The sequence below is a fragment of the Vibrio sp. YT-19(2023) genome (assembly GCF_033337395.1).
Genome location: NZ_JAWOQN010000016.1, coordinates 54,679 through 112,349 on the forward strand (window position 1 = coordinate 54,679; position 57,671 = coordinate 112,349).

Here is a 57,671-nt window from a genome sequence, read left to right on the forward strand (position 1 = left end):
AGGTAAAATGCAAGGTAAAGTCGCACTACGTGGTAGCTTGAAAGAACCAGACATCAATCTTGATCTCGCTTTAAATCAGATAAACTGGCAGCAACAGGCGAACGTAGAAACGATCACCTTAAAGGGTGATGTGAAGCCTCTGCCAGCACCAAAAGCGAACATAAGCCTAATTGCGAACAACATTACCTATGACGACATAAAAGTTGATAGTGCTGACCTTGAAGTCTCTGGGGATGAAAAACTGCATCAACTGACGCTCGATGTAGTGTCTGACCTGGTGTCGACCAGTTTAGAAATTGAAGGGACATTCCAGCAGAAACCAGAAATGATTTGGAATGGGGCGCTGCGCCGCTTGACGCTGAGCTCGCAACAAGGCCCGTGGGCGTTGCAAAAATCGACCGCGGTGAAGGTCAATATCGACAAACAGATCGCGAACGTTCAAGCGCATTGTTGGTTGCAAGCGGAGTCGAGCGTATGTCTAACCGAAGACATTAGTGTCGGTAAGAGTGGCCAGGCGAAGTTAGCTATCAATGATTTTGATTTTGACCAAATCAAACAATTCCTGCCGCCAGAAACCAAGCTGCAAGGCTCGGTTAATGCACAGGCTTTTGCTAAATGGGCACCAGAGAAAAAGCCTGAAGTAACCTTAAGTGTCAATATGCCAAAAGGCCAAGTTGAACAAGCGCTTGAACAGCCAATTAAAGTCGGTTGGGAAAGCTTCAACTTTAAAGCAGCATTAGCGAAAGACAAGCTTGATGCCGAGTGGCTATTTGATGTGAAAGATAACGGTGACTTGTCTGGTAAGGTTTCTTTACTGAATGTCTCGTCTGAAAAGCCCACTATTGATGGTAAGGTTTCACTCTCTACGTTCCACTTGGATTTCTTGGCACCGTTGATTGGTGAGTACAGCTTGTTTAAAGCAAACATGAATACTGACCTAGCGATATCAGGTGACGTCATGCATCCGAAGGTGAACGGCCAGTTCTTGATTGACCAAATGAAGCTACAGGGTGAAGTCACACCGATAGATATAAACTCAGGGCAGGTCGTCATCAACTTTAAAGGCCATCAAGCGGACTTGGATGCCGGAATTTTAACCCCGGATGGTGAGTTGAACGTTACCGGTGATGCCGACTGGCAGGACTTACAGAACTGGCGCACTAAAGCGCGTGTATTTGCTAAAGAGCTCAATGTTGATTTGCCTCCAATGGTAAAAATCAAAGTGGAGCCTGACATGACAATAGATGTGACCCCTCAGCTTGCGAAAATTGAGGGTGATATTAATTTGCCATGGGGCAGAATTGTCGTCGAAGAGCTTCCACCAAGTGCGGTAGGCGTATCGAGTGATACCGTTATTCTCGATAAAAACTTGCAGCCAGTGGACGATGTGGCTGCGATGCCGTTTGATGTGGAAACGAACATCAACATTAAAATTGGTGATGACTTCCAACTTGCCGCTTTTGGTTTAAAAGGTGGGTTGAAAGGGAACCTAAACGTGACACAAAAAGACAAAGGTCCTTTCATCGTTGGTGAAGTGAATGTTGTCGACGGTTCTTATCGTTCGTTTGGTCAGGACTTATTGATTAAAGAAGGTAAGATTCTGATGAATGGTCCACCAGATCAACCTTACTTGTCTATCAAAGCGATTCGTAATCCAGACAATACCCAAGATGATGTCATTGCGGGGGTACAAGTGTCAGGCCCAGCATCTGATCCGAGTATAGAAATTTTCTCAGAGCCCGCGATGAACCAAGCCAATGCACTTTCTTATCTACTTCGTGGTCAAGATATTGATGGTGAAGCCGGTGGTAATGCAATGACAACTACCTTAATTGGTTTAAGCTTGGCGAAGAGTGGTCGTGTGGTTGGTGAAATCGGTGAAGCCTTTGGCGTACAGGATTTACAGCTGGACACTGCTGGGTCGGGCGATGACTCGCAAGTGACGGTGAGTGGTTATATTCTGCCAGGTTTGCAGGTGAAATATGGTGTCGGCATCTTTAACTCCCTAGGTGAGTTCACTGTGCGTTACCGATTGATGCAAGACTTGTATTTAGAAGCGGTATCTGGTGTAGATAGCGCCGTTGACCTACTCTATCAGTTTGAGTTCGATTAAAGTGCTTTAACCTAAGCATACACAGTCATGACTAAGGAGTGGTTATGCAGCATTTGATTTTTGTCTACGGCACGTTACGCAAGGGAGAGTACAACCATCAGTATTTGCGCTCGGCGCAGTTTCTTGGTTTACATGAAACGGATGCTCAATTTGCAATGTATGACTTAGGCCCTTATCCAGCGTTGTCTGATGGGCAACGCTCGATTCAAGGTGAAGTGTACCTGATTGACAGTGAAACCTTATCTGAGCTAGATAGGTTAGAAGATGTGCCAGTGGAATATCGCCGAGAGAGCATCGTTACGCCTTTTGGCCAAGCTTGGATCTACTTATATCAAAATACTGAGCAATTAACCGAAGAAATCGCTTCCGGAGATTGGTGTCAAAAGGTGTGAGCTATACTGACATTATCAATAGCAACGAGCTAAACACTAAGGAGTCACGATGAAAGCATTCGTAATTGGAGTAATGGCGTTGCTTCTTGCTGCATGCGCACAAACAACACTACCGACTTCGAATAATGTGACCGATTGGCAAGTGTTTGGTAGGCAGTCAGCTTTAGATGGATTACGGGAGTTATCTGAGGAGCGAATTGCGAAGCTGGATGATGTTAACCATGCGACGCCAGAACTGATAATGGCTTATCAAGCGGGTTACCAGCAAGGCAAACAAGAGTATTGTGAGCAAAGTGCTTATATGCTCGGTGTTATCGGGCGGCCGTATTTTGGCATTTGTGATGATGTTGACCCCTTCTTTCAACATGACTACGACGCTGGACGAATGTCTTCAGCAGGCGCACCTATCTAGTTGACACAGGTAAGATGAAAGCAAAAGAGCTGCCCTAGAGCAGCTCTTTTTAATTTTGTATCAGCAGTGATGCTTATTTTTTCTGAGCTCGTTCGTAAGATTCTAGGATTTCAGCTTTGGCGGCAGCAACATCTGCCCAACCATCCACTTTCACCCATTTGCCTGCTTCAAGCTCTTTGTAACGCTCAAAGAATTGCGTGATCTGCGCTTTCAATAGTTCTGGGATATCGTCCACATCTTGGATGTGCTCGTACTCTTTCGAGATTTTTGAGTGGGGAACCGCAAACACTTTTGCATCTTCACCCGATTCATCTGTCATCTTCAAAACGCCAACAGGACGGCAGCGAATGACTGAACCTGGCATGAGTGGGTATGGTGTTGGTACCAATACGTCGACTGGGTCGCCATCAAGAGACAGGGTATTGTTCACGTAGCCATAGTTGCATGGGTAGAACATTGGTGCAGACATGAAACGGTCGACAAATACAGCACCAGAGTCTTTATCTACTTCGTACTTGATTGGATCTGCATTTGCAGGAATTTCGATCACGACATAGATATCTTCAGGCAGCGACTTGCCTGCTGGTACATGGTTTAAGCTCATTAGAATATTCCTTTTCATTAACGATGAGTCACACAAAAGCGGCTTCATCTGATGATAAATTCGCGTTTCACTTTAGCGACAAAAACGCGGCAGGTAAACACCTGCCGCGTTGGACAAAGGTCTGAAATTATTCTTCGTCGCGGTGCAGTTCAAGGAACTCTTCAACTTTGCGAACCATGTTCTTCGAACCCACAAAGAAAGGTACACGCTGGTGCAACTCAGTAGGCTTGATGTCCATAATGCGATTCACGCCGTCCGATGCAATGCCGCCAGCTTGCTCAATGAGGAATGCCATAGGGTTACATTCGTAAAGCAGGCGTAGCTTGCCTTGTGGGTGGCTTTGTGTGCTTGGGTAAAGGTAGATACCGCCTTTCAGTAGGTTGCGGTGGAAATCAGCAACCAGCGAGCCAATGTAGCGAGAAGTGTATGGGCGACCGTCTTCTGGCACGTTTTCTTGGCAGTACTTGATGTACTTCTTCACCCCTTGAGGGAAACGAATGTAATTACCTTCGTTGATGGAGTAGATCTTACCATCATCAGGAATCATCATGTTTTCATGAGAAAGACAGAAGCTGCCGATAGATGGGTCGTAAGTAAAGCCGTTTACGCCGTTACCAGTTGTGTATACCAACATGGTGGAGGAGCCGTAAATTACGTAGCCCGCAGCCACTTGTTTGTGACCAGGTTGTAGGAAGTCTTCTTCAGTTGGTGGAGTACCGATTGGAGAAACACGACGGTAAATCGAGAAGATAGTACCAACAGAGACGTTCACATCGATGTTAGAAGAGCCATCAAGTGGGTCCATCAGTACTACATATTTGGCGTTTTGGTTGAGTTCTTTATTGAACGCAACTGCTTCGTCTTCTTCTTCACTGGCAACGCCACACACTTGATCACGAGCTTCGAGCGCGGCTTTGAACTTATCGTTCGCGTAAACATCGAGCTTTTGCTGATCTTCACCTTGGACATTTTCCGTACCTACAGCACCAGTGATATCACCGAGACCCGCTGCGTTGATTTCGCGGTTAACGATTTTTGCAGCTAAACGAATGGAGGCTAAAAGGGATGATAGATCACCGCTAGCGTGGGGGAAATCCGCTTGTTTTTCGACAATGAACTCGCCTAGGGTGCGCAGTCCTGACATGGTTAATCCTTACATTTTCATTTCATTGGGGGTAGTGCGCAAGTGAGCATCTCTTTATGGATGTTAAACGATTGCGCTGGATGTAAGTTTAAGTCGCAGATCTTTTTAATGGTAATGAAGTAACTGTTTGAGATCTCAATTTATTTGTAGACTTGTTTGAGGGATTCATCAGTAAGCAAGAGGTTGTACAGTCTGTGTTCAACCTTGTCATATTTGTGAAAGGGACTGCAAGAAGAAGGCTAAAGTCACTCGCTTTTCAGGCGGTAATCGCGATAATGAAAGCATTAAAAAACGCATTACAAGGTTTAGTTTATGCACATTCATATCTTGGGTATCTGTGGCACATTTATGGGCGGCGCAGCGATTCTAGCGCGCCAATTAGGACATAAAGTCACTGGTTCTGATGCCAACGTTTATCCGCCAATGAGCACACTGCTTGAGTCTCAAGGTATTGAAATTATTGAAGGCTTTGACCCGTCTCAACTCGACCCTCAACCAGATCTTGTGGTGATTGGTAATGCGATGAGCCGTGGCAACCCTTGTGTCGAGCATGTGCTCAACACTAACATGCGCTACACCTCTGGTCCGCAGTGGCTCAACGAGTTTTTGCTGCATGATCGGTGGGTATTGGCGGTATCGGGTACACATGGGAAAACGACCACGTCGAGCATGCTTGCCTGGATACTTGAAGATTGTGGTTATCAACCGGGTTTCTTAGTCGGTGGGGTACTCGGTAACTTCGGAGTGTCTGCTCGTTTGGGTGAAAGCATGTTTTTTGTCGTTGAAGCGGACGAATATGACAGTGCTTTTTTCGATAAGCGTTCTAAGTTTGTGCATTACCATCCTCGCACTTTAATCATGAATAACCTTGAGTTCGATCATGCTGATATCTTCGATGATCTAGAGGCGATCAAGCGCCAATTCCATCATTTAGTGCGAACGGTTCCCGGCAATGGCTTAATCTTAGCTCCGAAGCAAGACCAAGCTTTGGCGGATGTATTAGAGCGTGGTTGCTGGACAGAAAAACAGTTCTCTGGTGAGAATGGTGACTGGCAAGCGCACAAATTAGTGCTTGATGGCTCAAAATTTGACGTTGCGTTGAAAGGCGAGAAGGTTGGTACCGTCGAATGGAATTTGGTGGGTGACCACAATGTGGATAATGCGCTGATGGCAATCGCTGCTGCACGACATGTTGGAGTCACTCCGGATCTTGCTTGCCAGGCATTAGGGCGTTTCATCAATACCAAGCGCCGTTTAGAGCTGAAAGGTGAAGAACAAGGTGTGACGGTTTACGATGATTTTGCGCATCACCCAACGGCAATTGAACTTACTGTCGGTGGTTTGCGTAACAAGGTAGGTGAAAAACGCATCCTAGCTGTGTTAGAGCCGCGTTCTGCCACCATGAAGCGTGGCGTACACAAAAACACACTTGCAGAGTCACTACACAGTGCAGATGAAGTCTTCTTGTTCCAGCCAGATAATATCGAGTGGTCTGTGCAAGACATTGCCGACCAATGCACACAGCCAGCGTTTGTCGATGCGGATATAGATAACTTTGTAGCCAAGATCGTCGAACGTGCGCGACCAGGTGACCAAATTCTAGTCATGAGCAACGGTGGCTTTGGTGGTATTCACGGAAAACTTCTTGAGCAGTTAAAACAAAAAGCCTGATTGATATGCAAAACAAAACACAACCCTCTCATAAAAAAGCCATCACGTTGGCATTAACGGGCGCTTCTGGTGCTCCCTACGGCCTTCGTCTTTTAGAATGCTTGGTTGCGGCGGATTATCATGTCTACGTTCTGATTTCTTCGGCAGCTCGTGTTGTGATGGCAACCGAGCATAATCTTAAGCTGCCAAGTGGTCCAGAAGCAGCGCAGCAAGCATTGGTAGAGCACCTGAACTGCAATCGAAATAACATCACCGTTTGCGGTAAAGACGATTGGTTCTCGCCGGTTGCCTCTGGTTCTGCTGCACCCAAGCAAATGGTGGTTTGCCCATGCTCTGCGGGAAGCGTTGCAGCCATAGCACATGGTATGTCGGACAACTTGATCGAACGGGCCGCTGATGTAGTAATGAAAGAGCGCGGGCAGTTGTTGCTCGTGGTTCGCGAAACACCATTTTCAACGCTACATCTGGAGAACATGCACAAACTGTCGCAAATGGGCGTCACCATCATGCCAGCAGCTCCAGGCTTCTATCATCAGCCAAAGAGTATTGAAGACTTAGTGGATTTTATGGTGGCGAGAATTCTTGACCACTTAGGTATTGAGCAAGGTTTGGTGCCTCGTTGGGGTTATGACCAGCGCTCGTGAGCTGATTGTGTAACCACTCAAATACCTTTACAATCCATCCAACTCATCGGGGAGCAAACCCATTTAGCATTGAGTCAATCAATGCATTGGGGCGCTGAGACCTAAGTGTTTAACTAGGGACCCGTATTACCTGAACCAGATAATGCTGGCGTAGGAATTGAGTCTGGATATTGGAAGTCCTTAATAGCCGCCTCAAACCCTGTGCCGCTCAACTTATTTCTCTGAAATACTCATGGAGAGCGAGCAGTGAAACCTACTCTAAATCTGATTGCCCTAGCTGCAATCACCTCTACTTCAGCGTTTGCCGCTGAAAACACATTAACCATCTATACCTACGACTCTTTTGCCGCAGATTGGGGGCCGGGTCCTAAAATCGAGCAAGCTTTTGAAGCAAAATGTGGCTGTGACGTTAACTTCGTAGCGTTGGACGATGGTGTGTCGATTCTGAATCGTCTTCGTCTTGAAGGCGGTAATAGCAAAGCGGACATCGTATTAGGTTTGGATAACAATCTGATGGCAGAAGCGAAGAAAACCGGTCTGCTTGCCGAGCACAATGTGGATACGGCTAACACAGTGTTACCAAACGGTTGGAGTGACACGACGTTTGTACCGTACGATTACGGCTACTTCGCGTTTGTGTACAACAAAGAGAAACTGGCTAATCCGCCGAAAAGCATGAAAGAGCTGGTGGAAACGCGCGACGATCTGAAAGTGATTTACCAAGATCCGCGGACTTCAACGCCGGGCCAAGGCTTAATGCTATGGATGAAATCTATTTATGGCGACGATGTGACGCAAGCGTGGCAGAAGCTAGCGAGCAAAACCGTAACGGTCACGAAAGGTTGGTCTGAGGCGTATTCTATGTTCCTCAATGGTGAGTCCGATTTAGTGCTTTCTTACACCACTTCACCTGCGTACCACTTAATTGCGGAAAACGATTCGAAGTTTGCTACGGCGAATTTTGCTGAAGGCCACTACATGCAAGTTGAAGTAGCCGCCAAAGTGAAAGGGGCAAAAAATTCAGAACTTGCTGATCAATTTATGAGTTTCATTTTAAGTGATGAGTTCCAATCGGCGATGCCAACGGGTAACTGGATGTACCCAGTCACTGACGTTGAGTTACCTAAAGGTTTTGAAACTTTGAGTGTTCCAAGCAAGTCGTTGAGCTTTAGTGCTGATGAAGTGGCAAAAATGCGTAAGTCTTGGATTCGCGAATGGCAAAGCGCATTGACGTTTTAGCTGACGTTTCCATCCTCATCTGAATGAGATAGGTTTTACCTTTGAATTCTGTTCCAAAAATAGGTTTAGGGGTCGCGATGATCATCGCGACCTTTGTTATTTCTGCCCTAGGTGCTTTGATTGTTCAAGCCCCTTCACTTGATGTGTCTGTGGTATGGGGCGACCCGTACTATCAACATGTCACCAAGTTCAGTTTCTACCAAGCGTTTCTTTCCACATTGCTCAGTGTTGGCTTTGCCATTCCAGTAGCGCACGCACTTTCGCGTCGCCAATTTATTGGTAAATCATTACTGCTTAAGCTATTTGCATCGACACTGGTTTTGCCGGTTTTGGTTGGTGTTTTTGGGCTGTTAGCGATTTATGGCAACAGTGGTTTGTTGGAGCAGTGGTTGCAAAGTTTCGACACTAAACTGCCATTCTCTATTTACGGTTTGAACGGCATTTTACTCGCCCATGTGTTCTTTAATTTACCTTACGCGGCACGATTGCTTCTGCAAGCCTTGGAGTCTATTCCTGCCGAGCAGCATAAGCTTTGCGCGCATCTTGGGATGAGCCATTGGGATAAGTTTCGCTGGGTAGAATGGCCGCGTTTAAGGCAGCAGCTTCCCCACGTTTGTGGGTTGGTGTTTATGTTGTGCTTTACCAGTTTTGCCACTGTAATGGCGTTGGGGGGCGGGCCAAAATCCACCACCATTGAATTGGCCATTTACCAAGCGATTAAGTTTGATTTTGATTTACAAGCTGGGGCGTTATTGGCGCTGTGGCAGATGCTGTTATGTGGACTGCTTGCTATTGGAGTGCAGAAGTTAACAAGGCCTGTTTCTATCAGTGCTGGAAGCACATCGGTACAGCAATATTTAACGAAGGATCATGGGTGGTCAAAAGCTTGGGATAGCTTTTGGATCATAGGTGCCTTTTTACTGGTAATACCGCCGTTATTGATGGTGTTACTGAGTGGCATCAACCAACAAGTTTGGACAGTATTAACCGATGAGCGTTTTTGGTCTGCGCTATTGAACTCCCTCAAAGTCGCCTGTGTCGCTAGCGCGCTTGCGGTCGCTGCTGGGGTGTCCATACTATTGACCAGTCGCCGTTGGCGGTTGCAGTACAAAAACACGCGAGCCGATCAGATTGAGTTAATCGGCACCGTTATTTTGGTGACTCCAGGTCTGGTGATTAGCACCGGTTTATTCTTACTACTGCGCGCATTTACCGATGTTTTTAGCTTGGCATTTTTTGTCGTGATTTTGGTGAACGGTTTGATGGCTTTGCCTTACGTGATCAAAACGCTAGCGCAGCCAATGCTGCACATTGAACAACAGTATCAGTATGTATGTGCCAGCTTAGGCATGCGTGGCTGGCAACGGTTTAAAGTGGTGGAGTGGCAGGCGCTACGCAAGCCGTTTGCACATGCGTTTGCGATCAGCTTTATGTTTGCGATTGGCGATTTAAGTGCTATTGCGTTGTTTGGCGGGCAAGAGTTCCGCACTTTACCTCTGTATTTATTCCAGCTGCTTGGCAGCTATCAGATGGACGCGGCTGCGGTGGTATCGGTGACCTTATTGTTGTTGAGTGTGGGCTGTTTTGCCTTGATTGAGAAAGTATTGAAAACGAAGGAGAGAGCGTAATGTTAGTGTTGGATGATGTGCAGTACACCTACCAACGTGAACTGTTTCGTTTTGACTTAACGATTGAGCAAGGACAGATTGTGTCGCTGATGGGACCAAGTGGGGCAGGGAAGTCAACCTTGCTGGCGTTGGTGGCAGGATTCATCCATCCTGACCGTGGTGATATTTGTGTTGATGGTGAGTCCATTGTGCGTAAAGAGCCTTATCTGCGTCCGTTCTCTATGTTGTTCCAAGAGCACAATTTGTTTGCTCACTTATCGGTGCGTGACAACATCGGTTTGGGCTTACACCCAGGGCTAAAGCTTACGGTGGACCAAAATCGTCAGATTGAACAAGCCGCGCAGCAAGTTGGTGTTGCAGAGTACCTCGACCGTTTGCCAGAGCATCTTTCTGGTGGCCAGCGTCAACGTGTTGCCTTAGCGCGTTGTTTTGTTCAGCCTCATCCCATGTGGCTATTGGATGAGCCGTTCTCGGCGCTTGATCCGGTGTTGCGTGAAGAGATGCTGAGCTTGGTAAAAAAACTCGCAGCAGAGCGGGGAATAACCGTATTGATGGTCACGCACCATTTAAGCGATGCCAAAGCGATTGCCAGCCACTTTGTGTTTGTGGCAGATGGTAAAGTGGAAGCCGCGGGTGATATGTCTGCATTGAGTGAACAGCATGCTAGTGAGAAGCTTGCGGCATTTATCCGAGCCGCATGCTAGTGCCTGATAGTTGCTAGGTTATGCTTCTCCGCAACACAAACCATGCCTAGGGCCAAATTCAAATTGAGATCTTAAGCTCATGATATGGTCAATCATTGCTTGTACGCGCCGTGGGCGGTTTGCTCCAGGACGATAGACTAGATAAATAGGCATTGGTACCGTGTGCCATTGCGGCAACACTCTGACTAAGGTGCCACTTTCTAGCTCTTGCGTCATGTTTTGCACAGGTAAGTTAGCGATGCCTAGTCCTTTAAGTGCACCTTTCAATATTGCTTCTACAGTTGTACTTGAGAAGTTACTGGTTATTGAAACATTGACGGTATTATCGTGTGAGATCAGCGTCCAAGGCCCTATTTCTGAAACATATTGATACCTCAAACAGTTGTGTTTTGTCAGATCTTCTGGCGTTTCAGGTACGCCGAACTCAGCTAAATACTCAGGGCTAGCAGCCAGAACTCGAGTGGTATAGCCTAATTTTTTTGCGATCAATCGATCATCAACTATCTGACCGACTCGAATTGCCATATCAAAGCCGTGTGAAAAGAGATCAACAAAATCGTTCGATGCTTCTAACGCAATTTGTACTTTTGGCCATTGTTTTAAAAATGGCAAAAAGATGTGCTCCGCCATATACGCATCCAACGCTGGTGGCGCGGAAATACGCAGCCGGCCTTGGATCTGTTGTTCCATCTCCTGAACGTCATGGCCAATTGAGTGGAATTCCTCAACTAAGCTTGCAGCACGCTCTAAAACCATTTGGCCAGCTTCGGTGATCACTAACTTTCGGGTTGTGCGCTCTAGCAGTTTGGCTTCAAAGTGTTGTTCGAGTTTGGTTATGGCTTTGCTAACAGTAGATTTTGGTAGGTTTAACTCCAGCGCGCACTTGGTTAAGCTCAGTAGTCGACAGCTTGTGACAAAGATAGAAAGCGTTCTAAAGTCAATTGTTTCTAAATTGCGAACAATCACTTTCAATTATCCATATTGTTTCAATATTAATCTGATTATAGTCTGGCACCTCATCCTTAGCCATCAAGTTATTGTCATTTGAGGTAAACAACATGTCCAACTCTGTAGACTTATTTTCTCCTATCGAACTCGGTCAATTAGCATTAGATAACCGTGCCATTATGGCGCCTTTAACGCGAGCTCGTGCTGGCGCGGACCATATTCCTAATGACCTTATGGTTGAATACTACGCTCAACGTGCGAGTGCCGGACTTATCATTGCTGAATGCACCATGGTGATGGAAGGTACGTCTGCTTTCATGGCTGAGCCGGGCATTTACAGCGAAGAGCAAATCGCAGCTTGGAAAAAGGTAACGGATGCGGTTCATGAGAGAGGCGGTAAGATTGTACTGCAAATTTGGCATGCGGGACGAGCTTGTCATCCTGATCTGAATGAAGGAAAAACACCTGTAGCGGCGAGCGCATTGGCCATTCGTGATGAATTAGTCCATACCCCTTCGGGTAAGCAAGCATATACGGTACCACGAGCACTCGAAGTGGATGAGATAGCTTCCATTGTTGCGGCGTTTAAACAAGGTGCAGAAAACGCCAAGAAAGCCGGCTTTGATGGGGTCGAGATACATGGCGCCAATGGTTATCTTATTGATAACTTCCTTCGTGACGGTTCAAATTTACGTACCGATGAATACGGTGGTTCGGTTGAAAATCGTGCTCGATTTTTACTTGAGATAGTGAAAGAAGTCGTTGAGGTGTGGGGACCTGGAAGAGTCGGTCTGCGCACATCTCCGCTAAATGGATTTAATGACATGAAAGACAGTGATCCAGTTGGCTTGGTGCGTTACTTAGCAGAGCAACTTAATTCTTTCGATCTTGCTTATTGGCACGTGATGCGTGCGGATCTGAAAGGCGTACAAAAAGCAGATGTTCTCAAGCCAGCACGCGAAAACTATAAAGGTCACTTAATGGCGAACGTGGGCTACAGTGCACAAGAAGCGGCAACAGCAATTGCAGAAAACAAAGTTGATGTGGTCGCATTTGGCGTTCCCTTTATCGCAAACCCAGATTTAGTCGAGCGATTTAAGAAAAATGCACCTCTTAATGAGGCGAAACCAGAACACTTTTATTTGGGTGGAGCAGAAGGTTATACCGATTACCCAGTGATGGCATAACCCTTACTTGTTTAATATAAAAAGGACGCTAATGTTAGCGTCCTTTTTCGTTTTTGTATTTACTTAGCCTTGCGGTTTTACGACCATCACATTGATTGGAGAATATTCCACAACCTTACTCGCGACGGAGCCAAGCATTACTTTATTGATTTTAGAGCGCTTGTGACTTGGCATAATGATGAGATCAGCGCCTAAGCGTTCTGCATAATCAAGAATGGTCGCGTAGGCCTTGCCTTCAGCAACATGCACTTGGTAAACCACATCTTCAGCAATATGCTCATTAGCGAAAGTTTTTAGTTGCTGCTTCACGTCTTGCTTCATTTTGGCCGCAGCATCTTTCGGAAAGTATGTGGCAACCATCGACATGTGAATACCAGGTAGTACCGTCAGAAGATGGATTTGAGCATTTGCTTGCTTTGCCTGCCAAACCGCTAGTTCAACCGCTCGGTCTGAAAAGCCTTGGTCATTTAGATCAACCGGAACAAGAATTTGTTTGTACATTCAATGTCTCTCATTAAGGCCCCTTTATCCTCGGGGCCAAATCGGTTATGCGCTCAATTGTTCCTTACGAGCACGACGTTTTTGGTTCATTGCAAGCACCAGCAAAATCATTAAGCATGGTACAAACACCCACTCTTTCATCGGACGGTCTGCATCCTGGATAACCCACTTGATTTCCCAATCAAAGTCGATACCTGCGGACTCTGCTGGACTACCAAATTCAACCATATCGACAATCATTTTGTTGTCACTTTCGGTCAGCATCAGACCCATAGATGAAATACGTGCGTCTGCTGTTGTCGCACTGTCTTCGAATGGAAGACGAACCGTTTTCTCAATGTAGTCGCCCTCAAGGTTTTCACCGGCAACACGTAACTCCAATGATTCTCCTACATTTAGTGTTTCCGTGATTTGAGCTACCTCAACGCCAGGAGAAAGAACTTTCGCTGGGTACAGCATGTCCCACCAAAAACCTGGACGGAAAAACGAAAATGTCAGTACTAATAATAGGACTGTTTCCCACCACTTGTTACGCGTGAACCACCACCCTTGAGTTGCCGCAGAGAATATCAGCATTGCAATGATCGATGAGATGACCGTGAGTGCCAAATGCCACCAAGAGTCGATCCCCATTAACAATAGCTGGGTATTGAACACAAACATGAACGGCAAAATAGCGGTTCGAATATCGTAAGTAAAACCTTGGATACCGGTACGAATTGGATCTGATTTCGCAATTGCGGCTGCTGCAAAAGCCGCAAGACCTACAGGTGGGGTATCGTCGGCCAAAATACCAAAGTAGAAAACGAACAAGTGCACCGCTATCAACGGAATAATCAAGCCATGCGCTGCGCCGAGCGTAACAATGACCGGCGCCATTAGCGTAGAGACCACGATGTAGTTCGCCGTTGTTGGCAGACCCATCCCCAGAACCAAGCTAATGATGGCGGTAAACAGCAGCATAAGAATGATGCTGCCACCAGAGATAAACTCGACGAAGTCGGTCATCACTAGGCCGATACCCGTTAGTGTAACAACACCAACAACGGTGCCCGCTGCCGCGGTTGCAACGCCGATACCAATCATATTGCGCGCACCAGAAACTAAGCTCTCGGCAAGATCGACAAAGCCATCTTTGGTTTGCTGAAGCATGTCACCTTGCTTTGACAGCAGTGCAATCAACGGACGTTGAGTCAGCAAAATGAAAATCATGAACACCGTTGCCCAGAATGCCGAAAGGCCAGGTGAGAAACGTTCGACAGTCAAACACCAAACCAATACGACGATAGGGAGTAGGTAGTGCAAGCCTGACTTAACGGTTGGACCAGGATCAGGTACTTCTGTTAATTCTGCATCAATCTCAATTGCGCCATCTTGCACGTGATTTGCTGAGACTTTCACCAACCCAACGTACGCGATTAATAGTGCGACGGTAACAATTGGTGTCGCGGCATCACCAAAGACGTCCTTTGTCCAACCCACTCCGTAGTAAACCAATGCGCTGATCACACACAATCCTAAGATTGTGCCAGTAAAGGACAGCAGACTTTGTACTAGTGTTGGGTTGTGGCGACGAGGAAGGCCCGTCATGCCTGCTTTACATGCTTCAAGGTGAACAATGTAAATTAAAGCAATATAAGAGATTAGCGCTGGAAGTAGGGCAGCTTTAATCACCTCAACGTAGGAGATACCGACGTATTCCACCATCAAAAATGCTGCTGCACCCATGATTGGCGGTGTTAACTGACCATTGGTTGAAGCCGCTACCTCTACCGCACCCGCTTTTGTGCCGGGAAAGCCAACACGCTTCATCAGTGGAATCGTAAAGGTGCCAGTTGTTACTACGTTTGCGATTGAAGAACCAGAAACCAGACCAGATAAACCTGATGCAACAACGGCCGCTTTAGCTGGACCACCTTTCATATGGCCAAGTAACGAGAAGGCAACTTTAATGAAGTAAGCACCAGCACCAGCGCGTTCCAGCATTGCTCCAAACAATACAAACAAGAAGACAAAAGAGGTAGAAACACCTAGCGCAACCCCAAATACGCCTTCTGTTGTTAGCCACAAGTGGGACATGGCCTTGTTCAAGCTTGCCCCTTTGTGTGCGATAACGTCAGGCATGTAAGGGCCTGCAAAGGTGTAAGTAAGGAAAACAGCAGCCACGACCATCAATGGTGGACCAAGAGCTCGGCGTGTTGCTTCTAAAAGGAGGATCATACCGATAACAGCAACAACGATATCAACCGTTGTCGGTGCGCCTGAGCGTCCTGCTAGCTCGGTATAAAAAAGGTATATATAGGCTGCTGAAAAGCTGCCAGCCAACGCGAGTATCCAATCAACAAGAGGGATATGATCGCGAGGAGAATTCTTCATCGCTGGATAAGCAGTGAAAGCCAAAAAGATCGCGAAAGTAAGGTGGATAGATCGCGCTTCCGTGTCGTTCAGTACGCCAAAATTGAAAATAAATGGTAACGGGGATGCGTACCATAATTGAAATAGTGACCAACACAGAGGAACAAACCAAAGGATTCGTCCTTGCATTCCCGAAGGGCTACGTGCACCTGTGTCTGCCTGAGCCACCATTTCTTGCACATCTTGTGACGGAGCTTGATTCGTCGCCATGTACTTTTTCCTTATTATTGATGGTCCTGTCTGATTTTTATCGAGAACCACACTTCGCCTCTATCAGTGTAGTGAATGGAGCGAAGTTTGCTTTCGAGTATTTTGCTGCCTGAACTCAAAGTGTTGATTGTTGGATACTCTGTTAGGCGGCGTTTAAGTTTTCTTGGGTATGAGCTCGCAGTTTTCAGAAGAAAACTGGCGAATGAAGCATACAGTTAGAACGTGCTACAACCTGTATGCTCAAACAGGCAGAAAATATTCTTTCCTGCCTGTATGTAGAGTCTGAGGAAATTACTTAATTAGACCCATTTCTTTGTAGTATTTTTCTGCACCTGGGTGAAGAGGAATAGAAAGACCAGCTTTCACCATGTCTTCTTTCTTCAAGTTTGCGAATGCAGGGTGTAGACGTTTGAAGGTATCAAAGTTTTCAAACACAGCTTTTGCCACGTTGTAAGCGACATCGTCTGAAACATCAGAGGTCGTTACCATTGTTGCTGCAACACCAAAGCTGTTTACGTCTTTGTCTGTACCGCGGTACATACCAGCCGGTACTGAGCTAAAGGCGTAGTATGGGTTGTCGGCAACAATTTTATCGATTTTAGGGCCTGTTGCTGAAACTAGCTTCGCATCACATGATGTGGTTGCTTCTTTGATTGAACCGTTCGGGTGGCCGACCATGTAAATGAAGGCGTCAATTTTGTTATCACAAAGTGCCTGAGAGCGTTCAGAGCCTTTTAGCTCAGACGCCAACTTGAAGCTGTCGTTTGTCCAACCCATCGCTTCCATGACAACGCCCATCGTTGCACGGTCACCAGAGCCTGGATTACCGATGTTTACGCGCTTACCTTTCAGGTCTTCAACGTTTTCAATACCTGAATCTGCACGCGCAATGATGTTGAAAGGTTCTGTATGAAGAGAGAACATTGCGCGTAGCTTCTTGTACGGGCCTTGTTCTTCAAACTTGCTCGTACCGTTGTAGCCGTGGTACTGCCAATCCGATTGCACGATACCAAAATCTAATTCGCCTGCACGGATAGTGTTAACGTTGTAAATTGAGCCACCAGTCGATTCTACTGAACAACGGATGTTGTGGTCTTTACGACCTTTATTTACCAACTTACAGATAGCACCACCAGTTGGGTAGTAAACACCTGTCACAGAGCCAGTACCGATGGTAATAAACTCTTGAGCGTTAACTGCGCCTGCGCCCATTACGGCTGCAGCGATAGCGCCTACTTTGAGAAGTTTGTTAAATGCCATGAATTTCCCTTCCTTATATTCATTATTTACCCGGAAATAACCATAAATCACTTCTGGAGTTTCCTATTTGGAAACGGCACCTTTTTCAATCCAATCGTTTGAAAAAGCGAGCGAATCATAACAAAAAATTGGCAGAAAATTATCCAATTGTTAAATGTTATAGTTGATAAGTCTGAATTTTGTATCAGGGGATAGGATTCAATTTGTGATTTAATTCTTTTTAAAACAATTGCTTAATTAACGTTTAGTGACTGAAATGAAAAAGATCAATTGCGTGATGTTAATCACAAAATGGATGGTTGAAGAATGAGCGGAGTAAGCAAAAAATTTACATAAATTATGGGCTACAAAATGAGACTTCTTTTATAACCCACAATGAGTTAGCTGATTGAAGCTTTATAGAACTTAACCAGTATATTCGAACAGCTCGCACACTGATTTGAAGAGTTGCTCAGTCGTAATTGCCATGGTTGGCGTAATGAAAATGGTATCGTCACCTGCGACAACACCAAGAATACCTTCGGATTTACCGAGTGAATCAAGCAAGCGAGCAATCAACTGTGCTGCACCTGGGCCAGTGTGAATTACCACTAACGCTGCGTTACGATCGATGTCTAGTACTAGTTCACGCAGAGAGCTGCTGACTGTTGGGACACCTAGCTCAGCAGGAAGACAGTAAACCATTTCCATTTTTGCATTGCGCGTACGGACAGCGCCAAATTTAGTCAGCATACGTGAGACTTTAGATTGGTTGATACTCTCAAATCCTTGCTGTTTGAGTGCGTCAACAATCTCGCCCTGTGAGCCAAAGCTTTCTTCTTTTAACAGGGCTTTAAAGGCGCGAACTAAGTTGTCTTGTTTTTCTGAATTGCGCATAGTCATTACAAATCTCTTATTACGGGTCAGCAATTTTGCATATTCTCGCATATATATTCAGGCGGTGCCAAAGAGTCCCAGGATTATGTTAGATGCGTCACTGTAAACTATATACCACATAGAATTCTTTAGCGCGCTGAAGTAGGGCTGTATCTGTTTTCTTGAATTCCTTGTCATTTCAACAGAATAAAAGAATAATCCAAGCCCCATTTGTAGCACGGTAACAGCGAGTTGCGCGAGGTCGCAAAGCTAGCGTTAATTGATTGTAATCAAGTTGTGATTCCGATAGCTTTATTTAAGTTGGTTACAAACTACCCTACGAATACGTTTATAAGAGAAATACTCTCAAGGAGAACTACATGAAAGTAGCCGTTATTGGTGCCGCTGGTGGCATCGGTCAAGCCCTGGCCCTTCTACTTAAGAACCGTCTTCCTGCTGGTTCTGATCTAGCCCTATATGATATTGCTCCAGTAACTCCTGGTGTGGCCGCTGATCTTAGCCACATCCCTACGCCAGTTTCTATCAAAGGTTACGCTGGTGAAGATCCTACTCCAGCACTAGAAGGCGCGGATGTTGTGCTAATTTCTGCTGGTGTTGCGCGTAAGCCAGGTATGGATCGTGCGGATCTATTTAATGTAAACGCTGGTATCGTTAAATCGCTAGCGGAGAAGATTGCGGTTGTTTGTCCGAAAGCTTGTGTTGGTATCATCACAAACCCTGTAAATACAACAGTGCCAATTGCTGCTGAAGTTCTTAAAAAAGCGGGTGTTTATGATAAGCGTCGTCTATTTGGTGTAACAACGTTGGATGTTATCCGTTCAGAAACGTTTGTTGCTGAGCTAAAAGACAAAGATCCAGGTGACGTTCGCGTGCCAGTAATTGGTGGTCACTCTGGCGTAACGATCTTACCTCTACTGTCTCAAGTAGAAGGTGTTGAGTTTACAGCTGAAGAAGTAGAAGCATTAACGAAACGTATTCAAAATGCAGGTACTGAAGTTGTAGAAGCGAAAGCGGGTGGTGGTAGTGCAACATTATCAATGGGCCAAGCTGCATGTCGCTTTGGTCTGTCTCTGGTTCGTGCTCTTCAAGGTGAAGAAGGCGTAGTTGAGTGCGCTTACGTTGAAGGCGACGGCGAACACGCGACTTACTTCGCGCAACCTGTAAAACTGGGTAAAGAAGGCGTTGAAGAAGTACTAAGCTACGGCAAACTCAGCGATTACGAAAAGTCTGCATTAGACGGTATGCTAGAAACACTAAATGGCGACATCAACATTGGTGTTGAATTCGCAAAGTAACCTAGAAAGCCTATATAAGAAGAAAGCCGATCATTTTGATCGGCTTTTTTGATCCTTGATTTCTCAACTTCGTAAAAATGGTCGAACAAAACCACGTAGTGAAGGAGAAGATGATGGAAGCGAGTCGAATCCGTAAAGGCATGGTTGTTGAGTGCCAACAAGGCGTCGGTACGATATTAGTGGTCGACCATGAAGCAGAGACGGTATTGTTGTCCAAACAAGGGACTGAACAGCAACTCGCCGTTAGCTTTGATGAAATAGAAGATGATCCACAACTGCATGGCGGTAGTGACAGATATTACTAGCGCCCCGGGCGTCGTCATTAGGTATCAAACGTAAAAAAGGAAGAGCGTGCTCTTCCTTTTCGCTATAAGCCTTGCGTTACGGGTAGCTATTGATTACTTCGTGCGTTGTACTGCGACATGAGCCAGAGTAACAAGCGCTTGTTTGTATTCAGACTCTGGCAACACTGATAGTTCTGCGATTGCTTTGTCTGCTTCTTCTAGAGCTTTTTGCGTTGTGTATTCCAGAGAGCCTGCTTCTTTCATGACCGCAAGAATTTCTTCTAAGCGCTCCATTCCATTCGCTTTCTCAATCGCTTCACGAATCATGATGGCGTTTTCTGGTGTGGTATTACGCATAGCATGGAGTAGAGGTAAAGTTGGCTTGCCTTCGGCCAAGTCATCACCCACATTTTTACCCATGTCTTCGCCATCAGAAGTGTAATCCATGACGTCATCAATGAGCTGAAACGCAGTGCCTAGATACTTACCGTAATTTTGCATTGCGATTTCAACATGCTCAGGAGCATCATTTAAGATTGCACCGATTTGAGTTGCGGATTCAAATAAGCGCGCAGTCTTAGAGTAGATGACTTGCATGTAGCTTTCTTCTGTCGTGTCAGGGTCGTTACAGTTCATCAACTGCTGTACTTCACCTTCGGCGATCACGTTTACGGCATTGCTCATTAGTTTAAGGATCTTCATGGATCCTAGTTCTGTCATCATCTGAAATGAGCGTGTATAGATAAAGTCCCCAACTAATACGCTAGCCGCATTGCCAAATGCTGCATTCGCAGTGGCTTTACCACGGCGCATGTCTGATTCATCTACCACGTCATCATGCAGCAAAGTCGCTGTATGGATGAACTCAATAAACGCAGCTGCCATTGTATGACCATTGCCTTGGTAACCAAGTGCGCGGGCTGACAGTATCGCTAAAAGCGGTCTTAGACGTTTGCCTCCACCACTCACGATATAAAAACCGAGCTGGTTGATTAAAGAGACATCAGAATTAAGTTGGGCTTGAATTGTTTCATTCACTTTTGCCATGTCATCGGCAGTAAGCGCTTGGATAGTTTTAAAATCCATCGTATATCCGGCTGAAGTTAGACCCTGCAAGGCTTATTCGATTTATATAATTGTCGAATAATACACTAAAAAACGTTGATTAATACATTACTAAAGGGCATGATTGCCGCACTTTTCTTTGGCGATTAGCTTTTCGCCAATTTTTTCAAAATATGGCTTGTCATAGGAGCATCTATTCTGTAGAATCTGCGCCCTATTGATGATTAGTTTAGCGCACACCCTCAAGAAAGGCTGTGCGGAAAAAGCGGAGTAAAATATGTACGCTGTTTTCCAATCTGGTGGTAAACAACACCGTGTAAGCGAAGGTCAAACTCTTCGTTTAGAGAAATTAGACGTTGAAACTGGTGCAACTGTAGAATTTGATAAAGTTCTTCTTGTTGCTAACGGCGAAGACATCAAAGTTGGTGCTCCTCTTGTAGAGGGCGGCAAAATTGTTGCTGAAGTTGTACAACACGGTCGTGGCGATAAAGTTAAAATCGTTAAGTTCCGTCGTCGTAAGCACTCTCGTAAGCAACAGGGTCACCGTCAGTGGTTCACTGAAGTGAAGATCACTGGTATCAACGCTTAATCTATTAGGAGAGTTTAACAATGGCACACAAAAAAGCTGGTGGTTCTACTCGTAACGGCCGCGATTCAGAAAGCAAACGTCTAGGTGTTAAGCGTTTCGGTGGTGAATCTGTACTTGCAGGTAACATCATCGTTCGTCAACGTGGTACTAAGTTCCACGCTGGTAACAACGTAGGTATCGGTAAAGACCACACTCTATTCGCTCTTACTGAAGGTAAAGTGAAGTTCGAAGTGAAAGGTCCTAAGAACCGTAAGTTTGTAAGCATCGAAGCTGAGTAATTAGGTTTTTAACCAAATTACTTAATAGCTTTAAGCTGAATTCAAAAGCCCTGCCGAATCGGCGGGGTTTTTTATTTGTGGCAGTCGACATATCGAAGTTTCTCGCTAAGATCCTAAGCGATTTGAATCTGGGAGCTTAGATCTGTCATCTGCTAAAATTGTCGGATGACATAGTAAGATTTAATCCACGCACGAAGTAGTCGGAGTAAAAGATGAAGTTCGTAGATGAAGCGGTAGTAAAAGTTCAGGCTGGTGATGGCGGTAGTGGCGTTGTCAGTTTCTGGCGTGAAAAATTCATCACTAAAGGTGGCCCTGATGGCGGTGATGGCGGTGACGGTGGTGATGTTTATATCCAAGCTGATGAAAACCTAAATACCCTGATTGATTACCGTTTCCAGCGCTTCTACGAAGCTGAGCGTGGTGAAAACGGTCGCGGTGGTAACTGTACCGGTAAGCGTGGTAAAGACATTGTTCTTCGTGTACCTGTGGGTACGCGCGCTGTGGATATCCACACAAATGAAATCGTGGCGGAAGTTGCTGAACACGGTAAGAAAGTGATGATCGCAAAAGGCGGTTGGCACGGTCTAGGTAACACGCGTTTCAAATCTTCAGTAAACCGCGCGCCTCGTCAGAGAACATTGGGTACAAAGGGTGAAGTACGCGAAATTCGCCTTGAGCTATTGCTTCTTGCTGATGTGGGTATGCTTGGTCTACCTAATGCTGGTAAATCAACCTTTATCCGCGCAGTATCAGCAGCAAAACCGAAAGTCGCTGATTACCCATTCACGACTTTGATCCCAAGCTTGGGTGTCGTAAGTGTCGTACCAGAGAAAAGTTTTGTTGTTGCAGACATCCCTGGTTTGATCGAGGGTGCAGCAGATGGCGCTGGCCTTGGTATTCGATTCTTGAAGCACTTAGAGCGTTGTCGAGTGTTGCTGCACATGATCGATATTATGCCAATTGATCAGTCCGATCCGGTGCAAAATGCATTGACGATCATTGATGAACTAGAACAATACAGCGAAAAACTGGCAAGTAAGCCGCGCTGGTTAGTGTTCAACAAAGTTGATCTAATGCCTGAAGAAGAAGCGAATGAGAAGATCCAAGAAATCTTAGACGCACTAGGTTGGGAAGACGAGTACTTTAAGATCTCGGCGATCAATCGTAACGGTACTAAAGAGCTTTGTTACAAACTGGCTGACTTTATGGATAACCTACCTCGCGAAGAGGAAGAAGTGGCTGAAGAAGATAAAGTTAACTTCATGTGGGATGATTACCATAAAGATGCGATGGCGGGTAAAGACGTTATCACTGAAGATGACGACGACGATTGGGATGACTGGGACGATGAAGAAGATGACGGTCACGTTGTCTACGTTCGTGACTAATCAGAACGGTCAAACAATGCCTGTTTGCCTATAATTCATTAAGCCGCAATTATTTATTGCGGCTTTTTTTGTATCTAAATCATATTTAGGTGATGTGATTTACGGCACAATAACTGATACGTCGTGTTTTTTTGAGGGTTAGTTTGGCCCTCGCGCGTATGAATGAGTAACACCCTAAAAGGAATTAGACTTATTTATGACTCTAGAAACCATACCGCCTAGAGAGTTGGCGGTATCTACTCAACGATCGATTTCTCGTCTTGTCGCCCAAGCCGGACAAATGCTACTTGCTCATGGTGCTGAAAGTACTCTTGTGAGCGATATTATGCGTCGTATTGGCCTTGCTTGTGGGGTGAATGAAGTTGCGGTAGCACTATCAGCTAATGCATTGGTTGTGACGACGGTAATGGATGGGCATTGCATCACCACCACCCGAAGCTGCGCTGATCGTGGCATCAATATGCGCGTTATTACGCAAATTCAACGAATCTGTATCATGATGGAACGTGGTTTGCTCGATTCAACCATGGCGCAGAAAAAGCTGAACGCTATCAGTCCAGAGCGTTATAACCGCTGGTTGGTGGTGTTTATGATTGGCTTGTCTTGTGCGGCATTCAGTCATCTAGCTGGTGGTGATTGGGGAGTATTCATTATGACCTTTTTAGCTTCAGCTGGTGGCATGATCGTTCGCCAAGAAATTGGTCATCGTCATTTCAACCCTCTATTGAACTTTGCTGCGACCGCTTTTGTGACCACCTTAATTTCAGCACAGGCGGAAATTTACCAAATCGGTAATCTACCTACCGTAGCAATGGCATCGTCAGTATTAATGCTTGTACCTGGTTTCCCACTCATTAACTCTGTCGCAGATATGTTGAAAGGCCACATTAATATGGGGATTGCTCGATTTGTGATGGCTAGTTTACTAACGTTGGCGACATGTTTGGGGATCGTTGCTGCGATGAGTGTAACTGGAATTTGGGGGTGGGCTATCTAATGAGTTTATTTGATTTGATGTTTGGCCTTTTGAATGACATGTTTTTTGCGGCGATTCCCGCTGTAGGATTTGCATTGGTTTTTAACGTACCACAAAGAGCTTTAGTGTATTGCGCTGTTGGTGGCGCGATTGGTCATGGTAGCCGCTACTTGATGATGCAGTTTGGCATTCCTATTGAGTGGGCAACCTTTTTTGCTGCGACGTTAGTTGGGATGATTGGTGTGTACTGGTCTCACCGTTTTCTCGCGCATCCAAAAGTGTTTACTGTGGCTGCTTTGATCCCGATGGTGCCGGGTGTGTTTGCGTACAAAGCAATGATCGCTATGGTAGAAATCAATCATGTTGGCTACTCACCCGAGCTTGTCGCAACCTGTATGGAAAACTTTCTTAAGGCCATGTTTATTATTGCAGGTTTAGCAGTTGGTCTTGCGGTTCCGGGGCTGTTATTCTATCGCCGCAGACCAATTGTATAAGGACCTAACATGATCATTAGTATGATTGCCGCGATGGCCGACAATCGCATCATTGGCAAAGACAATCAAATGCCTTGGCATCTTCCCGCCGATTTCGCTTGGTTTAAGCGTTGTACCATGGGAAAACCGGTTGTGATGGGACGCAAAACCTATGAGTCTATTGGTCGCCCTTTACCTGGTCGCTTGAATATTGTTATTAGCCGTGATGAGACACTAAAGATCGAAGGTGTCACTACCGTAACATCGATTGAGCAGGCTCTGGAAGTCGCAGGTGATGTGGAAGAAGTGATGATCATTGGTGGTGGTGCGATTTACACCACTTGTCTGCCTATGGCCAATAAACTGTATGTAACACACATTGAAGCGGCCATTGATGGTGATACTCAGTTCCCAGATTGGGGAGACGAGTTTAAGGAAACTTACTCAGAAATGTATCAAGCCGATGAGAAGAACGCCTACAACATGCGCTTTACTGTGTTAGAAAAGTAATTCGAGATTAACACCGCGTAGTTAATACGGTAATGCCGTTCGTATAACAGCGAGCGGCCATCCCAACCTACCGTCATCCTGAAAAGCGACGAAAGAGCGAGATTCAGGAGCCTCTATACGAGTACTTTGTTGTCAAAGGTATTTCTATCTATTCGCAGCGCGAGGATATTAGATTTCTAGTCTCGTTAAGGCTCGTTGGAATGACCCTACAGGAGGTGTTAAGTGACAGGTATTCCTCCTACTATGGATTATCGACTGTTATTCAGTGTTTAACTTAACGCATCCTGAGTAAAAATTTTCTTATCTTCCCAACGGATCATGGTTAGGCTTCCGCCCCAAACACAGCCAGTATCTAGCCCGATGACTTCGCTGTTCATATAACCTTGCAGTGCAGCCCAGTGCCCAAAGAGCACCGCTTTGTTTAAGTGGATACGTTTAGGCACCTCAAACCATGGAATAAGTTCGTTACCGGAAACTTGTTGCGGTGGCAATTTACAATCCATATCCAAACGACCATCAGGGAAACAAAAGCGCATCCGCGTAAAAGCATTGATAATATAACGGTATCGGTCCAAACCCTGTAGATAGTCATCCCAGGAATCAGGTTGATTGCTGTACATGTTTTTTAATAGCCAAGGCAGCTCTTCACTTTGGATGATGCGCTCAACTTCACGGGCACACTTTCTCGCTGTTTTTAGATTCCACTGCGGTGATATGCCAGCGTGACACATCACGAACTCGTCATGCTCGGCCATTAGAGGTTGCTGAGCTAGCCATGTCAGTAGTTCCTCTTTGTCAGGGGCCGTGAAAATAGGTGCGGTTCTATCTTTGTCTTTGACCTTTTTTATCCCGTGAGCCACTGCAAGAAGGTGAAGGTCGTGATTACCAAGCACGACGATTGCGCTTGCGCCAAGTGACTTCACAAAGCGTAACGTTTCTAATGATTTAGGCCCTCTGGCGACCAAATCACCAGCAAGCCAAAGTTGGTCTTTTTTCACAGAGAAAGATACTTTTTCTAGTAGTCGCTGCAATTCATCAAAACAGCCTTGGATGTCACCAACAATATAGGTAGCCACTGAATCTCCAATTTACTAATTTAAAACATTTGGAACAGCCAAGCGAAATGGTTCAATTTCGGTGATGAACTCTTGCCCTTTCTCATCCAGCATTTTGTAGTGTCCTTGCATAACGCCGACAGGGGTTTCTAACGCGGTTCCGCTACTGTACGTGTATTCATCATTGCTTGGAATAAAGGGCTGCTGGCCTACAACTCCGTCACCTTCAACCGTCATTTGCTTGCCATTCGAGTCTGTGATTAGCCAGCGGCGGCTCACTAACTGTACGGTTTGTTGGCTAAGGTTTTTGATGGTGATGATATAAGCGAAAACGTAGCGTTGTAGCTCTGGGTTGGACTGTTCTTCGATGTATTTGGTGTGAACTTGAATTTTGATGCAAGGTTGAATGACGTCCATGTGCACTCCTCAGAAACGTAATATCCCAATAATAATAAGCCAAACCTACAAGGGTTTGGCTCATTGTTTGAGTTCTTAGTGCTGCGGGTTATCCGCAAGCCAGTTCGCCATTGCGACGAATTGTTCTAGCGTCAGGTTCTCTGGACGCATGCTTGGATTAACACCTAGCTCTTCTAGTACTTCTGTGCTTAACAACGATTTGTAGCAGTTACGAACTGTTTTACGACGTTGGTTAAAGCCTTCACGACAAACGCGATCGAGCAAACGCAGATCTTTCGCCGGGCATGGCAGCTCTTCGTAAGGCACTAAACGAACAACGGCAGAATCCACTTTCGGGGGTGGAACGAATGCCGTTGGCGGTACTTCCAGTACCGGTACCACTTTACAGTAGTACTGAGCCATTACCGTTAAACGGCCGTAAGCTTTGCTGCCAGGGCCGGCGGCTAAGCGGTTTACCACTTCTTTTTGCAGCATAAAGTGCATGTCTTGAATGTCTTTATGGAACTCGAAAAGGTGGAACATCAATGGTGTAGAGATGTTGTACGGTAAGTTACCAAAAATGCGCAGCTTGTTGTTTGGCTTCACTAGTTGAGTGAAGTCAAAACGCATAGCGTCACCCTCATGGATGGTCAACTTATCTGCCAGTTCAGGGTGAGTACGTAGGCGTTCCGCCAGATCGCGGTCTAATTCGATAACTGTGAACTTATCTACTTCACGACCTACTGGCTCAGTGATTGCACCAAGACCAGGACCGATTTCAACCAGGTTTTGACCTGGTTTTGGGTTAATCGCTGATACGATTCCATCAATAATGTATGGATCGTTCAGGAAGTTTTGACCAAAACGTTTACGCGCTTTGTGTCCTAAATGGACATCATTTCTCATTGTTTCTTCTCTACCAAATCTATCGCATGCGTGAGCGCTGTTCGGAAACTCCCTGTATCCGCTTGACCTGTCCCTGCCAGATCTAATGCAGTACCGTGGTCCACCGATGTTCTAATAAAAGGTAGACCAAGAGTAATGTTTACTGAACGACCAAAGCCTTTGTATTTTAATACTGGCAACACTTGATCATGGTACATGCCTAAAACAGCATCAGCATCATTTAAATATTTTTCATTGAAAATGGTATCAGCCGGCAGAGGGCCGATCAGGTTGATACCTTTTTCTTGTCGAATTTTTTCCAGTGTCGGAGTTATGGTCTCGATCTCTTCACGACCTAAGCAGCCATCTTCGCCAGCATGAGGGTTAAGCCCGCAAACGTAGATGTTTGGTTGTGCGATAGCAAACTTTTCTACAAGGTCTGTATGAAGAATATCGATGATTTTTTCTAATCGCTCTTCGGTGACAGCTTTGGACACATAAGCTAAAGGAATATGTGTTGTAACCAGCGCCACGCGTAGTCCTTCCGTTGCTAGCATCATTACGACTAGCGGCGTTTGTGACTTCTCGGCGAAAAATTCAGTATGGCCACTGAATGCAACACCTGCGCGATTAATCACCCCCTTATGAACAGGGCCGGTGACAATAGCATCAAATTCATCATTCATACAGCCTAAAGCCGCTCTTTCTAGCGTTTTTAATACATAGTGGCCATTCGCTTCATTGAGCTCGCCTGCGACCGCAGGTTCCGATATTTGGATATGATCAACGATAAGCGTGCCCGCTTTTTGTGCTTTAGGTGCTTCTTCTGGATTGTAATCAGACAGTTGGACTTCGATGCCAAGCTGCTTGGCTCGCTCCGTCAGCATATTCTTATCGGCACAGACGACAATTTGGTGCGCCCAATCTTCTTTCGATAGGGCAAGCACTAAGTCTGGGCCGATACCCGCAGGTTCCCCTGCGGTTACGACAATTCTACGAATTGTATTAGTTGTCATTGTTGTCATCCACGATTTCAACAAACGCACTTGCGCGTAGCTCTTGCATCCATGCGCCCGCTTCTTCATTAAATTTACGGTTAAATAGAATACGGTAAGCTTTGTTCTTCATCGCTGAGTCAGTACGGTCCACTTGGCGACGATCCAACACTTCAACGATATGCCAGCCGTGAACGGTTTTGAACGGTTCGCTGATTGAGCCAACTGGCAGAGTTTCTACTTGGTGCTTAAATTCTGGCAAGTAAAGATCTGGTGTTTGATAACCTAGTTCACCGTCTTGTGCTGCCGAGCCAGGATCTTGACTGTATTGTGTTGCCAATTGAGCGAACGTTGCTTCACCGGCTTTGATGCGGCGTACAAATTCATTCAGTTGCTTCTTCGCCCCTTCGTCGCTCAGAATCACGGTTGGTTTAATCAAAATATGACGCGCATTTACTTCCGTTACCGCAACCGTTTCTAGGCCTTTTACATCCTCTATTTTTAGGATGTGGAAACCAACGCCACTACGGAAAGGACCAATAATGCTGCCTTTGTTTTGCATCTTGATCTGATCAGCAAAGATGGTTGGCATCTCTTCTTTACGCATCCAGCCCCAGTCACCACCCTGTAAAGCTTTAGGACCTTTTGAGTAGGTGTAGGCCATCTCCGTAAAATCTGCACCTTCGTTTAGCTTTTTCGCGAGCGCTTTAGCTTCTGCTTCTACAGCTGACTTTTCTTTATCGTCAGAGAAGCGCAGTTGAATGTGTCCAATTTTGTATTGAACAGTCGCATTGGTTTCTTGTGATAGTTGCTCAGCAAGGCTATCGACCTCTGCTGGAAGGATATTAATACGGCGACGAACCAGTGCATTGCGAGCTTCTGATGCGGCGATTTCCTTACGAATTTGTTCGCGGAATTCTGGGTAACTTAAACCTTCACTTTCTACAGAAGCGGCGAGTTGTTCTACCGATTGCTCATTATTACGTGCGATCTCTGCAATCGCTTGGTTTAAACGGTTGTCGTCAATACGCACACCAATACGGTCTGCTTCTTGGCCTTGCAACGTATCAATGATAAGTTTTTCAACGACTTGTTCTTTTAACACGCTGGTGGAAGGTAAGCTCTTTCCACTTTGACGTGCGTTGGCTTGCAGCGTTTTCATCGCTGTTTCGATGTCGCTTTGTAGAACTACACCGTCGTTCACGATGACCGCAACCTTATCGATCTCTACTGGTGCTGCAACCGCTCCGCAAGAGAGTAGGGTCGTGAATAAGATTGATTTCCAAATTTTCATTTAAAATTCCGTCAGTATTTTTGAATAGGCGTCTTATTCATTTAAGACGCCTATTTTGATTAATTGTTCAGATAGAATGGGCGGCCGTACTTAATCGCGTTGTCAGAACCATCCAGTTCTTTGACAGCAGTGTCTTCACGCTGGTTGGTCGCAAAGCCTTGAATACCGAAGTTAACGCTGAAGTTATTTTCGTATTCAGGTGATGCCCCGGTGCTGCCGATAGCTTGGTCTTCCCAACCAAGCAATTGGTTTGAGTAAGTGACGCCAATGTACCAACAGTCAGATTGGTAACGTAGGCTCGCTAACCATTCTAGGTCCGCATTTTCATTGAGGTCGTAGTAGTATTGAACACTCGCAGACCAGTTCGGGTTGAACTCGTAGGCCGCTACAATACCTGCTTGAGAAATACCTTTACGAGTAATTGTGTCTAGGTTTTCGAGAATGATCGTATCTTCGATGTATTCACGCGTAACGTAGCGATAGTTACCCTGAATAAAGCCGCCGTTGAATTGGTATTCCAAGGTACTGTTTGCCAACTGCATGGAGCTCAAATCAATATCGTATTGAATTCCACCGTGATAGAACAAGTAATCGTTGTAGTTGAAATCAGCTTCAATTGCCCATGATGAGTAATTGGTTGTCTCATCCGGAAGATTTGGGCTGTTGCTCAGTTTGGTCTTTTTATCGAAGTAGTAAATCTGACCAAATGAAACGTTAAGACGCTCTTTATAGTCATCATCAAAGAAGCGAGTACTCGCACCGTAGCTTAACTGGTTCGCCGAGGCGATTTTATCAATGCCACTGTACTTACGACTGCGGAATAGCCCGTAGTAGTCGGTTTGTAGCAAGGTGGTATCGTAGTTGTAGATGTTGGTTTGATCTTCTTCAGGTACGTACAAGTACTGCAGCTGAGGCTCCAGTGTTTGTGTGTAGCCCTTGATCCAGCTTGTATCTCGCTCTAAGTAAAGTTGCGCATGCGTACGGAACTCAGGAATAACACGAGAAACTTCATCATCCAACTGGTTTTGCAAGTTTACATCTGTCAAACCCGTTAAGTCTTGAGAGTAATACGTAGAGAGCACACGCGCTTCTGTTGTCCACGTTGCCCATGAGTTTGAGAGTGGTAATGTAAGCCCTGGTTCAATGTGAACACGGGTCGCATTTGGTCGCGCAGCATCGCTGGTATCGAAGCGGCTGACTTGGCTCTTCACGTCAAAGTTAAGGTAATCTCCCCACAACGGCGTGTAGTAGTTCAAGTCTAACTGAGGAAGCAGGCGATAAGGGCGGTTCTCTTCTTTCAATAAGATTTGGAAGTCACGAACGGTTAACGAGGCATCCCAGAAGTCAGAACGATATTGTACTTGTCCTTCTTGGACCAGTTGACCATCTTCACGGTTACCAATGTCGGAGTCGAGATCGAGGAAGTAATCAATATCACTCACTTTTGAGTAATCGACTTTGACTATCCACTGTTTATTGATGATACCGTCGTGTTTAACTTGGTAGCCCCAACGAGACTCGTCCTGATATTTGCGATCACTATTGAGGTATTCGCCTTTGATTTCCCCATTTCCCCAACCATCTGTTAGATAGCGGAAATCAGTATCGAGTTTTGTACCACGTTGCTGCATATAGAGCGTGGTGAGTGTCATGTCATATTGAGGCGCGATGTTCCAATAGAATGGCACCTCGACTTCCATACCATCACTAGAACCGTACGATAAAGAAGGGAAGAGGAAACCCGTTTTGCGCGTATCTCCAATTGGCATGGTTAGATACGGCACATAGAAAACAGGCACATCTAACACTTCAAATCGAGGATGGTGCAGCGTCGCTGTCTCTTCATCTTGGTCAACATCGATGCCTGACGCAACCAATCGCCATGAATTATCGCCTTGAGGGCACGATGTGATAGAGCCGTCTTCGAGTTCATAAACCGACTGACCTGTGCGGGCGATATAGGCTGCAGTGCCTCGGCCTTGTTGGCAAAGGAACTGATAATCGGTGTTCTCAAGTGAAAACGTATCTTGATTAATGTCGTTAGTAACACGATCAGATCGAGCTTTGACTTGGCCGTCATTGAAAGTCACGTTGCCTTCGGCAACCACGACGTTGTCTTGTTGGTGCAGCGTTACGCTATCTGCGGTAATTTTCTTCTGGCCTTGGGTGACTTGTACATTACCTGAGTACTGAGCTTTGTCACCATTGATGGCTTGCAGGGTGTCAGCTTCTACCACTACTGGGGTATTAAGAGCGTCCTCCTCGCCACTTGTATCGACCAAACATTGATCTGTGGCGGGCATTTCCTGCACACTATCATGGATATTCGCTTCAGCTTGAGTGGTGGGTACAAACAAGGCGGTGCTGATAGAGGCCGCTAAAAATGTGCGGGAGAAATGTTGCATTGAATTGAACTTTCCTGTGTCACTACTACTCGATGGCTATAGGGCTTGTTGTACCCTAGCGTAATAGCCAAATGAATCAACTATAGTCGCATTTATCCCAGCGTATTGATTCACTGTGGCATAATGACGACAAAATAGCTGCAAAGATAAGCAGGCGAAATGGCCTAGCCGAAATAAAACTAATTCCATTATCATAAAGGAAATCGTTGCATCCGGCACTATAAGACCGCCGTCGTCGATAAAAATTCATTGATAGAGAACACATAATGCATATTTTTGGCAAAATTCTGGGTGCCTTTTTTGGCTTGTTACTTGGCGGGCCGCTAGGTTTACTCTTTGGCTTATTTATTGGCCATCAATTCGATAAAGCACGTCGCTTGAGTCAAGCCGGGTTCTCTACTGGCGGCTTTGGAAAAGGGCCAAGTCAAGCTCAGCGCCAAGAAGAGTTTTTTAAAGCGGCGTTTGCGGTAATGGGACATGTGGCAAAAGCGAAAGGCCAAGTCACCAAAGAGGAAATCCAACTGGCTTCTGCCATGATGGACCGCATGAATTTGCATGGCGAACAGCGTCGCGCAGCGCAAGACGCGTTTCGTGAAGGTAAAGGCAGCGACTTTCCGTTAGAAGATGTTCTTGTTCGTGTGAAAATTTCGACAGCTGGTCGCTTTGACTTGTTGCAATTTTTCTTAGAGCTGCAAATCTCGGCGGCCTTTGCAGATGGCTCGATTCATCCTAGTGAACGAAATGTGTTACACAAAATAGCACGTGGTTTGGGTTTCTCTTCTGAGCAGCTAGAGCGTCGCTTGCAAATGCAAGAAGCCGCATTCCGTTTCCAAAGCCAGGGTGGTTTTCATGGTCAGCATCAAGGCCAATCTTCTGGTGGTAGCTGGCAACAAGCTTCACAAGCGGATCAGTTGGCCGACGCGTACAAAATTCTGGATGTGTCTTCAGATGCCGACAGTAAAACCGTTAAGCGTGCTTATCGTAAACTGATGAACGAGCATCACCCGGACAAATTGATGGCTAAAGGTTTACCACCAGAGATGATGAACGTCGCGAAAGAGAAATCTCAAGAGATTCAAAACGCTTACGATCTGATTAAGAAAGTCAAAGGCTTCAAGTAGTCGGACGTTTTCTATCAAGTATTGGATTTAAAAAGGGCACTCAGTGCCCTTTTTTATGTCTTAGTTTTTGAGTTGCCGGTGTCTTTAGCTTTTGGCCTATCATGATCCTAACGCTAATTGACCTCAAATCTCTCCAGTTTAGTTGGCTTGATTCAAGTCCCAATCGTATTCGTATTTCACTTTACCAGAGAAATTTTTGTATTGCGGTGCGTACTTTGCGATGTGGTTGAAGACTTGTTTTTCTCCACCAAAGTCCGTTGCAAACCAATCATAAATAGAAGACAGCTGTGCCGTGTTACCTTGGATAGATACGCCTTTGCTGCTGTTAATAAATGTTTTGGCGGCACTATCCAGTAGAACTTGCGTGTTGTCAGCAGTGAATGCTTGAGACTGCAGATTAGGGCATCCCAAGCTGGCACAGTTAACCGCGTAATGTGTTCTCGGGTCATTCCAAATTGGACGTAAAATGCGATGTTCAATATCGTTTAAAGTTAGATCCTTCCCGTTGACTACGACCACATCGTCTCCCCAAGGACCAAAGCTAAATAAGCCACCTAGCTTGGTGATTGATTCGACTGGATAGTTATCCAAAATAAGATCTACCGTGATGGCGTTGTAAAGGTTTACCCAATAGGCATACTGCTCTGCTTGGCTGTATTGTAGAGGGTCTAGTTTTGCCAAACGCTGGATGTATTGTTTCAGCTTGGTTTTATCGACAGAGGAGACTTGGCTGTAACGAAACAAGGTATTCTCGCCTTGTTCAACTAAATAAGTATCGAGTAGTTGTTGCCATTCTTGATGAGAAATTTGGGTTTGGTTGGCTTGATTCGATTGTTTCCAATATGGCCATAAGTCGGATTTTGGAGCGGAAAATGTCGAGAAAGAAACCAGAGCACACAACAGCAATAACAGACGCTTCATAGAGATACCTTTGAATGAGATATTGTTGATAGTGTAGACCAGTTTAGTGCTTGTTTTCTTTCAGTAATCAGTGGCCTTTATTCGCCGTCATTCTGAGGAGCATAAGCGATATCAGGAATCTAATACCCACAAACTCTTGAGTAAAGACAGTATGAATCTGCACAGTGCGCTCTGGCAGTAGATCCTGAATTACACTCCTTCGCCGCTGTTCAGGATGACGAATTTCAACAGAGGCGTTCGGTATTCTGTAAGCAAAGCGATATGAGAACGGTTACCCAAAACATTAAAAGGGCCGACAATTGCCAGCCCTTGATTTGTGTATTTACTAACGCGTCTTAACGTAAGAAGCTTGGAATATTTGCTTCGTACTCGGCAATCTTATCTTCGTGCTGAAGGGTTAGACCAATGTTGTCCAAACCGTTTAGCAAGCAATGACGACGGAACGAATCGATTTCAAAACCATATTCTTTGCCGTTGGCACGAACGACATTCGCTTCTAGGTCGACCTCGACTTCTGCACCTTCATTTGCCTCAACAAACTGGAAGATTTCATCCACTTCTTGTTCAGTCAAACGAACTGGCACCATTTGGTTGTTGATCGAGTTGCCGTAAAAAATATCGGCAAAGCTTGGTGCGATCATCGCTTTGATGCCGTAATCCGCTAGTGCCCACGGTGCGTGCTCACGAGATGAGCCACAGCCGAAGTTTTCACGAGCCAGCAAGATAGACGCGCCTTGGTAGCGAGGTGCGTTCATCACGAACTCTGGATTTGGCTGTTCGCCAGCATCGTCTAGGAAGCGCCAGTCATGGAATAGGTGCTTACCAAACCCTAGGCGGGAGACCTTTTGTAGGAACTGCTTTGGAATGATGGCATCAGTATCAACGTTCGCTGCATCTAGAGGAACAACTAAGCCTGTGTGTTGTTTAAAGCCTGACATTGGTTTGCTCCTTAGTCTAGTTCACGAATATCTACAAAGTGACCAGCAATTGCTGCTGCCGCTGCCATCGCAGGGCTCACTAGGTGGGTACGGCCATCACGACCTTGGCGGCCTTCAAAGTTACGGTTTGAAGTAGACGCACAACGTTCATGTGGACCCAAACGGTCATTGTTCATTGCTAGACACATCGAGCAACCTGGTAGGCGCCACTCAAAGCCCGCTTCTTTAAAGATAACGTCCAAGCCTTCCGCTTCTGCTTGCGCTTTTACTTGCTCAGAGCCAGGAACGATTAGCGCTTGAACGTGAGGCGCGACTTTGCGACCTTTCGCTACTTCAGCGGCTGCGCGCATGTCTTCGATACGTGAGTTAGTACAAGAACCAACGAAGACTTTATCAACGTTGTAATCAGACAATGACTTGCCTGCCTCTAGGCCCATGTAAGCCAATGCTTTTTCTGCCGATGCTTTTTCTACTGGGTCGGCAAAGCTTTCTGGTGCTGGGATCGGTTGATCTACTGCGATCACTTGGCCTGGGTTAGTACCCCAAGTGACTTGTGGTCTGATATCCGCTGCGCTTAGTGTCACGACTGCATCAAACTGAGCATCATCGTCCGTTTTTAATGTTTTCCAGTATTCTACTGCTGCATCAAAGTCGGCACCTTGGGGTGAGAATTTACGGCCTTTGATGTATTCGAACGTGGTTTCATCTGGTGCAATCAAACCGGCTTTCGCACCTAGCTCAATTGCCATATTACATACGGTCATGCGGCCTTCCATTGAAAGGTCGGTGATCGCCTCACCACAGAATTCAACCACGTAGCCTGTACCGCCAGCAGCTGTGGTTTCACCGATGATCGCTAGCACGATATCTTTAGCCGTGATGCCCGGAGCCACTTTGCCTTTTACTTCGATCTTCATCGTTTTAGCGCGCGCTTGTTTTAGCGTTTGAGTTGCTAATACGTGCTCAACTTCAGATGTTCCAATACCAAAAGCTAGCGAGCCGAACGCACCGTGTGTAGCAGTGTGCGAGTCACCACAAACAATGGTCATGCCCGGTAGGGTAATACCAAGCTCTGGGCCCATAACGTGCACAATACCTTGATATTTATGGTTAATGTCGTAAAGCGTAACACCAAACTCTTCACAGTTTTTCGATAGCGTTTCCATCTGGATACGAGCCATCTCACCGGATGCGTTGATGTCTTTGGTGGTTGTTGAAACGTTGTGGTCCATGGTGGCAAAAGTTTTGCTGACCTGACGCACCTTACGACCTTTTTCACGCAAGCCGTCAAATGCTTGCGGAGACGTCACTTCATGTACCAAGTGACGGTCGATGTACAAGATTGGGTTTTCCCCTTCTGCTGCGACGGCAACGTGTGCGTCGTAGACTTTTTCGTATAGTGTTTTGCCCATTGTTTGCTTCCTTTCCTCGTTATCCTTGTTGCTTTGTTTTAGCACCAATGACTTAGAGGTAAGTCATTGGTGGATAGAGGATTTAGTATTTATTATGAATCTGTTCTGTATTACGAGTTTAAGATGTACTCAGCGATCTTATCGCCCATCTCAGATGTTGTAAGCGCAGGGTTGTCACCAGCAAGATCGCCCGTTAGCTCCCCAGCTGAAAGTGCTTTTGATACTGCGGCTTCAATGTCTTGCGCCGCAGTTTCTTCACCTAGGCTGTAACGCAGCATCAGTGCTGCTGATAGGATTTGCGCCACAGGGTTAGCAATATTCTTACCTGCGATATCGGGTGCACTGCCACCTGCTGGCTCGTACAGACCAAATTTACTTTCGTTTAGGCTTGCTGAAGGTAGCATACCCATTGAGCCAGTGATCATTGCACACTCATCAGAAATGATGTCGCCGAAGATGTTTGAACAAAGCATCACGTCAAACTGAGCAGGGTCTTTAATCAACTGCATTGTTGCGTTATCAATGTACATGTGTGACAGCTCGACATCTGGGTAATCTTTTGCGATTTCTTCTACCACTTCACGCCATAGGATTGAGCTTTGCAGAACGTTCGCTTTATCGATTGAACACACCTTCTTACGGCGTAGACGTGCAGATTCAAAAGCGATTTTTGCAATACGTTCGATCTCAAAGCGGTGGTACACCTCAGTGTCGAACGCTTTCTCTGTTGCGCCTTCACCTTCACGACCTTTCGGTTGGCCGAAGTAGATACCACCCGTCAGTTCACGGACTACCACGATGTCAAAGCCGCGACCCGAGATGTCTGCACGTAGCGGTGAGAAAGCTTCAAGACCTGAGTGAATTTGCGCTGGACGTAAGTTACAGAACAGTTGGAAGTGTTTGCGTAGTGGAAGTAGGGCACCGCGTTCAGGTTGCTCGTTTGGTGGTAAGTGCTCCCACTTAGGGCCGCCAACCGAGCCGAATAGGACTGCATCAGACTCTTCACATGCTTTTATTGTGCTCTCTGGAAGTGGGCAACCGTGGTTGTCGATCGCGATACCACCGACATCATGCTCGTCACGCTCAAACGCAATACCATGTTTCTTTTCGATTGCATCCAATACTTTATGTGCCTGCGCCATTACTTCCGGGCCAATGCCGTCACCGGGTAGGACGGCAATTTTGTACGATTTGTCTGTCATGTTAATCCTTTAAGTTTTCTAATTTTGAGCTTAATTATTTCAACGAGCGTGTTCTTTCCTGAGCCGTGTAGCCCGGTTGTTATTACACAGTCGCAATCTTTTTCTGCTTCATTTCTTCGATTTTATCTGCACGATGAATGCTGTTAATAACGTGCAATAATGCTTGGCCGGAAGCCTCAACGATGTCGGTGGAAACACCCGTACCGTGGTATTTGCGACCTTTGTAGTTGGCAATGATGTCTGCTTGACCCAAACCATCTTCACCTTCACCTTTCGCGGTTAGGTCGAATTTATCCAGAACGATGTCGTAGCCTGTCACGCGGTAGATACATTGGTATAGCGCATCAACTGGGCCATTACCGACCGCTGCTTCACACATTTCTTCATCACCGCATTGCATTTTGATGCTGGTGGTAGCCATTACGCTGCCAGACTGCACGCTTAGGTAGCTCAATTTGTAGAAGTCATCTTCTTCACGCAAGTTCGAGAAGTGCATTAGGGCTTCTAGGTCGTAATCGAACACTTGGCCTTTGCGGTCAGCAAGTTTCAAGAAATCCGCATACAGTGCGTCTAGGTTGTACTCGTCTTCGTTGTAACCCATGGTGTCCATATGGCTCTTCACGGCAGCGCGACCGCTGCGGCTGGTTAAGTTCAGAGCTTGGTTTTTTAGGCCAATAGACTCAGGGGTCATGATTTCGTAGGTATTCTTATTCTTCAACATGCCATCTTGGTGGATGCCTGAAGAGTGGCTAAACGCATTTGCACCCACAATTGCTTTGTTGCTTTGAATAGGCATATTGCATAGCTGGCTAACCAACTTACTGGTGCGGTGAATTTCATCATGCTTAATGCCAGTGTGAACGCCCAAAAACTCTTGACGAGTCTTGATGATCATTGCGATCTCTTCAAGTGAACAGTTACCCGCTCGCTCTCCAATGCCATTGATCGTGCCTTCTATCTGACGTGCGCCAGCTTGAACGGCGGCAATAGAGTTGGCAACTGACATCCCCAAATCGTCGTGACAGTGAACGGAGATGATCGCTTTATCAATGTTCGGAACGCGGTTAAATAGGGTTTCAATAATCCCACCAAACTCACTTGGTACCGTGTAGCCAACGGTATCTGGAATGTTGATTGTACTCGCACCTGCATTGATGGCGGCTTCTACCATGCGACATAGGTTGTCTATAGGAGTACGACCTGCATCTTCACAAGAAAACTCGACATCATCAGTGTAGTTACGCGCATGTTTAACGGCGTTGACTGCCATTTCTAGTACATCGTCGTAGCTGCGGCGTAGTTTGTCTTCTACGTGAATGGTGGAAGTGGCTAAAAATGTGTGGATACGGAATTGGTCGGCCACTTTTAAGGCTTCAGCGGCAGCATCAATGTCTTTCGCAACGGCACGCGAAAGGGCACAAACTCGACTGTTTTTTATGTTTTTTGCGATGGTTTGTACAGACTCGAAATCACCTGGTGAAGAGATTGGGAAGCCAGCTTCGATAACATCAACGCCGAGTCTTTCCAGCGCATAGGCAATCTGCAGTTTTTCTTTAACCGTCAAGCTTGCTGACAACGCTTGCTCGCCATCACGCAATGTGGTGTCGAATATAATGACCTGATCGTTCATGTTTGCTTCCTTCCTGATTTCTGCACTTCCGCGCAAGTGAATCGTTTACTTCCAGTATTTAGATATAAAAAAACCCGCATTCTCATGCGGGTTCTTAGAAATTGGTGTGGTTATTTTTCTTCCACAGCCTACCCGCGCGAACTGGTCACGATCAGGAGGAGGCTAAGCAGGATAGAAAAATGCGCTGACATAGTTGTTAAGCTTTCCACATAATTAAGTTAACAAATTAGTACCGCACTCCATGAAGCGCGTCAACCCTAAAGTCGATTTTTTATTCATATCGGATGAGTCTTTTCACTTGCTTGAGAAAAATGATGCACTAAGTGAAACGACATGATGCGATAGAAACGTGCTAGAAGAAGTAAGTTCTCATCAAGTTTGCGACGTTTCATTACCAAAACAAGCATCGGGATTGCGACTTGTCACACAAAGGTCCGAATTGTTTGGCAAAAGTTTTGAATGACCATTTATAGTAGTGCAGTTGCACTAGGTAAAAGAAATAAGGGTTAGGGAAAGAATGAGGTTAACAAAACAATTTGGACGTTCAGCCATAGTATTTACTCTGGTCAGCTTGTCGGGTTGTCAGCTGTTTCAATCGCAGACCTATGTGGAAGTGGCTTCCCCCGTTGTTATGAATGATCACTCACAGAGCGTCATGGTTATCAATGATCAAATGGATCGATTTTTGAGTTATGAGGGACGCGAATCTTTCTTGAATCAGATGCTTGTTGCCCTTGAGTCTGACAGCCGAAATAAGTTTAAAGGTAAAGATCCGGAAACGTATTCTTGGTGGAAGATCCGTGTTCAACCTAGTGAGAAACAGCAAGCGGAAGTTTTCCGACCAACCACTGAAGGTGTCGATACCTCAAACCCAGTAGAGTTTATGGATGTTTCTTACCGCTCTAAGACCACATTAAACCTACGCTCCAAACCGAGTCTTGAAGGGGCAAAGCTTGGCGTATTATCGAAAGGGGAAGTCTTTAATGTGCTAGCAAAAGTGGTTGATCAACCTTGGTTTCTCGTTGAACAGAAAGGAGTGATAAAAGGTTATGTCCATAAGGATTATGCGCGCAGCAATGTGATAAATCGTGACATTTTATCTACTCAGCCTAACCCTCTACTAGAGCCTAACTCGAGTAAAACGGAGAAAACGAGTATAGAGCATGAACTGTCGGGAAACTATACTTGCCGCTCACTGAGCTATGAGCTTACAAAAGATGGCGACATTACGACAGGCTCTTTGCGCGCCTGCCGCAAGAAGAGAAAAGTCTGGTATATAGACACCCCTCAACCGCAACCATCAAACCGTTCTTAATGTTCTATTTTTATGGTTATGCCCAATAGATAAATTGTTGGGCACACCTTAATTTGGCCTTTGTCATTAATTGTCCAAACTCCCGTCATGCTGTTGTCACCTAAACCTCCTACTTTTCACACAAAGGCGTTGTCAAAGTAAGGAAAGGTCACATGCGAACCATAGAGACAATTACACAGCCAATTGCAACCATTGCTAAGTTTGATTTAGCGCTCTCTAGTGTTTGTCTTAAGCACCGTTTTAATCAACAAGTCGCCAATATCAGTAAAGGAGTCTCCCACAGTGGTGACGGGCATCTTTACTTGGTGTTGGGTTTATTAGCTTGGTATTTAGATAAGGAGCAAGGAGTCTGGTTTTTACTGGCGGGTTTACTTGCTTTTGCTATCGAGCTACCAATTTATTGGACGCTGAAAAATAGTTTTAAGCGTCGTCGCCCTGAAGAGCTTAGTGCACTCCTTCCTGCTTTTATTACCCCCTCTGATCGCTATAGTCTTCCTTCAGGACACACTGCCGCTGCGTTTGTCATGGCGACGCTGATTGACCATTTCTATCCGAGCCTAGGCGTTGCTGCATTCTTTTGGGCAAGTTTAATCGGAACCGCGCGAATCTTATTGGGTGTGCACTTTTTTACCGATGTCATCATTGGTGCACTGCTTGGCAGTCTCTGTGGTGGATTAGCGATTGCGATGTTAGGAGGCTAATTGATGAAAATCTTGTACGGTGTTCAAGGAACAGGAAACGGACATATTGCACGCGCAAGGGCGATGAGTCATGCGTTTAAAGAGCACGATGTTGAGGTCGACTTTTTGTTTTCTGGGCGAGCGCCGGAAAAATACTTTTCAATGGAAGCATTTGGCGATTACCAGACTCGCCGAGGCTTCACCTTTATTACCGAAAAAGGCTCTGTAAACTACGCGAAAACAGCATTGAATAACAATTTGGTGCAGTTTTTCAAAGAAGTTAAGCAACTCGATCTGTCGTCCTACGATCTTATCATTAATGACTTCGAACCTGTGACTGCGTGGGCAGCGAGACAACAAAATAAGCCTTCTATTGGTATCAGCCACCAAAATGCTTTCCGTTATCCGGTGCCACTAAAGGGAGCAAGTTGGTTAGATAAATCCGTCATTGAATACTTTGCGCCTTCTCAACACCACCTTGGTTTGCATTGGCATCATTTTGATCAACCTTTGTTACCACCAATAGTGCATACCGTCGATAGCCAAGCAGAAAACGACGACTTCGTGTTGGTGTATCTACCGTTCGAATCGATTGAAGATATCTCGGACTTATTGTTCCACTTTAATCAACAAGCGTTTATCTGTTATCACCCGGATGTGATCGAATGTGAGCAGGTAGAAAACATAGAACTGCGCCCTTTATGCCACAGCAACTTCCAGCATCATTTGCATCGCTGTAGTGGTGTCATTGCTAATGGTGGGTTTGAGCTTCCTTCAGAAGCCTTGTCTTTGGGGAAAAAATTGTTACTAAAGCCACTCGCGGGTCAATTCGAGCAGCAGAGCAATGTTGCGACCTTAGAAGATTTAGGGCTTGCGATGTCGATGGAGAGCTTAGACATTTCCGCAGTACGCCAGTGGCTAAAGGAGCAACAAGCCGAAAGTGTGAAATACCCAGATGTTGCTCAGGCTATTGTTCATTGGGTACTGCAAGGTGCATGGGATTCACAAGCAGAGTTATCCAGACAGCTGTGGGAGCAGGTTGATTTTCCAAGTTACGTGTCGAACATTTAAGTACGTTGTTCAGTACATTGTTCCTTCCATTTTTGACACGATTTTGTTGCAGCCTTTCTGTTTGGAAGGCTGCATTTTTATTCTTCCTCTCTCATTTCTATTCAGTGTGTATTTGCTGATAATTTGACTGATAAGTGCAAAATTCAATCAGAGATATAGCTGCTATATGTTGTTCTTATCTCAACCAATAACTGAGCTAAATGCATGCTTGTGTTAACCACCTGTCCTATCAATTTGCTAAATACGTCCTCAAAGAATGCATTTTTACGTGTTTTATAGTTTTTTATGTTTTTATCAAACCTTTGTTATTTAACAAATAAATACCTAATTGGCTAAAATTTACTGATTAAATATCAATCTAGTTGCGAAACCGCAATCGATTAGTTGATAGTACAGTTCGAGCCGGAAGTATCCGGACGATAAATATAATAAAAAGTTAGGTTATCTATTCGTAAAATGATTCGAATCCAGCCGCCGTCTTTTGTGCGAGATGGGATTCTATTCGTTATGAATTTAATGAACAAAGTTGACGATTACAAAAGAGGCGCACTTAATGTTAGAGAAGAAAGACGCGATGAGCGCAATTGCTAGCTACCGTATGGAAAGCACTTTGCGTGGTGTAGATTTAAACCTACTGACTGTATTTGATGCTGTAATGCAAGAGCAAAATATTACTCGTGCAGCACATAACCTAGGCATGTCTCAGCCGGCGGTAAGTAACGCCGTGGCACGCTTAAAAGTGATGTTTAACGACGAGCTATTCATGCGCCAAGGCCGTGGTATTCAGCCTACGCAACGAGCACGTCAACTGTTTGGTCCTATTCGCCAAGCACTGCAGCTGATTCGCAATGAACTTCCTAGCTCTGTATTCCAGCCAGAATCTTCGACTCGCTTATTCAAGCTTGCGATTTGCAGCCCTTGCGACATGCGTTTTGCTCCGAAGATCATGGCAAAAGTGAATCAACAAGCACCAAACGTTCAGCTTCACCTAGATGCAGAATTTGACCGTTTGTTGTCTGAGCGTATGCGCTACCAAGAAATTGATTTCGTGATCGACTACGCTCGTTTTGATGAGCAAGGTTTCTCAAGTACTGAAATCTTCAAAGATGAATTAGTGGTTATCGCATCAAAAACACATCCACGCATTCAAGGTGGTGTGACGGCTGAGCAACTGCTTAACGAAAAGCATGCGAAGTTATCTAAAGTGCATGGCCAACGTAGTTTCTCAGAGCAAGCGTACCGTGAACTGGATTGCCAAGCGGCGTATGAAGGTTCTAGTTTAAGCAACCTACTATACGTGGTGGGTCAATCTGAGCTTGTGACTATTGCACCACGTTGGATGGCGGAAAATGCGGTAAACAGCGATCAATTACAAATTCTTGATTTCCCATTTGCGAACAAAGAAATCAGCGGCTTCTTAAGCTGGCATGAATCAAGTGAAAAAGATAAAGGCCACATTTGGCTACGCGATCAACTGATGATCACTTGTGGTGAAGTCGTTGCCGCAAAATAAGATGACGTTTGGTCTTCTCGATTAGACCATATTGGTAATCATCAATTTTTACAATTCATTGGTCCCCGAGCGATTTTTGTCTCTCGGGGCTTTTTGTTTTCGTAATCAACAATCGAAACAGTAAGTTAAATAGAGTAATCATTCAGCAATTTGAGGTACGTTCGCGACGTATAAGTGATAGTTGTCTCTTATTAGTGATAAGTTTGATACTGGTCAGTTGCGTTTTAGCAAGCCGTGAGTACACTTGTTCGCTCAATTAGCTTACGCCTGTAAGCCAAAAGGTAAGTAAAAGAATGGCCAAGTTAGATTTTCATATCGTTAAACGTATTCGTGAACAAATTGCGAACGGTGGTACACGCGTTGCACTCAAGCATAAAGTGGGTGAGGAGTGGCAAGGTATTACGTGGACGCAATTTGGTCAGCAAGTTGATGCTTTATCACTTGCACTTTTGGCTCAGGGATTAGGAGTCCAAGATAAGATCGGCATTTTCTCGAACAACATGCCGCAATGGACGATCGCTGATATCGCAGCACTGCAATTACGCAGCGTGACAGTACCTATTTACCCAACCAATACTGCCGCCCAGTCGGCGTACATCATTAACAATGCAGACGTCAAAGTTCTGTTTGTTGGTGAACAGCCTCAATTTGATGCAGCAGTGAGCATTTTCGACCAGTGCGAACAGTTAGAGCTCATTGTTGCGATGTCTGATGATATAGAACTTGGCGATCATGATTTCGTTATCTCTTGGCAAGCATTTGTTGCCAAAGGCGACGCTACATATCAAGTTGAATTGGACGCGCGTTTAGATCAGGCAAAAGAAGATGATCTACTCACGCTGATCTACACCTCGGGTACAACAGGCCAGCCAAAAGGCGTTATGTTGGACTACGCAAACATTGCGGCGCAATTGGAAGGGCACGATCAGCGCTTGAGCCTTTCTCAAAGTGACGTGTCATTATGTTTCCTTCCGTTGTCACACGTATTTGAGCGCGCTTGGACCTTTTATGTATTGTACAAAGGGGCGACCAACTGCTATTTGCAAGACACCATGCAAGTACGTGATGCACTGAGCCAGGTGCGACCTACCGTGATGTGTGCCGTACCGCGTTTCTATGAGAAGATCTTCTCTGCGATTCACGAGAAAGTGTCTCGCGCGCCGATTCATCGTAAGATCATGTTTACTTGGGCAGTCAACATGGGCGCAAAAATGGCCGCTTGTCATCAAGAAAAACGTCAGCCATCGCTCTTGCTGCGTAAGTCATACGCTTTGGCGGATAAGTTGGTTCTGAGCAAACTGCGTGCGCTACTTGGCGGGCAAATCAACTTTATGCCTTGTGGCGGTGCAAAGTTGGATGAAACCATCGGTCGATTCTTCCATGCGATTGGTATCAACGTTAAGTTGGGCTACGGCATGACTGAAACCACGGCGACAGTATCGTGTTGGGATGATAAATGTTTTAACCCCGACTCTATTGGTATGTCGATGCCTGGCGCACAGGTTAAGATCGGCGAAAACAACGAGATTCTGGTTCGTGGTCCAATGGTGATGCGTGGCTATTACAAAATGCCAGAAGAGACGGAAAAGACCTTTGATGAGCACGGTTTCCTAAAAACGGGCGACGCTGGTTACATTGATGAAAATGGCAACTTGTTCATCACCGATCGTATCAAAGAGTTGATGAAAACTTCAGGTGGTAAATACATCGCTCCACAAATGATTGAAGGTGCGATTGGTAAAGACCACTTCATCGAGCAAATCGCAGTCATTGCGGATACTCGTAAGTTTGTTTCTGCGCTTATCGTGCCTTGTTATGACTCGCTAGAAGAGTACGCGAAAGAGCTGAATATCAAATATCACGATCGCGTTGAGTTGATTAAGCACCACCAGGTGGTCGAAATGCTTGAGAAGCGTGTAAACGATCTTCAAAAAGAGTTGGCAAAGTTTGAACAAGTGAAGAAGTTTAAATTGTTACCAAGAGCTTTCTCTATGGATGATGGTGAGTTAACGCCAACTCAAAAACTTCGTCGTAAAGTCATCAATGACAAATACCAAGATGAAATTGAAGAAATGTATAAGGAAAAGTCGGATAAAAAGTAACTTAAGCTGACTTAGATTTTATATTGATGAAAAAATCCCCAGTGATGTGATCGCGCATTGCTGGGGATTTTTGTTTGTATTGATTTTTTCTGTTCTGCTCGTCAAATAACGCTATTTCGCACCCTGTAGCTAAAAGCTTATGAAATAATGTTCTTTTTTTGAGCGTTAACTTTTTAGGTTGTACTGTGAAATAGGAGATGTGTGGCTGCTATTCCTACTAACATTCTAATTACTAGTATCTTGTTTAAAAAGTAGACCAATCTCTCATTAGACCCATTGATAATAAAACGTTACATTTGTTGGGTAACCTTGCGGGATGTTATGACGAACGCAAGACATAGCCGAAAACGTGGAAGTATTTCGATTAGGCTACGAATAAGACCTAGACTATGTAAAACCAGACCAATCCGTTGACCTTACGGTGAGGAAACTGGCTAAGGAGAGCAATTATGACAGCAATGTTGTCAGGCGCAGAGATGGTGGTTCAATCTCTGATAGAAGAGCACGTAGAGCAGATCTTTGGCTACCCAGGTGGCTCTGTTTTGGATATCTACGATGCACTGCATGCCAAAACCGATCAAATCAAACACGTACTTGTAAGGCATGAGCAAGCCGCCACTCATATGGCAGATGGTTACGCTCGAGCTACCGGTAAACCGGGTGTCGTACTTGTGTGCTCGGGGCCGGGCGCGACCAATACCATTACGGGTATTGCAACAGCGTATATGGACTCTATCCCAATGATCGTTATCTCGGGTAACGTACCGAATAGCCTAATTGGTAATGATGCTTTCCAAGAGTGTGACATCGTCGGTGTCTCCCGCCCAGTGGTCAAACACAGCTTTTTAGTAAAAAAAGCGGAAGATATTCCTGAAACAATCAAAAAAGCGTTTTATATCGCGACTACAGGTCGACCTGGTCCAGTTGTGATTGATTTGCCAAAAGATGTGATGAACCCGCAAATCAAACTGCCTTATCAATATCCAGAAACGCTTTCAATGCGTTCTTACAAGCCGACAACTTCGGGCCATAAAGGCCAGATTAAAAAAGCGCTTAAATCGCTATTAGAAGCGAAAAAACCAGTGCTTTATATCGGTGGTGGTGCGGTGATTTCTGGCGCTCATGAACATATTTTAGAGCTTTCCGACAAACTGAACCTACCCGTTGTGAGTACTTTGATGGGCTTGGGGGCATTCCCGGGTACACATAAAAACTCACTGGGCATGTTGGGTATGCACGGCACTTACGAAGCTAATATGGCAATGCATGAAGCGGATCTTATTTTTGGTATCGGTGTGCGTTTTGATGACCGTACAACCAACAACCTTGAAAAGTACTGCCCAAACGCAAAAGTGATGCATATTGATATCGATCCGTCATCGATCTCGAAAAACGTGAAAGTGGATTTGCCGATCGTAGGTTCTGCGGAAAAAGTGCTGACAACCATGCTCGGGCTGCTTGCAGAGCAAGGTAGTGGAAATGATCAAGATGCTATCACTGCATGGTGGGATGACATTCAAGTATGGCGTGACCGCAACTGCTTGTCTTATGAAACGTCTCCAGAACGAATCAAGCCACAGCAAGTAATTGAAACGCTGCACAAGCTAACTAATGGCGACGCATATGTGGCGTCTGATGTGGGCCAGCATCAGATGTTTGCGGCGCTGTACTACCCATTCAATAAGCCGCGCCGTTGGATAAACTCTGGTGGTCTTGGCACCATGGGATTTGGTCTTCCGGCTGGCATGGGCGTGAAGTTTGCCATGCCACAAGAAGAGGTCGTGGTTGTGACTGGTGACGGCAGTATTCAGATGAATATTCAAGAATTGTCGACAGCCATGCAATACGACATTCCAGTGAAGATCATCAACCTGAACAACCGATTCTTAGGCATGGTAAAACAGTGGCAAGACATTATTTATCAAGGCCGTCACTCTAATTCTTACATGAGTTCTGTTCCTGACTTTGCAGCGATTGCAGAAGCTTATGGTCACGTCGGTATTCGTATCGAAACGCCTGATCAGCTCGAAGAAGGGCTACAAAAAGCGTTGGATATGAAAGATCGTCTGGTGTTTGTGGACATCAACGTAGACGAAACCGAACACGTATACCCGATGCAAATCAAAGGTGAGGGTATGGATAAAATGTGGCTAAGCAAAACGGAGAGAACTTAATATGAGACACATTATTTCATTGCTATTGGAAAACCAACCGGGTGCGTTGTCTCGTGTTGTTGGTTTGTTCTCTCAACGTGGTTACAACATTGAATCTTTGACGGTATCACCGACTGATGATGAAACCTTGTCGCGAATGAACATTACCACGACATCTGATGAGATGCAGTTGGAACAAATTCAGAAGCAGTTACACAAATTGATCGATGTGCTGAAAGTACAAGAAGTCACCGAGTATGAGCACATTGAGCGTGAACTGATGATGGTGAAAGTGAAAGCCAGTGGTTTTGCGCGAGCAGAAGTGAAGCGGACGGCAGACATCTTTCGTGGCCAGATCGTGGATGTCACGGCTTCCCAATACACCGTACAACTTGCGGGTACGAGTGAAAAGCTAGATGCCTTCATTCAAGCGATATCCGAAGTGACCGAAGTTGTCGAAGTTGCTCGTAGTGGTGTCGTTGGCATTGCGCGAGGAGAGCGAGCCCTCAAACCTTAACTCTCTGATTGCATATAGAAAAGCCACTTAATCTAAGTGGCTTTTTTGTTTAGAAAATAACAATTAATGATATAATTGTCGTTTTAGTAAGCATGATAGGCATTAGACGTGTGAAAGTACCTAAGCGAGTCGGCACCTTATTGGCGACAGCACTATTTTTTAGTGCACTCACTGCCGCTTACTACTATCAGAAATATCTGACGTTGTTAGAAAACAATGTTGAGAACACCGCTCAAGAAGCGTTACATCAATTGGCCTATACTGGCCGTGAATACAGCAATATTCAGGATCAAATCGAAACGATCAGTGACCTACTTGGTCACAGCCAAAGTCTGTATGAATATCTGCGCCAACCTAACCGGGTGAACCGTTCCATCTTAGAAGACATGTGGATCTCGGTCGCAATCAATCAAAAGTTGTATAAGCAAATTCGCTTTCTTGATGTTTCTGGTCGAGAAAAAGTGAGGATTAATTATGAGATTGAAACAGGCGCTGCGTTGCCCGCGATCAAATTGCAAAATAAGTCAGAGCGAGATTACTTTCAATTCGCTAAGAACTTAGACGATGGCGAAATCGCTTCGTGGGGGATAGGTTTAGAACGAGAGTATGGCGAGTTAGTCTATCCCTATAGCCCGTCACTGCGTATTTTGATGCCTATTTCGCTTAACGGAAAGCGCGAAGGGTATCTTGTGCTTAATGTTGATATTGACTATTTATCCTCTCGACTCAACTATTCGTCAGTGCTTGATTTCCATATTGAGCTGATTAAGAGTGACGGATTTTACATTGATAGCCCTAAATCAGCTCGTTTGTATGGCCATATAATTCCCGCTCGCTCTCAATTTAATTTTGGCCGGATGTACCCAAACATTTGGCGTAGTTTAAATTCAAAAGATTCGGGCTATGCTTACAATGGTTCGAATTTGGTCGCGTATCGCACCATCCAGTTTGTTTCTAGCGAACCTCTTCATCTGGTTATTGATCTTACCAATGAGCAGTTATTATCCCGAGCTCAGAGGGATATTGATGACTTAATCCAAGAAGCGTTTTTTGTTTTAAGTTTGGTGCTCGGCTTCACTTTGCCGACGGCAGCCCTTGCTCTGCATTATCGGCGTCATAGTATGGAATCGAAGTTGGCTCGAGCTGCTCTTGATGGTATGACTGCGGTGATGATCTCGGATGCTTCGCATAGAATCATCATGGTTAATCAAGAGTTTGAAAACATGATGGGTTACTCAACCAAGCATGCCCAAGGTTGGAGTGCACATCATTTAATTCTCTTACCTGAAGATCTCGAAGCAAACCTGAGTATCTGGAAAACACTGAAGAGTGAACACGTATGGGAAGGGGAGATTCGTTGTCGAACTAAGTTTAATCAAGTCTTTACCGCAATAATGCGTATTCAGGCGAATTTAACCAAATCAGGTAAAGTGAGTTATTACATTACGTCGCTGGTGGATATCTCTGGGCAAAAAGAGTTAGAAGAAAAATTACGAAACCTAAGCGAAAAAGATGGCTTGACGGGGTTGTGGAACCGCCGAAAATTTGAAGAGCAATTGGCGCAATATGCGGGGATTATTGAACGCTATCCTGATAGCCCTCCTGCTTGTTTGGCGTTGTTTGATATTGACCACTTTAAACGTATTAATGACGAGCTTGGCCACGACGAAGGAGACAAGGTGATTTGTAGTGTCGCAGAAACCCTCCTAGAAGAAGTCCGCAGCACAGACTTTGTATCTCGTGTCGGTGGTGAGGAATTTGCAGTGATTATGCCGCATACAACACTAGAAGAGGCTGAAATTGTATTGAACAGGCTACGTGTCGCGGTTCAAATGCGTAGTGATAGAGGCATTACTGTCAGTGCTGGATATAGTGATTTAACCTCTGATCGTACAAGAACGTATAAATGTGCTGATATTGCTTTGTATGAGTCAAAAAGTGCAGGGCGTAACTGCGTATCGCTGTGTCATAGTTATGATGATATTGCTTAGCGCTTTTGCAAAAATGAATAAACGGGGATAGCCCCCGCTTTTTCAGTCTGAGCGTTATTCGCTAGCCAGTATGCGACATTGGTTGTCGATGGCGGCTTCGATACACTGTATTGACTGTCTCAAATAACGCTCTAGATAACCTAAAGCATCCTGACTCTTTTTGTCTAGCGATGCCTTCATCAGTATTTCTTGCTCATCGAGATTACAGTGCCCAGGGTTCCCTGTGCCTAAAATCTGCATCGCGAAGTATTGGTAGCGTTTAATTTGCGTGAGTAGATCGCGGAAAAACCCAAACATATTGACAGAGCCAGCACCTTCAAACAGCGCAGTAAGAAACTGATTTTGGCGCTCTTCCCATTCCCTCCAACAAAAGCTTTCGCCAGGTTTTACTCGGGATAACTTGTGATAAGCAGTTAGTACATCCAGTTCCCATTTTTCATCGCCAATCATAATTGCCTTACTGAGTAAGCATGCGGAGACCATTTGCAGGCTTTCGTACAAGTCATGTAACTCATCTTTACATACAGGTGCAACCCAGCAGCCTTTTTGCGGCTCGAGTTTGACGTATTTGCTCCAAGATAATTGCACCAATGCTTCTCGAATGGGTGACGCTCCTACGTTGTACTTCTCTTTGAGTTCGGCAACCACGAGTTTTTGACCTGGTTTAAGCTCGCCATCGAGAATATCCTGACGGATCATTCTTAATACTTTGTCGGTAAGAGTGGGACTAGACACATACACCTCATAGAAACTTTAATCGTGACGATAAAATTAAACAGTACGAAATTCTGATAGAGGTGAATAATACAATTAGCCTATTATGAGAGCAAGAAAGCCATATAAAAAAGGAGGGCATAAGCCCTCCTTCTCAAGAAACTGAAGTGTTAAAAGTTCAGTCTTATAGTACGTGTACAGAAGCTGTGTTCGTAGTACCTGAAGCAACTAGAGCGCCAGAAACCATAACAACGATATCGCCTTTGTTACCTAGACCTGATTCTAGAGCAAGTTCTTTACCCGCTACGTAGAATGCGTCAGTGCTTTCGATTGAATCAACAACTACTGGAGTAACACCTTTAGTTAGAACTAGCTGTGCAGCAGTTTTCTTGTTAGTTGTTAGCGCTAGAATGTTTGCAGTTGGGAAGTACTTACGTACTGAACGTGCAGACTTACCGCCTTCAGTTGCAACAACGATAAGTGGAGCAGCTAGTTTCTCAGCTGTGTCTACTGCACCTTTACATACTGCTTCAGTGATGCGTAGGCGTGGGCTGTCTAGACGAGAACCTAGTTCAGCTTTTAGCGCTGAGTCAGTACGGTTCGCGATTTGAGCCATGATAGTTACCGCTTCAACAGGGTATTTACCTTTCGCCGTTTCACCAGAAAGCATTACTGCGTCAGTACCGTCCATTACCGCGTTAGCAACGTCGCCTGCTTCCGCACGAGTAGGACGTGGGTTGTTGATCATAGAATCAAGCATTTGAGTTGCTGTGATAACCATCTTACGTGCACGGTTACACTTCTCGATCATCATTTTCTGAGCGAAGATTACTTCTTCAGCTGGGATTTCAACACCTAGGTCACCACGTGCAACCATGATGCCGTCAGAAAGATCTAGGATCTCGTCGAAGTTATCAACACCTTCTTGGTTTTCGATCTTAGAGATGATGTGGATGTTCTCGCCGCCGTTTGCAGCAAGTACTTCACGGATTTCTTGAACGTCAGACGCTTTACGGATGAAAGAAGCTGCTACGAAGTCAACGCCTTGCTCACAACCAAACTTAAGGTCGTTCTTATCTTTTTCAGATAGTGCAGGTAGGTTTACAGAAACGCCAGGAAGGTTAACACCTTTGTTTTCGCCTAGTGCACCGTTGTTAAGAACTTTACATTTAACTTCAGTTTCAGTCTTAGAGATAACTTCCATCTCGATTAGACCGTCGTCTACTAGGATAGTGTTACCTACGTTTAGGTCGGCTGCGAAACCAGCGTAAGTTACTGCAACTTTATCTTTGTTACCTACAACTGAAGTGTCAGTTGTGAAAGTGAATTCTTGACCTGCTACTAGATCAACATCGTTACCGCCTTCTAGCTTGATAGTGCGGATTTCTGGACCTTTAGTATCTAGAAGAATTGCTAGTGGTTTGCCAGTAGCTTCCATTACTTTACGGAAGTTCGCGATACGAGTGCCGTGTTCTTCGTAGTCACCGTGAGAGAAGTTAAGGCGCATTACGTTCATGCCTGCGTTAACTAGTTCAGTTAGCTTCTCTACAGATTCTGTTTTAGGGCCAATCGTACATACGATTTTGGTCTTTTTCATGGAAGATACTCTCCGGTAAGTATAGTTACAATTTGAAAGTCGGTTATTTACTCTGAAGTCAGGACGTTTTTGATGACATTTAGTACCTGTCATCCACCGATTTTTCGTCTCATTATTAGAACTTCAGATTCTGAAAGTCTTTCACCAAGTTTAGTCATTTTATGACTAAAAGATCGGCGATTTTGGTTACCTTTTTGTGACTAATCCCACTTTATATGCAGAAAGTTGCAAAAAAATAGCCTTCAATTCTGTAATTTTTTTTCTTTTCGGTGGCGAATTCTACCACTGAATGAATCCAATATCACTGTTTAAGAATTGTCTTAGGACAAGGTTTTATCGAGAAATATTAATTTTTTGGATCGAAATAAATGGACTTGAAAGTTTCGGTTTGACTATAATAAGTTTCACATCGAAACTTAAAGTCAAAACTTAAATGTCGAAACGAAATACTCAATTAAGAAGACACGCCATTTCTAACTTGGTTTCTGAACTAGGAGAAGTCAGCGTTGATGAACTTGCTCAGAAATTCGAAACCTCAGAGGTCACGATTAGAAAGGATTTAGCTTCTTTAGAGAAAAACGGCCAACTTCTACGCCGCTATGGCGGTGCGATTGCTATCCCAAAGGAAGTCATTCACGAAGAATTGGGCGCTAATGTTTCGACTCGAAAGTTAAGCTTAGCAAAAGCAGCAGCATCATTGATTCGCGATCATAATCGCATCGTGATCGACAGTGGCAGCACGACTGCCGCGCTGATTCAACAGTTGAATGACAAACGTGGCTTAGTGGTCATGACCAACTCGTTGCATGTTGCTAACGCCCTAAATGAATTAGAGAGCGAACCGACACTGCTGATGACTGGCGGTACTTGGGATACGCACTCAGAGTCCTTTCAAGGCAAAGTAGCCGAATCTGTATTACGAGCTTACGACTTTGACCAACTATTCATCGGTGCGGATGGCATCGATCTCGAGCGTGGAACCACGACATTTAATGAGTTGGTTGGCTTAAGTAAGGTAATGGCAGAAGCGTCACGTGAAGTGATCGTAATGATAGAGTCCGAAAAAATCGGCCGTAAGATCCCAAACTTAGAGCTCGCTTGGCATCAAGTTGATGTGTTGGTGACCGATGCAGATATCCAAGCAGAGCATAAAGTACAGATTGAACAACATGGCGTGAAAGTCATTTGCGCCTAATGATGTAATCAGTTTCATATTTCACTTCCCTCTGGATAAAGGCCTTTGCTTGCTGCCTCTATTTGAAATCATGGCTAGGGAAGAACAAAACTACAAACGGAGATAAACACATGTGTGGAATCGTAGGTGCAGTAGCACAACGAGATGTTGCAGAAATTTTGGTTGAAGGTCTACGCCGCTTAGAGTACCGCGGTTACGACTCTGCTGGCGTTGCGGTTGTTGATGGCGAATCAAACCTAACGCGCGTTCGTCGCTTGGGTAAAGTACAAGAATTGGCTGATGCAGTAGAAGAAGCAAAAGTGATCGGCGGAACTGGCATTGCGCACACTCGTTGGGCGACGCACGGTGAACCTTCTGAAATCAATGCTCACCCACACATGTCTGGTGATATCGCAGTTGTCCATAACGGCATCATCGAAAACCATGAAGAGCTGCGTGAGCTGCTTCAATCTCGTGGCTACGTGTTTGAATCGCAAACGGATACAGAAGTTATCGCACACATGGTTGAGTGGGAACTTCGTACTTCAGAAACGCTATTAGAAGCGGTACAAAAAACAGCAAAACAACTTGAAGGCGCATACGGCACGGTAGCGTTGGATCGCAAAGATCCTTCACGCATCGTAGTAGCGCGTTCAGGCAGCCCGATCGTGATCGGTTTTGGTGTAGGTGAAAACTTCCTAGCGTCTGACCAACTTGCATTACTTAACGTTACGCGCCGTTTCATGTACCTAGAAGAAGGGGACGTAGCAGAAATTACTCGCCGTGAAGTCACTGTGTTTGATGCAACGGGTGAGCCAGTTGAGCGTGAAATTGTTGAATCTAACGCAGAGCATGATGCAGGTGATAAAGGCCAATACCGTCACTTCATGCAAAAAGAAATCTATGAGCAACCTAAAGCGTTGATCAACACAATGGAAGGTCGTATCACGGCAGACTCTGTTGTGACAGACGCGATCGGTGTGCACGCGGCAGACATTCTAAGCAAAGTAGAACACGTACAAATCGTCGCGTGTGGTACGTCTTACAACGCAGGTATGACAGCGCGTTACTGGTTTGAAGACATTGCTGGCGTTAGCTGTGATGTAGAAATCGCGTCTGAGTTCCGTTACCGCAAGTTTGTGACTCGTCCAAACAGCCTTCTTATTACGTTGTCTCAGTCTGGTGAAACTGCAGATACGTTAGCAGCACTTCGTCTTGCGAAAGAGAAAGGTTATATGGCGGCGATGACCATTTGTAACGTAGCAGGCTCTTCTCTGGTTCGTGAATCAGATTTTGCATTCATGACTCGCGCTGGCGTCGAAATCGGCGTGGCTTCAACCAAAGCGTTCACGACTCAGCTTTCTGCACTACTTATGCTGGTAACAGCACTAGGTAAAGAGCAAGGCCGCATCAGCAAAGAGAAAGAAAAAGAGATTGTTGAAGCGCTGCATGCACTTCCTAAGCAAATCAACGCGGCACTTTCTTTCGAGAAAGAAATTGAAGCACTAGCAACGGATTTTGCAGACAAGCACCACACATTGTTCCTAGGCCGTGGCGAGTTCTACCCAATCGCGATGGAAGCGTCTCTAAAACTGAAAGAGATCTCTTACATCCACGCAGAAGCGTACGCGGCGGGTGAACTAAAACACGGTCCTCTTGCGCTGATTGATGCTGACATGCCTGTTGTTGTGGTTGCACCAAGCAACGACCTACTTGAAAAGCTAAAATCAAACGTTGAGGAAGTACGTGCGCGTGGCGGTCTTCTGTATGTATTCGCAGATGCAGACGCAGGCTTCGAAGGCGATGAAACAATGAAGATCATCACGATGCCTCACGTTAGTGAAATCACGGCGGCGATCTACTACACCATCCCAATGCAATTGCTGTCTTACTACGTAGCACTGATCAAAGGTACGGACGTAGACCAACCACGTAACCTAGCGAAAGCGGTAACGGTTGAGTAATTACGCTTAACAGCAAAAATCCTGAGCGGCACATGCGAGAGTATGTGCCGCTTTTTTATTTAAACCCATTTTAAGGTTTGTGAGTTATTGACCCAACTGGTGAGCGGTTAGAATTGCAGAGTAGACATTTTCTGCCGTCACTGGGAATGGCATATTGTGGATGGTTTCTCCCTCGGCCGTTGAGGCTTCGGCGACCTCGCGCAACTTAGCGTGGTTAAGCTCTTTAACGCCCATATCAAATAAGTTGGTTGGTAGACCTACAGAGCGGCAGAATGCAAGAACCGTATTAATCTCTTCCATCGCTGCGTTTTCTAGTACCAGCTGAACTAGTGTGCCGAACGCGACTTTCTCACCATGATAGAGATGATGACACTCTTCAAGCTTAGTTAGGCCGTTATGAATAGCGTGAGCACCCGCTAGACCACTGCTTTCAAAACCGATACCGCTAAGGTATGTATTGGCTTCAATAATGTTTTCTACCGCTTTGGTGCTCACACCATTTTCTACTGCAGCTTTTGCTTTTACACCATCTTCAAGCAAGGTTTCATAGCAAAGTTTCGCAAGCGCTTGTGCTGAACGCGTCGCTAACCCACCAGCCATTGTTGCCTTACCAGAAGTCATGTTGGCACGAGCTTCAAAGTAGGTGGAAAGCGCGTCGCCCATCCCCGATACAAGTAAGCGAACAGGGGCTTTGGCGATGACTGACGTATCCATGATGACCATGTCTGGGTTTTTAGGGATCATCAAATATTCTGCAAATTCACCTTCAGGTGTGTATATCACCGCAAGCGCTGAGGTTGGCGCATCAGTCGAGGCAATCGTAGGAACCACCACGACAGGAATTTTTGTGTAAAACGCAACAGCCTTTGCTGTATCTAACGTTTTACCACCACCAATACCGACAATGACATCGTGTTTCTGAGTGGCACAAATGTCCGTGATGCGTTCAATCTCAACGCGTGAACATTCGCCACCAAAAATGTTCATAGTGAGTGGAAGCTTTTCGTCAGCAAAACTTTGTTTGACGTCATCACCAACCAGGTTAGTCACGAACTCATCGGCAATTACTAACGGACGTTCACCCAATGTTTTCACATAGTGAGCGATAGATGTAAGTACTTGTTCACCTTGGACGTATTTGCTTGGGCTGATAATAATTTTGTCCATAATTCAAACCTTTAACCTTTTTTATGTGTGTTTTGGACTGCAATGAATATCCATTGTAGGGATAAGGTTTATATTAGGTTTGGTGTGGTAAGTGGTGAAGGATATCTCTGGTTTTGTTCCATGCTTTTATGACCTCTGTGTCAAACCGACTGCCAGAAGTAATAAGAATCAGCATGCTTTATGGCGACGATCACTATTCAGGAAAATTTGTCGTTTTTCGTTTCATATTGAAACAATAATGCCGAAGTTTTTGTTTCAATATGAAACGGATTGATTTTTGTTGAGCACGCATTTTCTCTGTTTAAGATGAATTCATACCCTACATAAAAATATAAATGGAATGAGATAGAACGATGAAAAAGTTAATTAACCAAGTTGATGATGTTGTATTGCAGCAAATGGAAGGTCTGGCTTTATCTCGCCCAGAGCTAAAAGCGAACTACGAACCTCGTTACATGTGGCACGAGGAAACACCGGGGCAAGTGGCACTGGTTTCTGGTGGTGGCTGTGGTCATGAACCTTTGCACGCAGGTTTTATTGGTAAAGGCATGCTGACAGGCGCCTGCCCTGGAGAGGTATTTACTTCACCAACGCCAGATCAAATGTACGAATGTGGCAACCAAGTGAATACTGGTGAAGGCGTGCTATTTATC

At 45.3% G+C, this 57,671-nt stretch carries 51 protein-coding genes and 1 riboswitch (2 of these 52 only partly in view); of the genes, 29 read left to right on the top strand and 22 right to left on the bottom strand.

What is annotated here, in order from left to right:
• The 3 genes in view from R7E78_RS13605 to R7E78_RS13615 are tightly spaced (at most 49 nt apart) and all read left to right on the top strand, a layout consistent with a single transcriptional unit that may run on beyond the window.
• On the top strand, positions 1-2,113 hold the 3' portion of the coding sequence (locus tag R7E78_RS13605) for a translocation/assembly module TamB (RefSeq protein WP_262644140.1). Its footprint begins 1,652 nt before the window's first position; the window shows 2,113 of its 3,765 coding nt (coding positions 1,653-3,765); its start codon lies off the left edge, out of view; its stop codon occupies positions 2,111-2,113.
• A gap of 44 nt (positions 2,114-2,157) precedes the next feature.
• The gene (locus R7E78_RS13610) at positions 2,158-2,505 is read left to right on the top strand and encodes a gamma-glutamylcyclotransferase (RefSeq protein ID WP_258661423.1); all 348 of its coding nucleotides are present in this window, start codon (positions 2,158-2,160) and stop codon (positions 2,503-2,505) included.
• 49 nt (positions 2,506-2,554) lie between these two features.
• Positions 2,555-2,917, top strand: a complete 363-nt coding sequence (locus R7E78_RS13615) for a DUF2799 domain-containing protein (protein WP_042522443.1) — start codon at positions 2,555-2,557, stop codon at positions 2,915-2,917.
• Between the two features lie 73 nt (positions 2,918-2,990).
• Here the strand turns inward: R7E78_RS13615 and ppa are convergent, their stop codons facing one another.
• Positions 2,991-3,521 (bottom strand): inorganic diphosphatase, encoded by a 531-nt coding sequence (gene ppa / locus R7E78_RS13620; RefSeq protein ID WP_005379635.1) that lies wholly within the window; start codon positions 3,519-3,521, stop codon positions 2,991-2,993.
• 127 nt (positions 3,522-3,648) lie between these two features.
• Positions 3,649-4,665 (bottom strand): class 1 fructose-bisphosphatase, encoded by a 1,017-nt coding sequence (fbp, locus tag R7E78_RS13625; protein WP_005383114.1) that lies wholly within the window; start codon positions 4,663-4,665, stop codon positions 3,649-3,651.
• A gap of 312 nt (positions 4,666-4,977) precedes the next feature.
• Between fbp and mpl the strand changes: the two genes are divergently transcribed.
• From mpl to thiQ, 5 genes are all read left to right on the top strand, one after another.
• The gene (gene mpl, locus R7E78_RS13630; protein WP_053303335.1) at positions 4,978-6,336 is read left to right on the top strand and encodes a UDP-N-acetylmuramate:L-alanyl-gamma-D-glutamyl-meso-diaminopimelate ligase; all 1,359 of its coding nucleotides are present in this window, start codon (positions 4,978-4,980) and stop codon (positions 6,334-6,336) included.
• A 5-nt stretch (positions 6,337-6,341) separates the two neighbouring features.
• Positions 6,342-6,980, top strand: a complete 639-nt coding sequence (locus R7E78_RS13635; protein ID WP_005379640.1) for a flavin prenyltransferase UbiX — start codon at positions 6,342-6,344, stop codon at positions 6,978-6,980.
• Positions 6,981-7,017: 37 nt separating this feature from the next.
• Positions 7,018-7,154, top strand: a riboswitch (TPP riboswitch).
• Between the two features lie 72 nt (positions 7,155-7,226).
• Positions 7,227-8,219: a thiamine ABC transporter substrate binding subunit gene (gene thiB, locus R7E78_RS13640; protein ID WP_130544794.1), complete on the top strand. Its 993-nt coding sequence runs from the start codon at positions 7,227-7,229 to the stop codon at positions 8,217-8,219.
• Positions 8,220-8,260: 41 nt separating this feature from the next.
• A complete protein-coding gene (gene thiP / locus R7E78_RS13645; protein WP_213907989.1) occupies positions 8,261-9,847 on the top strand; it encodes a thiamine/thiamine pyrophosphate ABC transporter permease ThiP in 1,587 nt (528 codons plus the stop codon).
• On the top strand, positions 9,847-10,551 hold the full coding sequence (thiQ, locus tag R7E78_RS13650) for a thiamine ABC transporter ATP-binding protein (RefSeq protein WP_005379648.1): 705 nt from the start codon (positions 9,847-9,849) through the stop codon (positions 10,549-10,551). Before thiP ends, thiQ begins: the two co-directional genes overlap by 1 nt.
• A gap of 18 nt (positions 10,552-10,569) precedes the next feature.
• Here thiQ and R7E78_RS13655 read toward each other — a convergent pair whose 3' ends face one another.
• Positions 10,570-11,517, bottom strand: a complete 948-nt coding sequence (locus R7E78_RS13655; protein WP_005379650.1) for a LysR family transcriptional regulator — start codon at positions 11,515-11,517, stop codon at positions 10,570-10,572.
• Positions 11,518-11,609: 92 nt separating this feature from the next.
• Here R7E78_RS13655 and R7E78_RS13660 point away from each other — a divergent pair, with 92 nt between their 5' ends.
• On the top strand, positions 11,610-12,686 hold the full coding sequence (locus tag R7E78_RS13660) for an alkene reductase (protein WP_054579269.1): 1,077 nt from the start codon (positions 11,610-11,612) through the stop codon (positions 12,684-12,686).
• A 63-nt stretch (positions 12,687-12,749) separates the two neighbouring features.
• On the opposite strand, the gene R7E78_RS13665 is transcribed toward R7E78_RS13660, so the two are convergent.
• From R7E78_RS13665 to argR, 4 genes are all read right to left on the bottom strand, one after another.
• Positions 12,750-13,187, bottom strand: a complete 438-nt coding sequence (locus R7E78_RS13665; RefSeq protein ID WP_005379654.1) for a universal stress protein — start codon at positions 13,185-13,187, stop codon at positions 12,750-12,752.
• Positions 13,188-13,232: 45 nt separating this feature from the next.
• A complete protein-coding gene (locus R7E78_RS13670) occupies positions 13,233-15,812 on the bottom strand; it encodes a TRAP transporter permease (RefSeq protein WP_005383099.1) in 2,580 nt (859 codons plus the stop codon).
• A gap of 291 nt (positions 15,813-16,103) precedes the next feature.
• Complete coding sequence (locus R7E78_RS13675; protein ID WP_005379657.1) at positions 16,104-17,072, bottom strand: TAXI family TRAP transporter solute-binding subunit; 969 nt, start codon at positions 17,070-17,072, stop codon at positions 16,104-16,106.
• Positions 17,073-17,477: 405 nt separating this feature from the next.
• On the bottom strand, positions 17,478-17,948 hold the full coding sequence (gene argR / locus R7E78_RS13680; protein WP_005379659.1) for a transcriptional regulator ArgR: 471 nt from the start codon (positions 17,946-17,948) through the stop codon (positions 17,478-17,480).
• A 359-nt stretch (positions 17,949-18,307) separates the two neighbouring features.
• Here argR and mdh point away from each other — a divergent pair, with 359 nt between their 5' ends.
• On the top strand, positions 18,308-19,243 hold the full coding sequence (gene mdh, locus R7E78_RS13685; protein ID WP_005379660.1) for a malate dehydrogenase: 936 nt from the start codon (positions 18,308-18,310) through the stop codon (positions 19,241-19,243).
• A gap of 113 nt (positions 19,244-19,356) precedes the next feature.
• Positions 19,357-19,548: a hypothetical protein gene (locus tag R7E78_RS13690; RefSeq protein ID WP_005379661.1), complete on the top strand. Its 192-nt coding sequence runs from the start codon at positions 19,357-19,359 to the stop codon at positions 19,546-19,548.
• 93 nt (positions 19,549-19,641) lie between these two features.
• On the opposite strand, the gene ispB is transcribed toward R7E78_RS13690, so the two are convergent.
• Positions 19,642-20,613, bottom strand: a complete 972-nt coding sequence (gene ispB / locus R7E78_RS13695; protein ID WP_064353590.1) for an octaprenyl diphosphate synthase — start codon at positions 20,611-20,613, stop codon at positions 19,642-19,644.
• Between the two features lie 256 nt (positions 20,614-20,869).
• On the opposite strand from ispB, the gene rplU reads away from it, so the two are divergent.
• The 6 genes from rplU to folA all read left to right on the top strand — a co-directional run bounded on the left by rplU (position 20,870) and on the right by folA (position 24,806).
• Positions 20,870-21,181, top strand: coding sequence for a 50S ribosomal protein L21 (gene rplU, locus R7E78_RS13700; protein ID WP_005383096.1), 312 nt, complete (start codon positions 20,870-20,872; stop codon positions 21,179-21,181).
• A gap of 20 nt (positions 21,182-21,201) precedes the next feature.
• Positions 21,202-21,459 carry a 50S ribosomal protein L27 gene (gene rpmA, locus R7E78_RS13705; RefSeq protein ID WP_005383095.1) on the top strand — a complete coding sequence of 86 codons (258 nt, stop codon included), beginning with the start codon at positions 21,202-21,204 and terminating at the stop codon, positions 21,457-21,459.
• A 212-nt stretch (positions 21,460-21,671) separates the two neighbouring features.
• Complete coding sequence (cgtA, locus tag R7E78_RS13710) at positions 21,672-22,847, top strand: Obg family GTPase CgtA (RefSeq protein WP_005383091.1); 1,176 nt, start codon at positions 21,672-21,674, stop codon at positions 22,845-22,847.
• Positions 22,848-23,043: 196 nt separating this feature from the next.
• Positions 23,044-23,844 (top strand): threonine/serine exporter family protein, encoded by an 801-nt coding sequence (locus R7E78_RS13715; RefSeq protein WP_005379664.1) that lies wholly within the window; start codon positions 23,044-23,046, stop codon positions 23,842-23,844.
• Positions 23,844-24,317, top strand: coding sequence for a threonine/serine exporter family protein (locus tag R7E78_RS13720; RefSeq protein ID WP_005379665.1), 474 nt, complete (start codon positions 23,844-23,846; stop codon positions 24,315-24,317). Before R7E78_RS13715 ends, R7E78_RS13720 begins: the two co-directional genes overlap by 1 nt.
• Positions 24,318-24,326: 9 nt before the next feature.
• Entirely contained in the window at positions 24,327-24,806 is a 480-nt protein-coding gene (gene folA, locus R7E78_RS13725; RefSeq protein ID WP_005379666.1) for a type 3 dihydrofolate reductase, read from the top strand.
• 269 nt (positions 24,807-25,075) lie between these two features.
• Here the strand turns inward: folA and apaH are convergent, their stop codons facing one another.
• From apaH to lptD, 6 genes are all read right to left on the bottom strand, one after another.
• Positions 25,076-25,882: a bis(5'-nucleosyl)-tetraphosphatase (symmetrical) ApaH gene (gene apaH, locus R7E78_RS13730; protein WP_213912276.1), complete on the bottom strand. Its 807-nt coding sequence runs from the start codon at positions 25,880-25,882 to the stop codon at positions 25,076-25,078.
• Positions 25,883-25,897: 15 nt separating this feature from the next.
• Positions 25,898-26,278 (bottom strand): Co2+/Mg2+ efflux protein ApaG, encoded by a 381-nt coding sequence (gene apaG / locus R7E78_RS13735; RefSeq protein WP_005379668.1) that lies wholly within the window; start codon positions 26,276-26,278, stop codon positions 25,898-25,900.
• A gap of 75 nt (positions 26,279-26,353) precedes the next feature.
• A complete protein-coding gene (gene rsmA, locus R7E78_RS13740) occupies positions 26,354-27,163 on the bottom strand; it encodes a 16S rRNA (adenine(1518)-N(6)/adenine(1519)-N(6))-dimethyltransferase RsmA (RefSeq protein WP_005379669.1) in 810 nt (269 codons plus the stop codon).
• Positions 27,160-28,158, bottom strand: coding sequence for a 4-hydroxythreonine-4-phosphate dehydrogenase PdxA (gene pdxA, locus R7E78_RS13745; protein ID WP_151514459.1), 999 nt, complete (start codon positions 28,156-28,158; stop codon positions 27,160-27,162). The genes rsmA and pdxA overlap by 4 nt, the downstream gene beginning before the upstream one ends.
• The gene (surA, locus tag R7E78_RS13750) at positions 28,148-29,431 is read right to left on the bottom strand and encodes a peptidylprolyl isomerase SurA (RefSeq protein ID WP_318057945.1); all 1,284 of its coding nucleotides are present in this window, start codon (positions 29,429-29,431) and stop codon (positions 28,148-28,150) included. The genes pdxA and surA overlap by 11 nt, the downstream gene beginning before the upstream one ends.
• Positions 29,432-29,490: 59 nt before the next feature.
• Positions 29,491-31,836: an LPS assembly protein LptD gene (lptD, locus tag R7E78_RS13755; protein WP_318057946.1), complete on the bottom strand. Its 2,346-nt coding sequence runs from the start codon at positions 31,834-31,836 to the stop codon at positions 29,491-29,493.
• A gap of 266 nt (positions 31,837-32,102) precedes the next feature.
• On the opposite strand from lptD, the gene djlA reads away from it, so the two are divergent.
• The gene (gene djlA / locus R7E78_RS13760; RefSeq protein WP_005379675.1) at positions 32,103-32,957 is read left to right on the top strand and encodes a co-chaperone DjlA; all 855 of its coding nucleotides are present in this window, start codon (positions 32,103-32,105) and stop codon (positions 32,955-32,957) included.
• A 138-nt stretch (positions 32,958-33,095) separates the two neighbouring features.
• Here the strand turns inward: djlA and R7E78_RS13765 are convergent, their stop codons facing one another.
• From R7E78_RS13765 to leuA, 5 genes are all read right to left on the bottom strand, one after another.
• Positions 33,096-33,878, bottom strand: coding sequence for a DUF547 domain-containing protein (locus R7E78_RS13765; protein ID WP_042522426.1), 783 nt, complete (start codon positions 33,876-33,878; stop codon positions 33,096-33,098).
• A gap of 335 nt (positions 33,879-34,213) precedes the next feature.
• Positions 34,214-34,816, bottom strand: coding sequence for a 3-isopropylmalate dehydratase small subunit (leuD, locus tag R7E78_RS13770; RefSeq protein WP_005383071.1), 603 nt, complete (start codon positions 34,814-34,816; stop codon positions 34,214-34,216).
• A gap of 11 nt (positions 34,817-34,827) precedes the next feature.
• Positions 34,828-36,228: a 3-isopropylmalate dehydratase large subunit gene (gene leuC / locus R7E78_RS13775; protein WP_318057947.1), complete on the bottom strand. Its 1,401-nt coding sequence runs from the start codon at positions 36,226-36,228 to the stop codon at positions 34,828-34,830.
• A gap of 110 nt (positions 36,229-36,338) precedes the next feature.
• Entirely contained in the window at positions 36,339-37,430 is a 1,092-nt protein-coding gene (gene leuB / locus R7E78_RS13780; RefSeq protein WP_213910868.1) for a 3-isopropylmalate dehydrogenase, read from the bottom strand.
• Between the two features lie 82 nt (positions 37,431-37,512).
• Entirely contained in the window at positions 37,513-39,060 is a 1,548-nt protein-coding gene (leuA, locus tag R7E78_RS13785; RefSeq protein WP_005379685.1) for a 2-isopropylmalate synthase, read from the bottom strand.
• Between the two features lie 517 nt (positions 39,061-39,577).
• On the opposite strand from leuA, the gene R7E78_RS13790 reads away from it, so the two are divergent.
• From R7E78_RS13790 to R7E78_RS13825, 8 genes are all read left to right on the top strand, one after another.
• Complete coding sequence (locus R7E78_RS13790; protein WP_158157193.1) at positions 39,578-40,375, top strand: SH3 domain-containing protein; 798 nt, start codon at positions 39,578-39,580, stop codon at positions 40,373-40,375.
• Positions 40,376-40,527: 152 nt separating this feature from the next.
• Positions 40,528-41,076 carry a phosphatase PAP2 family protein gene (locus tag R7E78_RS13795; RefSeq protein ID WP_005379690.1) on the top strand — a complete coding sequence of 183 codons (549 nt, stop codon included), beginning with the start codon at positions 40,528-40,530 and terminating at the stop codon, positions 41,074-41,076.
• Positions 41,077-41,079: 3 nt separating this feature from the next.
• A complete protein-coding gene (locus R7E78_RS13800; protein ID WP_064376679.1) occupies positions 41,080-42,126 on the top strand; it encodes an MJ1255/VC2487 family glycosyltransferase in 1,047 nt (348 codons plus the stop codon).
• 553 nt (positions 42,127-42,679) lie between these two features.
• Entirely contained in the window at positions 42,680-43,639 is a 960-nt protein-coding gene (gene calR, locus R7E78_RS13805; protein WP_005379693.1) for a LysR family transcriptional regulator CalR, read from the top strand.
• A gap of 293 nt (positions 43,640-43,932) precedes the next feature.
• Entirely contained in the window at positions 43,933-45,741 is a 1,809-nt protein-coding gene (locus tag R7E78_RS13810; protein ID WP_005379694.1) for an AMP-dependent synthetase/ligase, read from the top strand.
• A gap of 449 nt (positions 45,742-46,190) precedes the next feature.
• Positions 46,191-47,915 (top strand): acetolactate synthase 3 large subunit, encoded by a 1,725-nt coding sequence (locus tag R7E78_RS13815; RefSeq protein WP_005379695.1) that lies wholly within the window; start codon positions 46,191-46,193, stop codon positions 47,913-47,915.
• A gap of 1 nt (position 47,916) precedes the next feature.
• Positions 47,917-48,411, top strand: a complete 495-nt coding sequence (gene ilvN, locus R7E78_RS13820) for an acetolactate synthase small subunit (protein WP_005379697.1) — start codon at positions 47,917-47,919, stop codon at positions 48,409-48,411.
• A 110-nt stretch (positions 48,412-48,521) separates the two neighbouring features.
• A complete protein-coding gene (locus tag R7E78_RS13825; protein ID WP_005379698.1) occupies positions 48,522-50,402 on the top strand; it encodes a GGDEF domain-containing protein in 1,881 nt (626 codons plus the stop codon).
• Between the two features lie 54 nt (positions 50,403-50,456).
• Here the strand turns inward: R7E78_RS13825 and R7E78_RS13830 are convergent, their stop codons facing one another.
• Both R7E78_RS13830 and pykF read right to left on the bottom strand, forming a co-directional pair.
• Complete coding sequence (locus R7E78_RS13830) at positions 50,457-51,143, bottom strand: GntR family transcriptional regulator (RefSeq protein ID WP_080659233.1); 687 nt, start codon at positions 51,141-51,143, stop codon at positions 50,457-50,459.
• Between the two features lie 157 nt (positions 51,144-51,300).
• Positions 51,301-52,713, bottom strand: coding sequence for a pyruvate kinase PykF (gene pykF, locus R7E78_RS13835; RefSeq protein ID WP_005379700.1), 1,413 nt, complete (start codon positions 52,711-52,713; stop codon positions 51,301-51,303).
• Between the two features lie 433 nt (positions 52,714-53,146).
• Between pykF and R7E78_RS13840 the strand changes: the two genes are divergently transcribed.
• Both R7E78_RS13840 and glmS read left to right on the top strand, forming a co-directional pair.
• A complete protein-coding gene (locus R7E78_RS13840; protein ID WP_005379701.1) occupies positions 53,147-53,908 on the top strand; it encodes a DeoR/GlpR family DNA-binding transcription regulator in 762 nt (253 codons plus the stop codon).
• A gap of 110 nt (positions 53,909-54,018) precedes the next feature.
• Positions 54,019-55,851, top strand: a complete 1,833-nt coding sequence (gene glmS / locus R7E78_RS13845) for a glutamine--fructose-6-phosphate transaminase (isomerizing) (protein ID WP_033906046.1) — start codon at positions 54,019-54,021, stop codon at positions 55,849-55,851.
• 84 nt (positions 55,852-55,935) lie between these two features.
• On the opposite strand, the gene R7E78_RS13850 is transcribed toward glmS, so the two are convergent.
• Positions 55,936-57,018: a glycerol dehydrogenase gene (locus R7E78_RS13850; RefSeq protein WP_005379703.1), complete on the bottom strand. Its 1,083-nt coding sequence runs from the start codon at positions 57,016-57,018 to the stop codon at positions 55,936-55,938.
• A 353-nt stretch (positions 57,019-57,371) separates the two neighbouring features.
• Here R7E78_RS13850 and dhaK point away from each other — a divergent pair, with 353 nt between their 5' ends.
• Positions 57,372-57,671, top strand: the start of a protein-coding gene (gene dhaK / locus R7E78_RS13855; RefSeq protein ID WP_005379704.1) for a dihydroxyacetone kinase subunit DhaK. 759 nt of this gene lie beyond the right edge of the window; only the first 300 of its 1,059 coding nucleotides appear in the window; its start codon is at positions 57,372-57,374; its stop codon lies off the right edge, out of view.

Coding starts and splice junctions, on each gene's coding strand:
- R7E78_RS13615 (WP_042522443.1), top strand. CDS start 2,555: ATGAAAGCATTCGTAATTGGAGTAATGGCGTTGCTTCTTGCTGCATGC.
- R7E78_RS13675 (WP_005379657.1), bottom strand. CDS start 17,072: ATGGCATTTAACAAACTTCTCAAAGTAGGCGCTATCGCTGCAGCCGTA.
- R7E78_RS13660 (WP_054579269.1), top strand. CDS start 11,610: ATGTCCAACTCTGTAGACTTATTTTCTCCTATCGAACTCGGTCAATTA.
- leuB (WP_213910868.1), bottom strand. CDS start 37,430: ATGACAGACAAATCGTACAAAATTGCCGTCCTACCCGGTGACGGCATT.
- R7E78_RS13815 (WP_005379695.1), top strand. CDS start 46,191: ATGACAGCAATGTTGTCAGGCGCAGAGATGGTGGTTCAATCTCTGATA.
- glmS (WP_033906046.1), top strand. CDS start 54,019: ATGTGTGGAATCGTAGGTGCAGTAGCACAACGAGATGTTGCAGAAATT.
- rsmA (WP_005379669.1), bottom strand. CDS start 27,163: ATGAGAAATGATGTCCATTTAGGACACAAAGCGCGTAAACGTTTTGGT.
- R7E78_RS13795 (WP_005379690.1), top strand. CDS start 40,528: ATGCGAACCATAGAGACAATTACACAGCCAATTGCAACCATTGCTAAG.
- R7E78_RS13665 (WP_005379654.1), bottom strand. CDS start 13,187: ATGTACAAACAAATTCTTGTTCCGGTTGATCTAAATGACCAAGGCTTT.
- apaG (WP_005379668.1), bottom strand. CDS start 26,278: ATGGACGTCATTCAACCTTGCATCAAAATTCAAGTTCACACCAAATAC.
- leuD (WP_005383071.1), bottom strand. CDS start 34,816: ATGTCAGGCTTTAAACAACACACAGGCTTAGTTGTTCCTCTAGATGCA.
- R7E78_RS13720 (WP_005379665.1), top strand. CDS start 23,844: ATGAGTTTATTTGATTTGATGTTTGGCCTTTTGAATGACATGTTTTTT.
- R7E78_RS13810 (WP_005379694.1), top strand. CDS start 43,933: ATGGCCAAGTTAGATTTTCATATCGTTAAACGTATTCGTGAACAAATT.
- mpl (WP_053303335.1), top strand. CDS start 4,978: ATGCACATTCATATCTTGGGTATCTGTGGCACATTTATGGGCGGCGCA.
- R7E78_RS13610 (WP_258661423.1), top strand. CDS start 2,158: ATGCAGCATTTGATTTTTGTCTACGGCACGTTACGCAAGGGAGAGTAC.
- thiQ (WP_005379648.1), top strand. CDS start 9,847: ATGTTAGTGTTGGATGATGTGCAGTACACCTACCAACGTGAACTGTTT.
- mdh (WP_005379660.1), top strand. CDS start 18,308: ATGAAAGTAGCCGTTATTGGTGCCGCTGGTGGCATCGGTCAAGCCCTG.
- R7E78_RS13690 (WP_005379661.1), top strand. CDS start 19,357: ATGGAAGCGAGTCGAATCCGTAAAGGCATGGTTGTTGAGTGCCAACAA.
- ppa (WP_005379635.1), bottom strand. CDS start 3,521: ATGAGCTTAAACCATGTACCAGCAGGCAAGTCGCTGCCTGAAGATATC.
- R7E78_RS13635 (WP_005379640.1), top strand. CDS start 6,342: ATGCAAAACAAAACACAACCCTCTCATAAAAAAGCCATCACGTTGGCA.
- R7E78_RS13840 (WP_005379701.1), top strand. CDS start 53,147: ATGTCGAAACGAAATACTCAATTAAGAAGACACGCCATTTCTAACTTG.
- ispB (WP_064353590.1), bottom strand. CDS start 20,613: ATGGATTTTAAAACTATCCAAGCGCTTACTGCCGATGACATGGCAAAA.
- djlA (WP_005379675.1), top strand. CDS start 32,103: ATGCATATTTTTGGCAAAATTCTGGGTGCCTTTTTTGGCTTGTTACTT.
- folA (WP_005379666.1), top strand. CDS start 24,327: ATGATCATTAGTATGATTGCCGCGATGGCCGACAATCGCATCATTGGC.
- pykF (WP_005379700.1), bottom strand. CDS start 52,713: ATGAAAAAGACCAAAATCGTATGTACGATTGGCCCTAAAACAGAATCT.
- R7E78_RS13715 (WP_005379664.1), top strand. CDS start 23,044: ATGACTCTAGAAACCATACCGCCTAGAGAGTTGGCGGTATCTACTCAA.
- lptD (WP_318057946.1), bottom strand. CDS start 31,836: ATGCAACATTTCTCCCGCACATTTTTAGCGGCCTCTATCAGCACCGCC.
- leuC (WP_318057947.1), bottom strand. CDS start 36,228: ATGGGCAAAACACTATACGAAAAAGTCTACGACGCACACGTTGCCGTC.
- cgtA (WP_005383091.1), top strand. CDS start 21,672: ATGAAGTTCGTAGATGAAGCGGTAGTAAAAGTTCAGGCTGGTGATGGC.
- R7E78_RS13765 (WP_042522426.1), bottom strand. CDS start 33,878: ATGAAGCGTCTGTTATTGCTGTTGTGTGCTCTGGTTTCTTTCTCGACA.
- R7E78_RS13670 (WP_005383099.1), bottom strand. CDS start 15,812: ATGGCGACGAATCAAGCTCCGTCACAAGATGTGCAAGAAATGGTGGCT.
- R7E78_RS13800 (WP_064376679.1), top strand. CDS start 41,080: ATGAAAATCTTGTACGGTGTTCAAGGAACAGGAAACGGACATATTGCA.
- fbp (WP_005383114.1), bottom strand. CDS start 4,665: ATGTCAGGACTGCGCACCCTAGGCGAGTTCATTGTCGAAAAACAAGCG.
- R7E78_RS13790 (WP_158157193.1), top strand. CDS start 39,578: ATGAGGTTAACAAAACAATTTGGACGTTCAGCCATAGTATTTACTCTG.
- rplU (WP_005383096.1), top strand. CDS start 20,870: ATGTACGCTGTTTTCCAATCTGGTGGTAAACAACACCGTGTAAGCGAA.
- rpmA (WP_005383095.1), top strand. CDS start 21,202: ATGGCACACAAAAAAGCTGGTGGTTCTACTCGTAACGGCCGCGATTCA.
- argR (WP_005379659.1), bottom strand. CDS start 17,948: ATGCGCAATTCAGAAAAACAAGACAACTTAGTTCGCGCCTTTAAAGCC.
- leuA (WP_005379685.1), bottom strand. CDS start 39,060: ATGAACGATCAGGTCATTATATTCGACACCACATTGCGTGATGGCGAG.
- R7E78_RS13850 (WP_005379703.1), bottom strand. CDS start 57,018: ATGGACAAAATTATTATCAGCCCAAGCAAATACGTCCAAGGTGAACAA.
- pdxA (WP_151514459.1), bottom strand. CDS start 28,158: ATGACAACTAATACAATTCGTAGAATTGTCGTAACCGCAGGGGAACCT.
- ilvN (WP_005379697.1), top strand. CDS start 47,917: ATGAGACACATTATTTCATTGCTATTGGAAAACCAACCGGGTGCGTTG.
- calR (WP_005379693.1), top strand. CDS start 42,680: ATGTTAGAGAAGAAAGACGCGATGAGCGCAATTGCTAGCTACCGTATG.
- surA (WP_318057945.1), bottom strand. CDS start 29,431: ATGAAAATTTGGAAATCAATCTTATTCACGACCCTACTCTCTTGCGGA.